General features: G+C 65.0%; 51 protein-coding genes and 1 tRNA gene (2 of these 52 running past the window's edge). 29 read left to right on the top strand and 23 right to left on the bottom strand.

The genetic code is table 11. The features are described from left to right. Both IEG05_RS07510 and IEG05_RS07515 read right to left on the bottom strand, forming a co-directional pair. A protein-coding gene (locus IEG05_RS07510) for an NAD(P) transhydrogenase subunit alpha part 2 (RefSeq protein WP_003284152.1) crosses the window boundary here: on the bottom strand, window positions 1-231 show its 5' portion. The gene continues 87 nt to the left of window position 1, outside the view; 231 of the gene's 318 nt are visible here — the first part of the coding sequence; the start codon lies at window positions 229-231; its stop codon lies beyond the left edge, outside the window. A 13-nt stretch (window positions 232-244) separates the two neighbouring features. Next, a complete protein-coding gene (locus IEG05_RS07515) occupies window positions 245-1,366 on the bottom strand; it encodes a Re/Si-specific NAD(P)(+) transhydrogenase subunit alpha (RefSeq protein ID WP_125860844.1) in 1,122 nt (373 codons plus the stop codon). A 521-nt stretch (window positions 1,367-1,887) separates the two neighbouring features. Here IEG05_RS07515 and gspE point away from each other — a divergent pair. The 9 genes from gspE (at window position 1,888) to IEG05_RS07560 (ending at window position 9,550) form a co-directional block, all read left to right on the top strand. Then, window positions 1,888-3,402, top strand: a complete 1,515-nt coding sequence (gene gspE / locus IEG05_RS07520; RefSeq protein WP_014822092.1) for a type II secretion system ATPase GspE — start codon at window positions 1,888-1,890, stop codon at window positions 3,400-3,402. A 156-nt stretch (window positions 3,403-3,558) separates the two neighbouring features. After that, the gene (gene xcpS / locus IEG05_RS07525) at window positions 3,559-4,773 is read left to right on the top strand and encodes a GspF family T2SS innner membrane protein variant XcpS (protein WP_041015434.1); all 1,215 of its coding nucleotides are present in this window, start codon (window positions 3,559-3,561) and stop codon (window positions 4,771-4,773) included. Window positions 4,774-4,778: 5 nt separating this feature from the next. Then, window positions 4,779-5,213 carry a type II secretion system major pseudopilin GspG gene (gspG, locus tag IEG05_RS07530; protein ID WP_003301913.1) on the top strand — a complete coding sequence of 145 codons (435 nt, stop codon included), beginning with the start codon at window positions 4,779-4,781 and terminating at the stop codon, window positions 5,211-5,213. A gap of 3 nt (window positions 5,214-5,216) precedes the next feature. Next, on the top strand, window positions 5,217-5,786 hold the full coding sequence (gspH, locus tag IEG05_RS07535) for a type II secretion system minor pseudopilin GspH (RefSeq protein WP_191121829.1): 570 nt from the start codon (window positions 5,217-5,219) through the stop codon (window positions 5,784-5,786). Further along, on the top strand, window positions 5,783-6,202 hold the full coding sequence (gene gspI / locus IEG05_RS07540; protein ID WP_044315642.1) for a type II secretion system minor pseudopilin GspI: 420 nt from the start codon (window positions 5,783-5,785) through the stop codon (window positions 6,200-6,202). Before gspH ends, gspI begins: the two co-directional genes overlap by 4 nt. Further along, window positions 6,199-6,912 (top strand): type II secretion system minor pseudopilin GspJ, encoded by a 714-nt coding sequence (gene gspJ, locus IEG05_RS07545; protein WP_191121830.1) that lies wholly within the window; start codon window positions 6,199-6,201, stop codon window positions 6,910-6,912. The genes gspI and gspJ overlap by 4 nt, the downstream gene beginning before the upstream one ends. After that, the gene (gene gspK, locus IEG05_RS07550; RefSeq protein ID WP_191121831.1) at window positions 6,909-7,898 is read left to right on the top strand and encodes a type II secretion system minor pseudopilin GspK; all 990 of its coding nucleotides are present in this window, start codon (window positions 6,909-6,911) and stop codon (window positions 7,896-7,898) included. Before gspJ ends, gspK begins: the two co-directional genes overlap by 4 nt. A gap of 3 nt (window positions 7,899-7,901) precedes the next feature. Then, the gene (gene gspL, locus IEG05_RS07555) at window positions 7,902-9,035 is read left to right on the top strand and encodes a type II secretion system protein GspL (protein ID WP_046618124.1); all 1,134 of its coding nucleotides are present in this window, start codon (window positions 7,902-7,904) and stop codon (window positions 9,033-9,035) included. Further along, window positions 9,035-9,550 (top strand): type II secretion system protein M, encoded by a 516-nt coding sequence (locus IEG05_RS07560; protein WP_046618123.1) that lies wholly within the window; start codon window positions 9,035-9,037, stop codon window positions 9,548-9,550. The genes gspL and IEG05_RS07560 overlap by 1 nt, the downstream gene beginning before the upstream one ends. A 57-nt stretch (window positions 9,551-9,607) precedes the next feature. Here the strand turns inward: IEG05_RS07560 and IEG05_RS07565 are convergent, their stop codons facing one another. The 3 genes from IEG05_RS07565 to IEG05_RS07575 form a co-directional block, all read right to left on the bottom strand. Continuing rightward, on the bottom strand, window positions 9,608-11,011 hold the full coding sequence (locus IEG05_RS07565; protein WP_023445569.1) for an aminoacyl-tRNA deacylase and HDOD domain-containing protein: 1,404 nt from the start codon (window positions 11,009-11,011) through the stop codon (window positions 9,608-9,610). Between the two features lie 75 nt (window positions 11,012-11,086). Beyond that, a complete protein-coding gene (gene recG, locus IEG05_RS07570; RefSeq protein WP_191121832.1) occupies window positions 11,087-13,159 on the bottom strand; it encodes an ATP-dependent DNA helicase RecG in 2,073 nt (690 codons plus the stop codon). A gap of 4 nt (window positions 13,160-13,163) precedes the next feature. Further along, the gene (locus IEG05_RS07575) at window positions 13,164-14,084 is read right to left on the bottom strand and encodes a hydrogen peroxide-inducible genes activator (protein WP_014822082.1); all 921 of its coding nucleotides are present in this window, start codon (window positions 14,082-14,084) and stop codon (window positions 13,164-13,166) included. 136 nt (window positions 14,085-14,220) lie between these two features. Between IEG05_RS07575 and IEG05_RS07580 the strand changes: the two genes are divergently transcribed. The 4 genes from IEG05_RS07580 (at window position 14,221) to IEG05_RS07595 (ending at window position 18,047) form a co-directional block, all read left to right on the top strand. Next, window positions 14,221-15,081, top strand: coding sequence for an SDR family oxidoreductase (locus IEG05_RS07580; protein ID WP_090522598.1), 861 nt, complete (start codon window positions 14,221-14,223; stop codon window positions 15,079-15,081). 147 nt (window positions 15,082-15,228) lie between these two features. Then, window positions 15,229-16,401, top strand: a complete 1,173-nt coding sequence (locus IEG05_RS07585) for a zinc-dependent alcohol dehydrogenase (RefSeq protein WP_023445566.1) — start codon at window positions 15,229-15,231, stop codon at window positions 16,399-16,401. Window positions 16,402-16,467: 66 nt separating this feature from the next. Next, a complete protein-coding gene (locus tag IEG05_RS07590; protein ID WP_042922902.1) occupies window positions 16,468-16,986 on the top strand; it encodes a hypothetical protein in 519 nt (172 codons plus the stop codon). Window positions 16,987-17,114: 128 nt separating this feature from the next. Next, window positions 17,115-18,047, top strand: coding sequence for an AEC family transporter (locus IEG05_RS07595; RefSeq protein ID WP_046618119.1), 933 nt, complete (start codon window positions 17,115-17,117; stop codon window positions 18,045-18,047). A 118-nt stretch (window positions 18,048-18,165) separates the two neighbouring features. On the opposite strand, the gene IEG05_RS07600 is transcribed toward IEG05_RS07595, so the two are convergent. Together IEG05_RS07600 and IEG05_RS07605 are read right to left on the bottom strand one after the other, a co-directional pair. Next, window positions 18,166-19,113: a methyltransferase gene (locus tag IEG05_RS07600; protein ID WP_191121833.1), complete on the bottom strand. Its 948-nt coding sequence runs from the start codon at window positions 19,111-19,113 to the stop codon at window positions 18,166-18,168. A 22-nt stretch (window positions 19,114-19,135) separates the two neighbouring features. Next, window positions 19,136-20,557, bottom strand: coding sequence for an iron-containing redox enzyme family protein (locus IEG05_RS07605; RefSeq protein ID WP_191121834.1), 1,422 nt, complete (start codon window positions 20,555-20,557; stop codon window positions 19,136-19,138). Window positions 20,558-20,747: 190 nt separating this feature from the next. Between IEG05_RS07605 and IEG05_RS07610 the strand changes: the two genes are divergently transcribed. After that, window positions 20,748-20,960, top strand: coding sequence for a hypothetical protein (locus IEG05_RS07610; protein ID WP_014822075.1), 213 nt, complete (start codon window positions 20,748-20,750; stop codon window positions 20,958-20,960). 71 nt (window positions 20,961-21,031) lie between these two features. Here the strand turns inward: IEG05_RS07610 and IEG05_RS07615 are convergent, their stop codons facing one another. Continuing rightward, window positions 21,032-22,216, bottom strand: coding sequence for a lactonase family protein (locus IEG05_RS07615; RefSeq protein ID WP_191121835.1), 1,185 nt, complete (start codon window positions 22,214-22,216; stop codon window positions 21,032-21,034). A gap of 129 nt (window positions 22,217-22,345) precedes the next feature. Between IEG05_RS07615 and IEG05_RS07620 the strand changes: the two genes are divergently transcribed. After that, entirely contained in the window at window positions 22,346-23,503 is a 1,158-nt protein-coding gene (locus IEG05_RS07620) for an acyl-CoA dehydrogenase family protein (RefSeq protein WP_014822073.1), read from the top strand. Further along, entirely contained in the window at window positions 23,500-26,286 is a 2,787-nt protein-coding gene (locus IEG05_RS07625; protein ID WP_191121836.1) for a response regulator, read from the top strand. Before IEG05_RS07620 ends, IEG05_RS07625 begins: the two co-directional genes overlap by 4 nt. On the opposite strand, the gene IEG05_RS07630 is transcribed toward IEG05_RS07625, so the two are convergent. Genes IEG05_RS07630 through IEG05_RS07640 form a run of 3 tightly spaced genes read right to left on the bottom strand, consistent with a single transcriptional unit; the run spans window position 26,249 to window position 29,834 of the window. Next, window positions 26,249-26,470: a hypothetical protein gene (locus tag IEG05_RS07630; RefSeq protein ID WP_044314010.1), complete on the bottom strand. Its 222-nt coding sequence runs from the start codon at window positions 26,468-26,470 to the stop codon at window positions 26,249-26,251. The genes IEG05_RS07625 and IEG05_RS07630 overlap by 38 nt on opposite strands. Next, complete coding sequence (locus IEG05_RS07635; RefSeq protein WP_191121837.1) at window positions 26,467-27,594, bottom strand: PepSY-associated TM helix domain-containing protein; 1,128 nt, start codon at window positions 27,592-27,594, stop codon at window positions 26,467-26,469. Before IEG05_RS07635 ends, IEG05_RS07630 begins: the two co-directional genes overlap by 4 nt. Then, complete coding sequence (locus tag IEG05_RS07640) at window positions 27,594-29,834, bottom strand: TonB-dependent receptor (protein ID WP_191121838.1); 2,241 nt, start codon at window positions 29,832-29,834, stop codon at window positions 27,594-27,596. The genes IEG05_RS07635 and IEG05_RS07640 overlap by 1 nt, the downstream gene beginning before the upstream one ends. A gap of 277 nt (window positions 29,835-30,111) precedes the next feature. Between IEG05_RS07640 and IEG05_RS07645 the strand changes: the two genes are divergently transcribed. From IEG05_RS07645 to IEG05_RS07655, 3 genes are all read left to right on the top strand, one after another. Further along, on the top strand, window positions 30,112-30,570 hold the full coding sequence (locus tag IEG05_RS07645) for a YybH family protein (protein WP_191121839.1): 459 nt from the start codon (window positions 30,112-30,114) through the stop codon (window positions 30,568-30,570). Between the two features lie 88 nt (window positions 30,571-30,658). After that, window positions 30,659-31,015 carry a YciI family protein gene (locus tag IEG05_RS07650; RefSeq protein WP_023444787.1) on the top strand — a complete coding sequence of 119 codons (357 nt, stop codon included), beginning with the start codon at window positions 30,659-30,661 and terminating at the stop codon, window positions 31,013-31,015. A gap of 2 nt (window positions 31,016-31,017) precedes the next feature. Then, window positions 31,018-32,259: an RNA polymerase sigma factor gene (locus tag IEG05_RS07655; RefSeq protein WP_191121840.1), complete on the top strand. Its 1,242-nt coding sequence runs from the start codon at window positions 31,018-31,020 to the stop codon at window positions 32,257-32,259. A 266-nt stretch (window positions 32,260-32,525) separates the two neighbouring features. Here IEG05_RS07655 and IEG05_RS07660 read toward each other — a convergent pair whose 3' ends face one another. Next, window positions 32,526-33,869, bottom strand: coding sequence for a sigma-54-dependent transcriptional regulator (locus IEG05_RS07660; protein WP_191121841.1), 1,344 nt, complete (start codon window positions 33,867-33,869; stop codon window positions 32,526-32,528). A gap of 31 nt (window positions 33,870-33,900) precedes the next feature. Further along, the gene (locus IEG05_RS07665; RefSeq protein ID WP_191121842.1) at window positions 33,901-35,664 is read right to left on the bottom strand and encodes a sensor histidine kinase; all 1,764 of its coding nucleotides are present in this window, start codon (window positions 35,662-35,664) and stop codon (window positions 33,901-33,903) included. A gap of 200 nt (window positions 35,665-35,864) precedes the next feature. Between IEG05_RS07665 and IEG05_RS07670 the strand changes: the two genes are divergently transcribed. The 3 genes from IEG05_RS07670 (at window position 35,865) to IEG05_RS07680 (ending at window position 39,725) form a co-directional block, all read left to right on the top strand. Continuing rightward, window positions 35,865-37,079: a cyclic di-GMP phosphodiesterase gene (locus IEG05_RS07670; protein WP_191121843.1), complete on the top strand. Its 1,215-nt coding sequence runs from the start codon at window positions 35,865-35,867 to the stop codon at window positions 37,077-37,079. 292 nt (window positions 37,080-37,371) lie between these two features. Then, window positions 37,372-38,859, top strand: a complete 1,488-nt coding sequence (locus IEG05_RS07675; protein ID WP_014822063.1) for a SulP family inorganic anion transporter — start codon at window positions 37,372-37,374, stop codon at window positions 38,857-38,859. 14 nt (window positions 38,860-38,873) lie between these two features. Then, window positions 38,874-39,725 carry a universal stress protein gene (locus IEG05_RS07680; RefSeq protein ID WP_191121844.1) on the top strand — a complete coding sequence of 284 codons (852 nt, stop codon included), beginning with the start codon at window positions 38,874-38,876 and terminating at the stop codon, window positions 39,723-39,725. Window positions 39,726-39,764: 39 nt separating this feature from the next. Here IEG05_RS07680 and cfaB read toward each other — a convergent pair whose 3' ends face one another. After that, entirely contained in the window at window positions 39,765-40,946 is a 1,182-nt protein-coding gene (gene cfaB, locus IEG05_RS07685; RefSeq protein ID WP_102833400.1) for a C17 cyclopropane fatty acid synthase CfaB, read from the bottom strand. Window positions 40,947-41,100: 154 nt separating this feature from the next. Here cfaB and IEG05_RS07690 point away from each other — a divergent pair, with 154 nt between their 5' ends. Beyond that, window positions 41,101-41,475 carry a DsrE family protein gene (locus IEG05_RS07690; RefSeq protein ID WP_102833401.1) on the top strand — a complete coding sequence of 125 codons (375 nt, stop codon included), beginning with the start codon at window positions 41,101-41,103 and terminating at the stop codon, window positions 41,473-41,475. Further along, the gene (locus IEG05_RS07695; protein WP_191121845.1) at window positions 41,472-41,936 is read left to right on the top strand and encodes a glycine cleavage system protein H; all 465 of its coding nucleotides are present in this window, start codon (window positions 41,472-41,474) and stop codon (window positions 41,934-41,936) included. The genes IEG05_RS07690 and IEG05_RS07695 overlap by 4 nt, the downstream gene beginning before the upstream one ends. A 95-nt stretch (window positions 41,937-42,031) precedes the next feature. Here IEG05_RS07695 and IEG05_RS07700 read toward each other — a convergent pair whose 3' ends face one another. Together IEG05_RS07700 and IEG05_RS07705 are read right to left on the bottom strand one after the other, a co-directional pair. Further along, window positions 42,032-42,349 carry a hypothetical protein gene (locus tag IEG05_RS07700; RefSeq protein WP_003297730.1) on the bottom strand — a complete coding sequence of 106 codons (318 nt, stop codon included), beginning with the start codon at window positions 42,347-42,349 and terminating at the stop codon, window positions 42,032-42,034. Between the two features lie 142 nt (window positions 42,350-42,491). Further along, window positions 42,492-42,587: transfer RNA gene (locus IEG05_RS07705), tRNA-Sec, on the bottom strand. 193 nt (window positions 42,588-42,780) lie between these two features. Between IEG05_RS07705 and IEG05_RS07710 the strand changes: the two genes are divergently transcribed. The 3 genes from IEG05_RS07710 to IEG05_RS07720 are packed head-to-tail and all read left to right on the top strand — an operon-like array spanning window position 42,781 to window position 45,088. Beyond that, window positions 42,781-43,332, top strand: coding sequence for a hypothetical protein (locus tag IEG05_RS07710; protein WP_191121846.1), 552 nt, complete (start codon window positions 42,781-42,783; stop codon window positions 43,330-43,332). 36 nt (window positions 43,333-43,368) lie between these two features. Next, window positions 43,369-43,893, top strand: a complete 525-nt coding sequence (locus IEG05_RS07715; protein WP_191121847.1) for a hypothetical protein — start codon at window positions 43,369-43,371, stop codon at window positions 43,891-43,893. A 22-nt stretch (window positions 43,894-43,915) separates the two neighbouring features. Further along, a complete protein-coding gene (locus IEG05_RS07720; protein WP_191121848.1) occupies window positions 43,916-45,088 on the top strand; it encodes a hypothetical protein in 1,173 nt (390 codons plus the stop codon). A 212-nt stretch (window positions 45,089-45,300) separates the two neighbouring features. Here the strand turns inward: IEG05_RS07720 and selB are convergent, their stop codons facing one another. The 7 genes from selB to IEG05_RS07755 form a co-directional block, all read right to left on the bottom strand. Next, window positions 45,301-47,217, bottom strand: a complete 1,917-nt coding sequence (selB, locus tag IEG05_RS07725) for a selenocysteine-specific translation elongation factor (protein WP_191121849.1) — start codon at window positions 47,215-47,217, stop codon at window positions 45,301-45,303. Further along, a complete protein-coding gene (gene selA, locus IEG05_RS07730) occupies window positions 47,214-48,623 on the bottom strand; it encodes an L-seryl-tRNA(Sec) selenium transferase (RefSeq protein WP_191121850.1) in 1,410 nt (469 codons plus the stop codon). Before selA ends, selB begins: the two co-directional genes overlap by 4 nt. Next, a complete protein-coding gene (gene fdhE, locus IEG05_RS07735; RefSeq protein ID WP_191121851.1) occupies window positions 48,620-49,537 on the bottom strand; it encodes a formate dehydrogenase accessory protein FdhE in 918 nt (305 codons plus the stop codon). The genes selA and fdhE overlap by 4 nt, the downstream gene beginning before the upstream one ends. Window positions 49,538-49,664: 127 nt before the next feature. Further along, complete coding sequence (locus IEG05_RS07740) at window positions 49,665-50,288, bottom strand: formate dehydrogenase subunit gamma (protein ID WP_003297735.1); 624 nt, start codon at window positions 50,286-50,288, stop codon at window positions 49,665-49,667. A 57-nt stretch (window positions 50,289-50,345) separates the two neighbouring features. Next, on the bottom strand, window positions 50,346-51,284 hold the full coding sequence (gene fdxH / locus IEG05_RS07745; RefSeq protein WP_191121870.1) for a formate dehydrogenase subunit beta: 939 nt from the start codon (window positions 51,282-51,284) through the stop codon (window positions 50,346-50,348). Beyond that, entirely contained in the window at window positions 51,284-54,358 is a 3,075-nt protein-coding gene (gene fdnG, locus IEG05_RS07750; RefSeq protein WP_191121852.1) for a formate dehydrogenase-N subunit alpha, read from the bottom strand. The genes fdxH and fdnG overlap by 1 nt, the downstream gene beginning before the upstream one ends. Before the next feature lie 148 nt (window positions 54,359-54,506). Further along, window positions 54,507-55,343 (bottom strand): AraC family transcriptional regulator, encoded by an 837-nt coding sequence (locus IEG05_RS07755; RefSeq protein WP_191121853.1) that lies wholly within the window; start codon window positions 55,341-55,343, stop codon window positions 54,507-54,509. Window positions 55,344-55,463: 120 nt separating this feature from the next. Here IEG05_RS07755 and IEG05_RS07760 point away from each other — a divergent pair, with 120 nt between their 5' ends. Both IEG05_RS07760 and IEG05_RS07765 read left to right on the top strand, forming a co-directional pair. Continuing rightward, complete coding sequence (locus tag IEG05_RS07760) at window positions 55,464-55,892, top strand: organic hydroperoxide resistance protein (protein WP_191121854.1); 429 nt, start codon at window positions 55,464-55,466, stop codon at window positions 55,890-55,892. A gap of 37 nt (window positions 55,893-55,929) precedes the next feature. Further along, on the top strand, window positions 55,930-56,014 hold the start of the coding sequence (locus IEG05_RS07765; RefSeq protein WP_191121855.1) for an alpha/beta fold hydrolase. It continues 866 nt past the right edge of the window; the window shows 85 of its 951 coding nt (coding positions 1-85); the start codon lies at window positions 55,930-55,932; its stop codon lies off the right edge, out of view.

The raw sequence follows: 56,014 nt of genomic DNA on the forward strand, positions 1-56,014 counted from the left end.
GTTGACCGCGGCCAGCGCCACGGCCAGGGTGCCCATGGCCTTGCCCAGCGGGGTGACGGTGAGCGCTGCGGCCAGCATGGCGCCGACGATGACGATCGCCGAAATCGCGTTGGTGACTGCCATCAGCGGGGTGTGCAGGGCCGGGGTGACGTTCCAGACCACGTGGTAGCCGACGTAGATCGCCAGCACGAAGATGATCAGGTTGTAGATGCCGTCCGAAATCAGATCCATGTTCGCGTCTCCCTTAACCGTTGGTCCGCACGACCTGGCCGTCGCGGCACATCAGGCACGCGGCGACGATGTCGTCTTCGAGGTTGAGCTGGAACTGGCCGTCCTTGTCGATGACCAGCTTGAGAAAATCCAGCAGGTTGCGGGCGTACAGCGCCGAGGCGTCGGCCGCTACCAGCGTCGCCAGGTTGGCGTGGCCGACGATGGTTACACCGTGGCGAACCACCACCTGGTCGATCTCGGTCAGCGGGCAGTTGCCGCCGTGGCCGGCTGCCAGGTCGACGATCACCGAGCCGGGCTTCATCTGCTCGACGGTGGCTTCCTGCAGCAGCGTCGGCGCCTTGCGGCCCGGGATCAGTGCGGTGGTGATGACGATGTCCGATTGCAGCGCACGTTCATGCACCGCCTGCGCCTGACGCGCCATCCACGAGGCCGGCATCGGCCGCGCATAGCCGCCGACGCCTTCGGCGCATTCGCGCTCCTCGTCGGTCTCAAGCGGCACGTCGACGAACTTGGCGCCGAGCGATTCGATCTGCTCCTTCACCGCCGGACGCACGTCCGAAGCCTCGACCACTGCACCCAGGCGCTTGGCTGTGGCGATGGCCTGCAGCCCGGCGACACCGGCACCGAGGATCAGCACACGTGCGGCCTTCACCGTACCGGCGGCGGTCATCAGCATCGGCATGAAGCGCGGGTAGTGATGGGCACCGACCAGCACCGCCTTGTAGCCGGCGATGTTGGCCTGCGACGAGAGCACGTCCAGGCTCTGTGCACGGGACGTACGCGGCGCGGCCTCCAGGGCGAAGGCGGTGACGCCGCGGGCAGCCATGCGCGCGATACAGGCGTTGTCGAACGGGTTGAGCATGCCCAGCAGCACACTGCCGGACTGCATCTGCGCCAGTTCGGTATCGTCCGGCGCATTGACCTTCAGCACCAGCTCGGCGGCAAAGGCCGCGGCCGCATCGCCGATGGTTGCGCCGACCGCTTCATAGGCGCTGTCCGGCACGCTGGAAAGCAACCCGGCGCCGCTTTGCAGCGTCACCCGGTGCCCTTGGCCGATCAGTTTCTTGACGGTTTCCGGGGTCGCGGCGACGCGCGTTTCCCCGGAGTGGGTTTCGAGAGGAACACCGATGTGCATTGTTGTTGTTCTCCTGCGTGATCATGACCGGTGCTGCGCGAGCCGCGCACCGACGTGCTTTTCACCCGCCCGCTGCTCTGGCGGACGGGGTATGGAACAGGTGAAGCCAGCCGGGCGAAGCGCAAAAACGGATCGCCCGGCGCGGCATTCTGCAAGCCTTGAAAAAATCAAACAACTGTTTCAATCAAACGATTGTATTTGACGCGCCGGTCGCAGCATGACTGCCTGTTTTCCGTGCTTCGCTGCAGATTGCGTCCTGTTTGGTTCTGCGTACGACCAGTTCGTCCGCGCCAGGCACACGACACGGCCGCATCATGAATGACGCGCCATTGACAGGGTATTCGTCAGCGGTGCCAAGCATCTCCGACCTTGGTGTCGGGTTAAGTCGGGTATGCAGGAAAAACGCGCGCACGTTGAAATGTCATTCAATCCTTGTAGTCCAACTAGGCTGGTTGGACCCGATTGGAGTGTTTCGAACGCAGTGACGTCGGGTCGCTGCGTATCGCTGGTGGAGCTGGACGATGCCCGAACTCGATGTAAACGAAGTCACCACGCTGCTCGAACAGCCGGCCCAGCGCCGCTTGCCGTTCGCCTTTGCGCGTCGGCACGGCGTGATCCTGCTGGAGCGTGGCGGCGAGCTGCGCCTCGGCCTGCGCGAGGGCGCCGCGCTGACGGCGGTGCAGGAGGCGCAGCGGGTCGTTGGTATGCGTCTGCCGATGCAATGGCTAGCGCAGGCTGATTTCGATCAGGCGCTCGGTGCCGCCTACCAGCACGATTCCTCGGCGGCGATGTTGATGGTCGAGGGGCTGGGCAACGACCTCGACCTGGCCAGCCTGGCCGATCAGATCCAGGAAACCGAGGACCTGTTGGAGCAGGAGGACGACGCGCCGATCATTCGCCTGATCAACGCCATCCTCGGCGAGGCGATCAACGAGAACGCCTCGGATATCCATATCGAAACCTTCGAGAAGCGCCTGGTGATCCGCTTTCGCGTCGATGGCATCCTCCGTGAAGTGGTGCAGCCCAAGCGCGAGCTGGCGGCGCTGCTGGTGTCGCGGATCAAGGTCATGGCCAAGCTGGATATCGCCGAGAAGCGTATCCCGCAGGACGGGCGCATCTCGCTGCGCGTCGGCGGCCGCGAGGTCGACATCCGTGTCTCCACGCTGCCCTCGGCCAATGGCGAGCGGGTGGTGTTGCGTCTCCTGGACAAGCAGGCCGGTCGCCTGACCCTGCGCCATTTGGGCATGAACGAGCAGGATCGCGACCACCTGGAACGGGCGGTGAAGAAACCGCACGGCATCATTCTGGTCACCGGCCCCACCGGGTCGGGCAAGACCACCACGCTCTACGCCGCGCTGACCACGTTGAATGACCGCACGCGCAACATCCTCACCGTCGAGGACCCCATCGAGTACCACCTCGAAGGCATCGGCCAGACCCAGGTCAACACCAAGGTCGACATGACCTTCGCCCGCGGCCTGCGCGCCATCCTGCGCCAGGACCCGGACGTGGTGATGGTCGGTGAGATCCGCGACCAGGAAACCGCCGACATGGCGGTGCAGGCGTCGCTCACCGGCCACCTGGTGCTCTCCACGCTGCACACCAACAGCGCCATCGGCGCCGTCACACGGCTGGTGGACATGGGTGTCGAGCCGTTCCTGATCTCCTCTTCGCTGCTCGGCGTGCTGGCCCAGCGCCTCGTGCGGGTGTTGTGCAATGACTGCAAGCGCGCCTACGTCGCCGATGCCGCCGAGTGCGAGCTGCTCGGGGCCAGCCTGGCCGAGGCGCCGACGCTGTATCACGCCGAAGGCTGCGAGCAGTGCCGGGGCCTCGGTTACCGCGGGCGTACCGGCATCTATGAGCTGGTGCTGTTCGACGACGCCCTGCGCACCATGGTGCACACCCGCGCCAGCGAGCAGGACATGCTGCGTCACGCTCGGGTACTGGGGCCGAGTATCCGCGACGACGGCCTGCGCAAGGTGCGCGAGGGCGTGACCACCATCGAGGAAGTGCTGCGGGTGACGCGTGAGGAGTGAGGGGATGGGGTTGTTTCCGGCTCGCCTGGAGAGGCATCTGCAGCCTGACCGACGCTGCACGGTGGCGCCATTCGCGGCCAAGGCCGCTCCCACGTGTGTGTGCTGCCTGTGTGGGAGCGGTCTTGACCGCCAATCGCCAGTGTTGGAGACCGCCTGATGGCTGCCTTCGAATACCTTGCCCTCGACCCGCGCGGCCGTGAGCAGAAGGGCCTGATCGAAGCCGACAGCCCGCGTCAGGCGCGCCAGCTGCTGCGCGAGAAGCAATGGGCGCCGCTGGAGGTGAAGCAGGCCAAGTCCAAGGAAGACGTCAGCCGCGGCGGCCTTAGTTTCGGTCGTGGCTTGTCGGCGCGCGATCTGGCATTGGTCACCCGGCAGCTGGCGACGCTGGTACAGGCTGCGCTGCCTATCGAGGAAGCCTTGCGCGCGGCAGCGGCGCAGTCCACCTCGGCGAAGATCAAATCGATGCTGCTGGCCGTGCGTGCGCGGGTGATGGAAGGCCACAGCCTGGCTGCGGCCCTGCGCGAATATCCGTCGGCGTTTCCCGAGCTCTATCGCGCCACCGTGGCGGCGGGGGAGCATGCCGGCCATCTCGGGCTGGTGCTCGATCAGCTCGCCGACTACACCGATCAGCGTCAGCAGTCGCGGCAGAAGATCCAGCTGGCGCTGCTCTATCCGGTGATCCTGATGGTCGCCTCGCTGGCCATCGTCGTGCTGCTGCTCGGCTACGTGGTGCCGGACGTGGTGAAAGTCTTCGTCAACACCGGCCAGGAGTTGCCGGCGTTGACCCGCGGCTTGATCGCTACCAGCGACGTGGTGAAGAACTGGGGCTGGCTGATCGTGCTCGGTCTCATCGGCGCCTTTCTGGCCATGCGCGCGGCTTTGCGCGACCCGGCGCTGCGCCTTCGCTGGCATGCGTTCATTCTGCGGATACCGCTGATCGGTCGACTGAGCCGGGCGACCAATACGGCGCGCTTCGCCTCGACCCTGGCGATCCTCACCAAGAGCGGCGTGCCGCTGGTGGAGGCGTTGTCCATCGCTGCCGCGGTGATCGCCAATCTGCGCATCCGCGAGCGGGTGGTGGAGGCAGCGCAGAAAGTGCGCGAAGGCAGCAGCCTGACCCGCGCCCTGGATGCCACCGGCGAATTCCCGCCGATGATGCTGCACATGATCGCCAGCGGCGAGAAATCCGGTGAACTGGATCAGATGCTGGCGCGAACCGCGCGCAATCAGGAGAACGACCTCGCCGCTCAGGTGTCTCTGCTGGTCGGCCTGTTCGAACCGTTCATGCTGGTGTTCATGGGGGCTGTGGTGCTGGTCATCGTGCTGGCGATCCTGATGCCAATCCTCTCTCTCAACCAACTGGTGGGGTAACGACAATGAAGTTGCAACGACGCACGCAAGGGGGCTTCACCCTCATCGAAATCATGGTGGTGGTGGTCATCCTCGGCATCCTCGCCGCGTTGGTGGTGCCGCAGGTGATGAGCCGCCCGGATCAGGCCAAGGTCACCGTGGCCAAGGGCGACATCAAGGCCGTCGCCGCCGCGCTGGACATGTACAAGCTGGATAATTTCGCCTACCCGAGCACCCAGCAGGGGCTGGAGGCGCTGGTGAAGAAGCCTTCCGGCAACCCGCAGCCGAAGAACTGGAACCGCGACGGTTACCTCAAGCGCCTGCCCAAGGACCCGTGGGGCAACGACTACCAGTACCTCTCGCCAGGTACACAGGGCCAGTTCGACCTCTACTCCTTCGGCGCCGACGGCAAGCCCGGCGGCAGCGACCTTAACGCCGACATCGGTAACTGGGACCTCTAATCGATGCGGCAGCGCGCCCGCGCTTTCACGCTGATCGAACTGCTGGTGGTGATCGTCCTGCTGGGCATTCTGGTCAGCGTGGCGGTGCTCAGCGTCGGCGGTTCGAGCACCTCGCGCGAGCTGCGTGACGAGGCGCGGCGACTGGCTGCGCTGATCGGCGTGCTCAGCGACGAGGCGGTACTCGACAGTCGCGAATACGGCCTGCTGGTCAACAGCGAGGGTTACCGGGTGCTGCGCTACGACGAGGCGGCCACGCGCTGGCTGGAAGTCGAGCGGCGCAAGGTGCACAAGGTCCCGGACTGGATGCGCCTGGATCTGGAACTGGACGGCACGCCGCTGAAACTGGTTGCGCCGACCCAGCGCGAGGACGACCGCGCCGGGCTGTCGCGCGAAGGCGAGCGAACCGAACGTCGTGCGCCGCGGCTGGAGCCGCAGTTGCTGATTCTTTCCAGCGGCGAGCTGTCGCCGTTCAGCCTGCGCCTGTCCGAACGCAAGCCGCGCGGCAGTGGCTGGCTGGTCACCAGCGACGGCTTCCGCCTGCCTGAGGCGCAAGTCATCGAGGACAGGCGATGAGCGGGCGCTCGGCCAGGGCCGGCCGCGGTTTCACCCTGCTGGAAGTGCTGGTGGCACTGGCGATCTTCGCCAGTGTGTCGGCCGTGGTGCTCACTGCGGCCGGGCGTAGCCTGACCAACGCCGGGCGGCTGGAGGAACTGACCCTGGCCGGCTGGATCGCCGACAACCGCATCAGCGAACTGCAGTTGCAGCAGACCCCGCCTGCCATCGGCCGCGAAACCCAGGCGCTGGAGTACGGCGGCCGCCAGTGGCAGACCCTCAGCGAAATCGAGGCCAGCGCCGATCCAGGCTTGCTGCGGGTGACCGTCTGGGTTGCGCTGCAGACATCGCGTGGCCGCAGCGATCCGGTACCCGAGCGCGCGGTCACCAGCCTCACCGGATTCATCGGTGTCGGCCCGGGAGCCGCGCGCCAATGAATGCTCACGCGCGCACCAGCGCCGGTTTCACCCTGCTCGAGCTGTTGATTGCCATTGCCCTGTTCGCGCTGCTTGGCCTCGGCACCTATCGCATGCTCGAAGCGGTGCTGCAAAGCGATGAGGCGGTGCGTGCCCAGGAGCTGCAGCTGCGCGAGCTGAGCCGCGCGGTGTGGGCCTTCGAACGTGACCTGCAGCAGGTGGTCGGGCGGCCGATCCGTGATGAGTTTGGCGACGAGCGCAATGCCTTCATCGGTCAGCTCGATGGCGAAGACGGCGCGCCGGTGCTGGAGCTGACCCGTGCCGGCTGGCGCAATCCCACTGGGCTGCGTCGCGCCAATCTGCAGCGGGTGCGCTGGCGCCTGGCTGGCGACAATCTCGAGCGCGTCTACTGGGTGGTGCTGGACCGTGACCTCGACAGCGAGCCGCGCGTGCAGCGGGTACTGGAAGACGTGCAGGGCCTGCAATTGCGCTATCTCGACGAAGAGGTGGTATGGCACGAGGAGTGGCCGCCGTTCGATTTCGGTCGCGGCAGCCCGGAGAACGCCGCCGAGCGCCTGCCGATCGCCCTGGAATTGAATATCGAGCACGCCCGCTACGGCCGTATCACCCGTCTGCTGCGCCTGCCCGACGCCGTCGAGCAGACGACGCAGCAGGCATTGCCCGGCGCCGAAGGCGTGCCCGAGCCGTTCGAAGGGGAGCTGCCGCAATGAGGTGCCAGCGCGGCGTTGCCCTGATTACCGTGCTGCTGGTGGTGGCCATCGTCACCGTGGTCAGCGCGGCGATGGTCGCGCGCCAGCAGCTCAGCATTCGTGCCAGCAGCAACCAGCTGCAGGCACGCCAGGCCTGGCACTACGCGCTGGGCGGCGAAGCGCTGGCCCAGGCCATGCTCGCTCGCGATCTGCGGGCTGGCGCGACGGGCGAGACAGGCGCCAATGGTGAGGCCGCGGCCGTCGATCATCTGCTCGAGCCCTGGGCGCAGCCGCTGCCGGCGTTCGAGATCGATCAGGGCGAGATCCTCGTGCGTATCGAGGATCTCGCCGGACGCTTCAACCTCAACGACCTGCTGCGCGACCAGCAGCCCAACCCCGCCGCGGTTGAGCAGTTCCGCCGGCTGCTGCTGCGTCTGCAGATCAGCGCGCCCTATGCCGAGCGCCTGCTCGACTGGATCGATCCCGACCAGCAGCCGAGCGGTGAGCTGGGTGCCGAAGACAACGCCTATCTCGGCCTCGATACGCCCTATCGCAGCGCCGGTCGCCGGCTCCACGACCTGTCCGAACTGCGCCTGCTGCTGGACATGCGCGAAGAGGATTTCCAGCGCCTGGCGCCCTATGTCGTAGTGTTGCCGCCCAACGTGCCGCTGAACGTCAACACGGCGAGCGCGATGGTGCTTTCCAGCCTGAGCGACAACCTCAGCCTCGGCGCGGCCGAGTCGCTGGTCGAGCTGCGCCGCGCCGCACCGTTTCGCAACAGCGCGGCGTTCCTCGCGCAGCCGGCGCTGGCTGGAACTACGCTGCAGGGCACTGCGCTGGCGGTTGGCAGTCAATTCTTCCAGGCCACCAGCGAAGTGCGTCTGGGCGATCGCCGGCTGGCACTGGTCAGCCTGTTGCAACGCGAGCAGGACGGCAGCGTCCGTGTGCTCGCGCGAAATCTCGGTCAGCCTGCCCGGCAGACCCTCCCATCCGACGGAGAACGCTAGACCATGGATTGCCTGTTTCTGCCCGCCGACTGCCCGACCCGGCTCGATGCCGAGACCCGCGTCTACTGGCTGCCCAAGGACGAACCCGGCCGCTGGCAGCCGCTGGGCGAATGCGCCGCAGGCAACGGCGCGATCAGCCTGATCCTGCCGGCGGAAGTCTGCAGTTTTTTCGCCGTCACCCTGCCGACGCGCAAGGCGCGCTGGATGCAGCAGGCGCTGGCCTACGCCGCCGAGGAGCTGCTGGCGGAAAACGTCGACGATCTGCATCTGGCCCTCGGCGAGGCACTGCCGGACGGCCGCCTGCGGGTCGTGGCGATCCGTCGCCAGCTGCTGGATGACTGGCTTGGTCAGTTGCGCGAGCTGGGCCTGCTGATCGTGGCGATTCATGTCGACGCCGATCTGCTGCCGCGGGAGGGCACGCAGCTATTGTTCATCGGCGAGCGCGGCCTGCTCGGCGGCGTCGGCGAAACGCGCTTGGCCTTCGCCAGCGAGGACTGGCCGCAGCTGTCCGGCCTCTGCCCGGCGCCCTGGCATGCCCAGGGCAGTGAAAGCGAGCCGCCTCTGGCGCTCGACGACTACCGGCAGGTGGACGATCCCTATGCGTTTCTCGGTTCGCAGCGCGCGGCAGCGATCAACCTCGCCCAGGGTGACTTCGCCGTGGAGGTCGGCAATACCGGCCTCGGTTACTGGAAACCGCTGTTCGCCGTCGCCGGCCTGATCCTGCTGGTGCAGCTGGGCTTCAACCTGAGCCAGGCCTGGTATTTCCAGCGCCAGGGCGATGCCTACGCCGAGGCCAGTCTGGCGCTGTATCGCGAGCTATTTCCCGAAGACATCCGCATCGTCAACATGCGCGCGCAGTTCGATGATCATCTGGCCCGCGGCAGCGGTGGCCAGACGGGCTTTCTGCGCCTGCTCGACCACGCCGCCGCGGCACTGGAGGACGGCATTCCGGTGACCATCGGCCAGCTCGACTACAACCAGGATCGCGGCGATCTGGCGCTGCAGGTGCAGGCCATGGACTTTCCCACGCTGGAAACATTGCGCCAACGCCTGGGTGACACCGGTCAGAGCGTGCAGCTGGGCTCGGCCAGTCGAGAAGGCGATGGCGTCAGCGCGCGCGTGGTGATCGGAGGCTGATGATGAATCTCAAGCAACAACTGGCCGTGCGCCTCGCCGATTCGCCGCTGTGGCAGCGCTGGCAGCGCCTGGCGCCCCGTGAGCGCACCTCGCTGAGCCTGCTCGGCGCCTTTCTGCTCGCCGTGCTGTTCTATCTCTGGCTGTGGCTGCCGGCGCAACGCCAGGCCGCCGACGCTCGCGAGTATTACCAGGCGCAGCGCGAACTGCATGCCTACATGGAGCAGAACACCGACCTGGCGCGCCAGATGGAGCGCAGCAATCAGGTCGAGCTGGCGCCGGAGCAGCTGCAGGGGGTGATCACCGAAAGCGCGCAGCAGGGAAACCTGCGAATCGAGAGCTTCGACAATGGTAGCGACGGCAGCGTGCAGGTGAGCCTGCCGGGGGCATCGTACGCATTGCTGTTGCGCTGGTTCGACACCCTGCAGGGGCAGGGCGTGAGCATTGCTGACGTCAGCCTGGAGCGCGCCGGTGAAGGGCTGGTGAATGCGCGGGTGAGCTTTCGCGCGGGGAGTTGATGGCGCCCTGATCCATCGCCGGGCCTGCGCGAGGCACAGACCCGGCGGCGCGGGCTTTCAGTGTGGCGAGTTGAACTGCATCGCCAGGGCGCGCAAGGCGGCTTCAGCGGCGAGTACCTTGGCAATCGCGTCGTTGGCCTTCTCGCGGGTGATACCCAGGCGATCGAACAGCTGCTGCGGCACCTCGGTATCCGGCCCGCTGCCGATGCCACGGTTGCGCAGCATGCGTACCGCCAGGCAGACCAGGTTCGGATAGGCCGCATCTTCGCCGTCATAGCCGGGGTCGTTCTGGAAACGCAAGGCGGCCGCCAGTTCCTCGGGCATGCCCCACAGACGCATCAGCCAGGCACCGATCTGCTCGCGGGTGATACCCAGCAGATGCTGCTCGACGTGACTGTGCGACAGGTGCGGGTTGGCTTCCAGGTGCCGGCAGATCAGCGAAAAATGCGGTGGAAAGACGTGCGCCAGTACCAGATAGCCGAAGTTGTGCAGCAGTCCGGCGAGGTAGCTCAGGCCGGGTTCCGGGCGCTGTTCGCGGGGAATCGCACGGGTCAGCCCCTCGATGACCGCGGCTGTATAGATCGCCTGTTGCCAGTAGGGCGTGGCGTCCTGCGGCTTGTCGTCCGGCAGGCTGATGGTCTTGCCCAGCGCTAGACCAAGGGCCAGGTTGATCACCAGGTCGAAGCCGAGCACGCGGACGATGGCGTCTTCCACCGAGCGGATGCGCCCGGGAGCGGCGTAGTAGGGCGAGGCCGCCCAGCTGATCACCTGCGCCGCCAATGCCGGGTCAGTTTCCACCACGCCGGTGATGTCGTCGACCGTGGCGTCGGGGTTGACCCGCAGCTTGATGATCTTCTGCGCCGTATGCGGCAGCGGCGGAATCTCGATGGTTTCTTCCAGACGCTTCTGGATGCGTCGCGCGGTGAAACTCTGCACCGCCTGACTGATCTCGGCGCGGTCGTCGTCCGGGCGGTCCAGGTTCGGCCGGATGCTGCTCAGCGGTACGGCGAAACTACCGGCCGTGGCCTTGCTCAGCAGACGCTTGAAGTCGCCACTGCTGACCTCCACCAGCAGGCCAGGCTGGCCGGATTCAACCAGTAGCCGTGGCTGCTGCATCAGGCACTCTTCGTACAGGCAGGGCGAACTGGTCAGCGGCGGCAGGCCAGGCAGGCGGCTCAACTGGTGCTTGCCCAGCATCCGGGCCAGTCGCTCCGGCTTTACAGCTGCCAGCTCGCGGCCGGTAAGCTCGGCCAGGCGCGCGAGATCGAGCAGATGGTTCTGGGGGAAGAGCACCAGCATGGCGCCGATGCTGTCGTCCAGCAGCACTGCCTGAACCCGTTGGGCGGCGGGAAAATTGGGGCGATCGCGCTGGATCTGATAACTCACACCGAGGTCTTTCAACAGCTTGGTGATCAGCAGGGGCAGTTCGGAGCAGCTTTCGGTGTCGACAGCAGAATTCATATGCGGACCCGTTATAGTGACCTGCCCGAGTATAGCGAAGCCGTCAGGCACGGACGTTGTGGCGACGAATGGTTGTCATACCTGGCCGTATTCCTGGCCATGACGCAGCCAACGCTCGAGCAGAGGGCTGACATGCTGCGGCCAGCGCGCCAACAGCTCCTGCGCGGCATCGCGTACCGCCGGGAGCAGCTCTGCATCGCGCATGAGGTCGGCGACCTTGAACTGCAAGAGGCCGGTCTGACGGGTGCCGAGCATCTCGCCGGGGCCTCGCAGCTCCAGGTCCTTTTCGGCGATCAGGAAGCCGTCGCAGGTCTCGCGCATGATCGCCAGCCGCTCGCGGCCCAGTTGTGACAGCGGCGGATGGTACAGCAGCACGCAATGACTTGCCGCACTGCCGCGGCCGACCCGCCCGCGCAGCTGGTGCAGCTGGGCGAGGCCGAGGCGTTCTGGGTTTTCGATGATCATCAGGCTGGCGTTGGGCACGTCGACGCCCACCTCGATCACTGTAGTGGCAACCAACAGCTGCAGCTCGCCGCGCTTGAACTGCTCCATCACCGCGGCCTTCTCGGCCGGCTTCATGCGCCCGTGGATCAGCCCGACACGTAGCCCGACGAGTGCTGCCGAAAGGTTCTCGAAGGTGGTTTCCGCGGCCTGACAGGTCAGCTCCTCGGATTCCTCGATCAGGGTGCACACCCAGTACGCCTGGCGCCCCTCGTTGCAGGCGATGCGTACCCGCTCGATCACCTCCAGGCGGCGGCTGTCGGCAATCACCAGGGTGTTGACCGGCGTACGCCCTGGCGGCAGTTCGTCGAGGATCGAGGTATCGAGATCGGCGTAGGCGCTCATCGCCAGGGTGCGAGGGATTGGCGTGGCGGTCATGATCAGCTGGTGCGGGCAGAGTCGACCGTCGATGCCTTTCTGGCGCAGGGCCAGGCGCTGCTGCACGCCGAAGCGGTGCTGCTCGTCGATGATTACCAGCGCCAGGCGCTTGAACACCACCTCGTCCTGAAACAGCGCGTGGGTGCCGACTACCATCGGGCAGCCGCCGGCTATCTGTTCCAGCGATGCGGCGCGGGCCTTGCCCTTGAGCTTGCCGGCGAGCCAGGCGACCTCGATGCCGAGCGGTTCGAGCCACTTGCTGAAGTTGAGAAAGTGCTGCTCGGCGAGGATTTCCGTCGGCGCCATCAGCGCCACCTGGTAACCGGCTTCCAGCGCCTGCAAGGCAGCGAGGGCGGCGACCACCGTCTTGCCGGCACCGACATCGCCCTGCACCAGGCGCAGCATGGGCTCGTCCTGGGCCAGGTCATAGGCGATCTCGGCACCGACGCGTTGCTGCGCGCCGGTGGGGCTGAAACCTAGGTTGGCGAGAAAGCGCTGCGGCAAGGCTTTCGCCGGTGGCAGCGCCGGTGCCTGCTGGGCGCGTACCCGCTCGCGCAGGCGCTGCAGCGACAGCTGATGGGTCAGCAGTTCCTCAAAGGCCAGGCGGTGTTGCGCCCAGTGCCGACCTTCGGCGAGTTCTTCCAGATTGGCGTCGGCCGGTGGCCGGTGCAGGTAACGCAACGCTTGGTCCAGCGGGCCGAGGCGATAATCACGGGCCAGTTCGGCGGGCAGCCAGTCTGGCAGGCTGTGCGGGCCGAGACGGCTTAGCGCCTGCTCGCTGAGGTTGCGCAGGCGCTGTTGGGTCAAGCCTTCTGTGGTCGGGTAGATCGGCGTGAGGGTCTGTTCCACCGGTGCCGGCTCGCTGGTCAGTGCGCGGTATTCCGGGTGGTAGATCTCCAGCCCCGAGGCACCGGGACGCGCCTCGCCGTAGCAGCGCAGCTGGGTGCCGCGCTTCATGGCTTCCTTCTGCGCCTGGCTGAAATGGTAGAAGCGCAGGCTCAGGGTGCCGCTGCCGTCCTGCAGGCGCACCAGCAGGCTGCGGCGGCGACCCATGACGATATCGGCACCGGACACCACGCCTTCGATCACCGCGTCCTGCCCCGGGCGCAACGCGCCAATGGGCACCACGCGGGTGCGGTCCTGGTAGCGCAGCGGCAGGTGGAAGAGCACGTCCTGCAGGGTTTCCAGGCCGACCCTGGCGAGCTTTTCGGCCAGCGCGGCGCCGACGCCCTTGAGTGCGGTGACCGGAACGGTCGCCAGTTCGCTCATGGCCTCAGGCTTTCGCCGACGGCGGCTTGCCTACCGAACACAGGCGGATCGAGTCGGCGAGGATCTCGATGGCCTTGGGCCGCGGAAAGCTGGCGCGCCAGGCGATCGCCACGGTGCGGAACGGCACCGGCGGCGTCAGGGGGCGGGTCTCCAGCACACCGGGGGAGTAGTGGTGGCTCTCCACCGCCGACAGCGGCAGGATCGACACGCCGAGGCCCGAGGCGACCATGTGGCGGATGGTTTCCAACGAGCTGGATTCCACCGTGGTGTGGCTCGGCGCCTCGCCCTTGCGGGTGGTCGGACAGGCTTCGAGCACCTGATCGCGGAAGCAGTGGCCTTCACCGAGCAGCAGCAGGCTCTTGTCGTTGAGCATCTCGGCGTCGATGGTTTCCTTTGCCGTCCACGGATGGTCGGCCGGCATCAGTACGTAGAACGGCTCGTCGTAGAGCGGCTTGGTCAGCACGTCGGCTTCCTGGAACGGCAGCGCAACGATGATCGCGTCCAGCTCGCCGGTGCGCAGCTTGTCGCGCAGGATGTGGGTGAAGTTCTCTTCGATGTACAGCGGCATATCCGGCGCCACGCGATGCAGCTGCGGAATCAGGTGCGGGAACATGTAAGGGCCGACGGTGTAGATGGCGCCGACCTTGAGTGGTGCGGCGAGCTGATTCTTGCCGACCTGGGCCAGCTCGCGGATGCTCTGCGCTTGCTCCAGCACCTTCTGCGCCTGGGTCACGATGCCTTCGCCGACCGGCGTGAGGCGCACCGCGCTCTTCGTCCGCTCGAAGATCAGCACACCGAGCTCGTCCTCGAGCTTCTTCACACCGACCGAAAGGGTCGGCTGACTGACGTGGCAGCGTTCAGCGGCGCGGCCGAAGTGCTGTTCCTGGGCAAGGGTCACGATGTAGCGCAATTCGGTCAGAGTCATAGTCAGCATCCATCAATGTGCCGGCAAGCATAGCCTTTTGCGCAGCGCAGAACCAACCGGTCGGCCAGGCTTCGAAAGTCGGTACACTCCAGTTTCGTGCGGCCCGCGCGGCGGGTTACAACTGAGGGAGCAGAACATGGGCAAGCGCCTAAGCGTATTGATCGCAGGCTGTGGCGACCTTGGCAGTCGTCTCGGTCTGCAACTGAGTCGGGACGGCTGGACGGTGTATGGCCTGCGGCGCAACGCCGCCCAGCTGGCAGTGCCGATCCTGCCGGTCAACGGCGACCTTTCCGAACCGACCTGTCCGCGCTGCTGGCCCAACGGCTCGCTGGACTATCTGGTCTATGCGGCATCCGCCACCGAACATGACGAAGCCGGCTATCGCCAGGCCTATGTCGAAGGCCTGCGCAATGTGCTCGGTTGGTTACAGCAGCGCGGCCAGCGCCCTCGGCGGCTGCTGTTCGTTTCCAGCACCGGTGTGTATGCCCAGCGCGACGGCGAGTGGATCGACGAGGACTCGGCCACCGAGCCCGGCGGCTTCACCGGTCGGGTGATGCTCGAGGCCGAACAGCTGGCGCTCGACAGCGCCCTGCCGGTAACGCGAGTGCGTCTGGGTGGGCTGTACGACCCGAAGCGCCCCTGGCTGCAGAATCAGGTACGCGCCGGTTTGCGTGTCGAGCGCGATCCGCCGCAGTACAGCAACCGCATCCATCGCGACGACGCCGCCGGGCTGCTGGCGTTTCTGCTGCAGAGCGACGCCAGTGGTGCTGCCCTGGAAGATTGCTATCTGGGCGTCGACGATGACCCGGCACCGTTGCACGAGGTGGTCGACTGGTTGCGCGAACGGCTGGGCGTCACCCACTGGGCCGAGCAGAGCATGACCCGCCGCGCCGGCAGCAAGCGCTGCAGCAATGCCCGCGCCCGTGCGCTGGGCTGGAAACCCAGGTACCCCAGCTATCGCGACGGTTACGCTTCGCTGGATCGCAACCGGCATTAGTGCAGCCCGTCGGCAATCGGGCAACTCTGGTGCGGCGCTGCTTACTAAAACCCTGACAGCACGCCGCACCGTGACAGAGGAGCTACAGCGAGGCAGCAAAGGAGAATCACCGAGACGGCGTTTCCGAAACCCGACAGGAGATTGTCCATGAGAGCCCTCCGCTGGCACGGCAAGCACGACATCCGCTGCGACAACCACGTCCCCGATCCCTCCATCGAAGACCCGCGCGACGCCATCATAAAGGTATCGTCCTGCGCCATCTGCGGCTCCGACCTGCACCTGTACGACGGCTTCATGCCCGGCATGCAGCACGGCGACATCATGGGCCACGAGTTCATGGGCGAGGTGATGGAGGTCGGCTCGGCGAACAAGAAGCTCAAGGTTGGCGACCGCGTGGTGGTGCCCTTCACCATTGTCTGCGGTGAGTGCGACCAGTGCCGGCGCGGCAATTTCTCGGTGTGCGAGCGAACCAACCGCAATAAGGACGTGGCTGACAAAGTCTTCGGCCACACCACCGCCGGCCTCTATGGCTACACCCACCTCACCGGCGGTTATGCCGGTGGTCAGGCTGAATACGTCCGCGTGCCCTACGCCGATGTCGGTCCCGTGGTGATCCCCAATGGTCTGACTGACGAGCAGGTATTGTTCCTCGGCGACATCCTGCCCACCGGCTGGCAGGCCGCGGCGCAATGCGACATCCAGCCCACCGACACGGTGGCGGTCTGGGGTGCCGGGCCGGTCGGCCAGTTCGCAGTCCGCAGCGCGGTGATGATGGGCGCCGAGCAGGTCATCTGTATCGACAACGTGCCCGAGCGCCTGTCCATGGCCCGCGCGGGCGGTGCCATCACCATCAACTTCGACGAAGAGAGCGTGCTCGAACGCCTCAAGGAGCTGACCCGCGGCAAAGGCCCGGAGAAGTGCATCGATTCGGTGGGCATGGAGGCGCACGCGGCGCGTTCGATCGATTCGATGTACGACCGCGCCAAGCAGGCGCTGATGCTCGAGAGCGACCGCCCGCACGTGCTGCGCGAGATGATCTACGTCTGCCGGCCGGCCGGCATCATTTCGATTCCCGGCGTCTACGGCGGGCTGATCGACAAGATCCCGTTCGGCGCGGCGATGAACAAGGGCCTGACCTTCCGCATGGGCCAGACCCACGTCAATCGCTGGACCGACGACCTGTTGCGGCGCATCCAGGAAGGCGAGATCGATCCGAGCTTCGTCATTACCCACAGCGTCAGCCTCGAGCAGGGTCCGGAGATGTACAAGACCTTCCGCGACAAGCATGACGGCTGCATCAAGGTCGTTCTGAAACCCTGAAGCCTGCAGATCGCCGATCACTAAAGTAGGGATCGGCCGAGCCACGTTATCGAGCGAGGAGTCTTTATGAGCATTCCACGTCAAGTCACCCGGCCCAACCATTCCGCGCGCACGCTGGCGCGGGGGCTGGGTTGGTTCAGTATCGGTCTAGGCGTCGTCCAGTTGGTGGCGCCGCGGCAGGTCGCACGCTTTATCGGCATGTCCGGCAGCGAAGGGGTGGTCCGTGCCTGCGGGCTGCGCGAGATCGCCACCGGTGTCGGCATCCTGCTGGCGGATGATCCGAAACCCTGGATCTACGGCCGTATCGGCGGCGATGCGCTGGATCTGGCCGGTCTCGGCTGGAGCATCGAGCACGGCAACGAGCCGGCCAATGCCGCCATCACCGCCGGCGCGGTGGCCGGTATCACCGCGCTGGACCTGAGCTGCGCCAAGGGTCTGGATGCCGAGCAGGTGCCGGTGGTCGAATGGGACTACAGCGATCGCAGCGGTTTCCCCGGCGGCACTGCGCAAATGCGTGGCAGCGTCGAGGCCGAGTTCGCCGCCGCGCGGGCCGAGCCCAACGGCTATTCGCCGTCGCTTCATTGAGCTGAAACCCAGGGTCGGCTGGGTATTGCCTGGTCGACTCTGAGCGCGACGATCCGCCGCATTTGCTAAGGTGGCCGGCCGTTTCGGTCGCGGCCTGCGCCGCGCCGCCAGCTTGCAGATGAGAGTCCATGTCTTCGGTCGTCAATGTCGTCCTGCCCGTCTTTGCGCTGATCCTGCTCGGTTACCTGTGCCGCCGTAGCGGGCGGATGGGGCCAACCGGCGCTTCCGAACTCAATCGGTTCGTGGTCTGGCTAGGCCTGCCGGCGCTGCTTTTCAGCGTCGTTGCCACCTCGACCTGGGAGCAGCTCTGGCAACCCGGCTTCATCGCCGCGTTCGCCATCGGCTGCCTCGGTGTGTTCGCCTTCACTCTTGCGTATCGCATGTTGCAGAAGCAGCCGCTGGTCGACGCCAGCCTGGACGCGCTGGGTGCTTCCTACGCCAATACCGGCTATGTCGGGATTCCGCTGTGCATGCTGGTGCTGGGCGACGAGGCGCTGCAGCCGGCGATGGTCGCCTCGATCGTGGTGGTCTGTGTGCTGTTCGCCATCGCCCTGGCCTGCGTCGAGACCGGCCTGCATGCCGGGCAGGGCGTGTTGCGCACGCTGGGCAAAGTCAGTAGTGCGCTGGTACGCAATCCACTGGTGATCGCGCCGCTGCTCGGTGCGCTGTGGGCGGCGACTAGCCTGCAATTGCCGGTGCCGCTGGCGACATTGCTCAAGCTGCTGGGCGCGGCGGCGGCGCCCTGCGCACTGGTGTCGCTGGGGCTGTTCCTCGCCCAGCCACAGCCCGGAGGACGGGTGCAGGGGGTGTGGCCGCTGGTGGGGTTGAAGCTGGTGGTGCAGCCGCTGATTACCTGGTATCTGGCTTTTCAGGTATTCGAGCTGCCAACGCTGTGGGCCTATTCGGCGTTGCTGCTCGCCGCGCTGCCGACCGGGACTGGCCCCTACATGCTTGCCGAATTCTATGGGCGCGAGGGCTCGCGGGTGTCGCGGGTGGTGCTGCTGTCGACGCTGGGCTCGTTGATCAGCCTGTCGCTGATTCTGGTGTTGTTGCCGGTCTGATATGCGCGCTCACTTGCGCGTGGATAAGCCTGCGGCGTTATCCACCCTACGCCTGGCCGGTCGTAGGGTGGATGGCCACCCCGTGGAAAACCGCGAAGCGTTTTCCACACGGGAGCGTTCAGCTCGCCGCCCGCGTCACTTCCAGCACCACGGCAGCGATGCGATCGCACTGGGTGTAGGCCCCGCCAAGCAGCTCCTCGCCGAACACGTCCGGGTCGATCTCACGGTAGCCCCACTGCAGGTCGGTACGCTCCAGGCGCTGGCGCACCTCGGCCAGGAAGGGGTCCTGGTTGTCGATCATGGCGACCCCGGTATACAGCAGTAGCGTGCCGCCCGGCGCCAGGCGGCCGAGCGCGGCATCCAGAATCGCCAGCGACAGCCCGGCACCGAGCGGCCCGCCGCCGTGGCGATAGGCGCGCTGGTCGGCATCGACCAGATAGGGCGGATTGGCCAAGACCAGATCGAACTCGCCCTGCGCGTTGCTCAGCAGATCGCTGCGTTCGGCGCGCAGGTTGTCCGCTCCAGCCAGCGCCGCGTTGATGCGGGTCAGGCGCAGCGCTTGCGGATTGATATCCACCGCCAGCACTTCGGCTTGCGGTCGCGCCAGGGCAGTGAGAATCGCGCCGGCACCCGAGCCGCAGCCGATGTCCACCACGCGGCGGATTTCGCCGGCATGCTGATTCAGATGGCTGCAGATGGCGCTGGCGAAGCGGTAGGTGTCCGGCCCGAAGAACACCGCATCGCTGGCTTCGGTGGGAAAGGCTGAGTGCAGGAACAGCTGGCCATCGAGGCTGGACAGTCGCACCTTAGAACGCCAGCGCGAGCCATAGGGCTCCAGCACGTCGGCCTGATCCATCAGGCTGAAAAGCGGTGGTGGCAGCAGTTCGTGCTGGAACGGGCGGCTCCAGCCGAAGACCCCTGGCAGGTCGTCGGCGAGCGCATTTTCCGGGCGCTGATTGACCCGTTCATGGGTCAGCGGCGTGGGGGTGATGAAGTGATAGCCGCGATCCCGCAGGGCCTGGCCCAGGTGCAGCAGCGCGCGGTCCTGCGCATTGTCCATGATCATCGTCGCGTTCCTTGGTGTGCCTTCAGTTGAACAGTCCGTTGAACAGCCGCGTGGCCAGCAGGCCGGCGGCAGTGTGGTGGCGTTGCGGGGCGAGCAGCGGCAGCAGCAGGCGCATGCGCGCGGCGCGATCGGGCAGGCGTGCAATCTGTTGCTCGAGCAGCTGCAGTTCCTCGTCGAAATCGTTGCCGCTGACGCTTTCCGCCGGTTGCAGCACACCCGGCTCCTGCGGCACACGCCGGGCGTTGAACAGCGCTTGGCGCTGCAGCAACGCACCGCGCGGGCTGCGCTTGCTGTCGGCCTGCCAGTCGCCAGCGATCCAGTCATGGATCATCTGCTGCTCGTAAGCGCTGAAGACGCCGAACATCGGCGCCTGTTCGCCGGCGATCAGCTGCCAGAAGCGGCTTTCCTGCGGGTCATGGCCGCGCTTGATCCAGCCGCGCTTGTCCAGCACTGCGAGAAACTGTTCGACGTCTTCGGCCAGCCACTGATTGACCGTGCGGCCTTCGAAACGGCAGTAGTCGGAGTGCACGAACTGGCCGACCGCCGCCTTCTTCTCGAGGATGCGCTGCACCTCCCGGGACAGATCGAAGTCGCCGATCACCGAGACGGTGCTGGCGCCGAGGTCGTTGAGCCGGTAGCCGTTGCGCACCCGTCGATAGAACTCCGCGCTGTCGCCGACCTGCGGCAAGGCATCCAGCACGCCCTGCACGGCTTTCTTGGCGTGGCCGTTGTCGGCGTTGTCGACGGTGACATGCAGGGTGAAGTAGTAGGGATCGATGCCCAGCTCGGTCAGCTCGTAGGAGGTGATCAGCAGGTGCAGCGGCAACTGTTCGTAGCCCAGGTTGAAGCCGATCACTTCCGGCAGGAACTGCTCGGCATGCTCGGCCAGTGCCAGCTGGATGGCCCCCTGGACGAAGTGCTCGTCGTCCAGCTCCTGCCAGTCATCGCAGCCTTGGCTGGCCAGCAGCTTGCGGTAGAGCACCACATGGTTCTTCTCCGGCAGGCCTTCGCCGAGCTCCTCCAGATAGGTCTGGATCAGCGCGGTGAAGCGCGCATCATCCCAGCGCTGCAGCAGGCCATAGAGCCAGGCGCCATCGACCAGCTTGGTCGGCGCCACCCCGCGCAGGAAATGCAGTGCATGGGCCTTGCTGGCGAAATAGCGGCGCGGACCGCCGGCACGGCGCTGGTCCAGGTAAGCCTGATACTGGCGTCCGACCACTTCGGTGCGCCGCATGACCCAGGCTTCCAGGCTGGCCGGGTCCTCCGGCAGGTCGGACGGCAGCGCAGCGGCGGCCTCGAGCTGCGCACGCAGGTACTCCGCAGCGCTGTCGCGTGATTGCGCGTCGACCTCGCGGGCAAGGGCGAAGTACAGCGCCCGTGAGGGCTGATCCTGCTCCGGGTGAAGGGCAGGAGTGATCGGCAGGCTGCGAGAAGTCAGTTGCATGATTCTGTTCTATGGCAGTTCTAGTCCAGTTTTGGCTGCCGGGCCTGTGGTTTAGTTCAGCTGCACCGCCGAGCGGCCATCGGTCCAGAAAAGCGCCGTTACGCTGCAACTTCCGCCGCCACGTCTCCTCCCAATCGATAGAGCCACCCGGACGGGCCGGGCATGGCCACAGGTACGCGAGGAGCAGCTGATGAGTCAGAACGACCAGGGTCGCGAGAGCATCGAGTCCATCGACCAGAGCGGCGACGCCCACGAGCAGAATCCGGAAACCACGTCCACCCAGGGCGAGGTCGCCGGTGGTGACGAAGCCGACGTACCCGGCGGCGCCTACAACGTGCCGCCGGGCCTGGCCGAGGAGGTGAGCGAAGAGGACGCCTCGCGCGAGTCGCAACGCAAGCCTTGACTGTGAGCGCCGATGTCAGGCTCAGCCGGCACGCGGTCCGGCTGGCCTGCTGCTAGTACCGCCGCTCGGCTTCAGGGTTTGGCAAGAAACTTGATGTCCGACGGGCGCTCGACCGGCAGGGTCTGCAGCGTCTCGCCGAGCTTTCCGCTGTCTGGATCGCGCCCGATCACCACCACGTCATCGCTCAGCTGATTGGCGATCAGCAGGAAACGCCCGTCTGGAGCGATGGCAAATTCTCGTGGTTCGCGGCCTTCGGTGGGGCGGCGCTGGATTTCCCGCAGGGCGCCGTCGCTGTCGATGGCGAAGACGATGATGTGGTTGTAGTCGCCGCGGTCGCTGACATAGAGGAAACGGCCATCGGCCGAGGTGTGGATCGCCCCCGGTGAATGACGCACCTCGCTAGCGGCATCCTTCAGGTCCAGCAGTTGCCGGCGGATCAGGTTGCCGTTCGTGTAGTCGAAGCTCGCCACCTGGGCGCTCAGCTCGAGGGCGAGATAGGCGTGCTTGCCATTGGGGTGGAAGACCAGATGGCGCGGGCCGCTGCCAGCTGGCAGCTCGATGCTGGCGGGTTCGTCGGGTTGCAGGGGCCGTTCGGCATTGCGCGGGTCGTAGCGGTAGACGAATACCTGATCGGCGCCCAGGTCGCTGACCAGCAGGCGCTTGTCGTCCGGGCTCGGTACGGCGGAGTGCACATGCGCGGCCTGCTGTCGCTCGGGGTGCACGCCGCTCGGCTGATGCGCAAGAAGCTGCGTGACCGGCAGCGGCTGGCCATCTTCGGCCAGCGGCATCACCGCCAGGCTGCCGCCCGGGTTCGGTCGCGCCCCGTAATTGCTGATGAACAGGTAGCGCCCGTCATGGCTGAGGCTGGCATGGGTCGGTTCGTCGCCCAGGCTGATGTTCTGCCCGATCAGCTGGTGCTCGCCGCTGCTGTCGAGTTGCCAGGCGCTGACACGACCGACCGGGTCGGCGTGCGTTGGGCTGTTCTCGTTGGTGGCATAGAGGCGTCCGCGCTGCTCGTCCAGCACCAGCCAGGAGGGATTGTGGCTGGCGAGGGTCTGCAGCGGTTGCGGGTCGATCCGACCTTTCGCCGGATCGAAGCGCAGGCGCAGAACGCCCGGGCTGTCGCTGTCGTGCGTGTAGCTGCCGATCAGGATGTGCATGTCGTCGGTCTCGGCTCGCGCGCCGGCAGACAGCGTCGCGCCGACCAGCACAGCGAGAGCGAGGCGAAGCAGTACGGGGCGTTTGCGCGTGGTCATTGATGTCATGCCACTATGACCACCGTGGGCGCCCAACGCTCCCGAAGACGTTGTTCGAACAATACCCGACTGTCAGGGTCTGATATGCACCTGGGCGGACGCCAGCCACCCGCGAATTCAGGAAGATTCATGGACCACTTGCTACCCGTTCAGCTCGTCGAATTGCAAAACGTCGCCGCCGATCTGGCTGAAACCGTCATTGCGCCGCTGGCGGCCGAGGTCGATGCCGACTGCCGCTGGCCCGCCCATTCGCTGCGAGCACTTGGCGACGCCGGGCTGCTCGGGCTGCAGGTGCCAAGCGAACTGGGCGGCCTGGGGCAGGGGCTGCTGGGCTTGTGCGTGATTACCGAAACCATCGCCCGCGCCTGCCCGTCGTCGGCGCTGTGCTACGGCATGCATTGCGTGGCGACCGCGGTGATCGCGGCCAAGGCCACCGAGCATCAGCGCGAACACTACCTGCGGGAGATCGCCGCGGGACAGCACATCACCACGCTGGCGCTCTCCGAGCGGGGCACCGGCGCGCATTTCTACCTGCCGGAAACCCGTCTGGATGCCGACGGCGAAGATTTCCTGGTCGACGGTACCAAGCAGTTCGTTACTAACGGCGACCATGCTGACTCCTACGTCGTGTCCACCGTCGCGGCGGGCGCCGAGGCGGGGGATTTCAGCTGCCTGATCGTCGATCAGGGCAGTGCCGGCATGCACTGGCTCGAGCCCTGGGCCGGCTTCGGCATGCGTGGCAATTCCTCGCGGCCGCTGCAGCTCGATCGCGTCCGGGTACCGGCGCGCAACCTGCTTGGCGAGCCGGGCGATCAGGTCTGGTACGTGTTCGAGGTGGTCGCGCCGTTCTTCCTCATGGCCATGGCCGGCACCTATCTGGGCGTTGCCCAGGCGGCGCTGGACGAGGCGAGCCTGCATCTGCGCTCGCGGCATTACAGCCATTCCGGCGAGTCGCTGCGGGATGTGGAAAGCCTGCAGATCCGCTATGGCGAACTATGGACCGAGCTGGTCAAGACCCGCGCGCTGGTGCGCGAAGCCGCACGCCGGGGCGATGGCGCCCACCCCGAGGCGTTGTCGTTCATCCTGGCGTGCAAGGCCGATGCGGCGGAGACCGCAGTGCGCCTGGCCAACGAGGCTATGACTCTTTGCGGCGGTGCCGCCTATCGCGAGAACAGTCGTGTCGCCCGTCTGCTGCGTGACGCGCGGGCCGCGCACGTGATGACCCCCACCACCGGCCTGCTCAAGCTCTGGACCGGTCGCAGCCTGCTGGGGCTGCCGCTGCTATGAGCGAGCTGCTGCTCGATCAGATCGCGCTGCTGGAGGCAGGCGATGCCGCGTTGCGCGAGCAGATCGACAGCTGGGCGACAGCCCACGGTCTGCAGGTGCGCAGCCTTGATCCAGGCGCGTTGCTGCCCGATGAGAATGAGCCGGCGCTGGTGCTGCTGGCGCCCGGTCTGCAACGCCCGGTGGCGCAGGCCCGGCAGCTGCGCAGTCGCTGGAAGGCCACCCAGTTGCTGTTCCTCAGCGATGAGGCGGGCGTCGACTCGCTGCACCGCGAGCTGGGCCCGGCGCCGTTGCTCGGGCCTCACTGGTCGATCGTCACCCTCGGCGCCAGCGCGCTGGCGCAGCTTGATCAGGCCTTGGCCAGCGTGCGGCGGCGGGCGCGCCTGCGCACCACGTTGGCGCAGGCCAACGCGATGGTCGATGGCGGGCAGTTGAGCAAGCGTTCGTCACCCACGGCAGAGCTCTATCTGCATCATTTCATCGACGCGGCACGCGACGCCATCGTCGGTCTCGACCGCGCCGGGGCGGTGCTCTACTGGAGCGCCGGTGCTGCCGAGCTGTTCGGCCTGGGTCGTGGCGAGGTGCTACGCCGTGCGGCGAGCGGGCTGCCGTTCTGGAGCGATGAGCTGGGCCAGGCCCTGGCGCAGGTCCAGGATTGCGACACGACGCTGACCCTGCAGCATGAAGATGCGGCTAACGGGCGAACGCTGGAGATCGTCGTCGCCGCCGTGTGTTCTGCGGATGGCGCGGTGGTGGGTGCGGCGCTGACCTTGCGCGATGTCTCGGCGCTGGTCGCGGAGCGTCGCGCCAACGAGCTGCATGGTCGTCAGCTCAGCGAGGAGCGCGCCCACCTGCAACGGCTGTTCGACCAGGCGCCGGGCTTCATCGCCATCACCGAAGGGCCACAGCACGAGCTGAAGATCGCCAATCGCGCCTTCCACCAGCTGGTCGGCGCCCGCGAGCTGCTCGGGCGTCCGGCGCTCAAGGCGTTTCCGCAACTGGAAAGCCGCGCGCTCTCCGATTTGCTACAGCAGGTCTATGTCACAGGGCGGCCCTATATCGGCCGCGACATCGCCGTGCGCGTGCGCCCGCAGGCCGGCGGCAAGGCCGAGCGTCACTATGTGAATTTCATTTTCCAGCCGGTGTTCAGCGAGGACGAGCAGGTCAGCGGCATCTTCTGCCAGGGCCATGATGTCACCGCCCAGGTGCTGGCGCAGCAGGCGCTGCAGCGCTCCAGCGAGCAGCTGCAGGAACTGGTCGAGGAGCGCACCCGCGAGCTGGAACTCAGCCGCCAGGCGCTGTATCAGTCGCAGAAGCTCGAGGCCATCGGCAAGCTCACCGGCGGCGTGGCACACGACTTCAACAACGTGCTGCAGGTGATCGCCGGCAATCTGCAGTTGCTGCAGCCGCTGGTGGAGGCCAACCGTGGCGCGGCGAAGCGGGTCGATGCGGCCAGCTCCGCCGTCGAGCGCGGTGCCAAGCTGGCGCGGCAACTGCTGGCCTTCGCCCGTCGGCAGCCGCTGCGCCCGCAGCCGACCAACCTTAGCCGGCTTTTGCGCGACCTCGACGAGCTGCTGCGCCAGGCGTTGGGCGAGCGCATCGAAATCGAAACCGTGGTGGCGGGCGGGCTGTGGACGACGATGGTCGACCCGAACCAGCTCGAACAGGTGGTGCTGAACCTGGCGATCAATGCCCGCGATGCCATGCCTGATGGGGGCAAGCTCACCCTGGAGCTGGGCAACGCCATGCTCGACGAGCACTACACCGGTACCCAGATCGACGTCGCGCCAGGGCAATACGTGTTGCTGGCGGTGTCGGACACAGGCGTTGGCATGCCCGCCAACATTATCGAACAGGCCTTCGAACCGTTCTTCACCACCAAGCCAGAAGGGCAGGGCACCGGGCTGGGGCTGAGCATGGCCTACGGCTTCGCCAAGCAGAGCGGCGGGCATATCCGCCTGTACAGCGAACCGGGTGCCGGCACGAGCGTGAAGCTCTACCTGCCGCGCACCGAGCAACCCGAGGTACAGGCGCAGCCATCCACCGTCGGGCCGGTGGTGGGCGGCAGCGAAACCATCCTGGTGGTCGAGGACGATCTGCCGGTGCAGGCCACGGTGATCGAGCTGCTCACCGGCCTCGGCTATTCGGTGCTGCGCGCCAACGATGCGCAGAGCGCCCTGAGCATCCTGCAGAGCGGCCTTTCCATCGACCTGCTGTTCACCGATGTGGTCATGCCGGGGCCGCTCAGCAGCACCGAACTGGCGCGCCAGGCTCGCGTGTTGCTGCCGGATATCGCCGTGCTGTTCACCTCCGGCTACACGCGCAATGCCATCGTGCATGGCGGGCGCCTCGATCCGGGCGTGGAGCTGCTGAGCAAGCCCTATCGGCAGGAAGACCTGGCGCGCAAGGTGCGCCAGTTGCTGGGCACGCAGCACAGCGACGACAAACCCGTCGAGCAGCAGTGGGTGATGGTGGTGGAGGACCAGCCGCAACTGCTGGTGCTGGCCTGTGAGATGGTCGAGGAGCTGGGCTACCGCGCCTGCGGCTATCCGAATGCTGAAGCGGCCGCGCAGGGGCTGCACGAACAGCGCTTCGATCACCTGTTGCTGGACGTCAATCTGCCGGGCCGATCAGGCCCCGACTTCGCCGCCGAGGCCTTGCGAACCCAGCCATGGCTGCGGCTGGTATTCGTCTCCGGTGAAGGGCGTATCGAAAGCAACCTGCCGGCGCGCTCGCTGCCCAAGCCGTTCAGCTTCGACCAGCTCGCCGAGATCCTGCAGGGGTAAGGGCCTCGCCGCGTGCCTGGGGGCGGGCGCCGCTGCGCGACAAGCCATGCAGGCCGATGGCGACGGGCGCCGCCAGGGCCAGCCAGCTCAGCCAATCGCCCGCGCCTTCGGACACCAGCCCGGCGATCAGCCCGAGCATGGACAGCACGCCGATCAGCACCGGCCACAACCAGATGCGCATCATGAGCGTACCTCCGTCGTGCCGCGCTTGATCCACAGGTACAGGCCGCTGCCCAGCACGACGATGGTGAGGATATCCAGCAGCCCCCATAGAATCTTCAGCGGCAGGCCGCCGTAGTCACCGAAGTGCAAGGGTTCTGAGAGCTGCAGCGCAGTGACGTACCAGGGCCGGGCGCCGGCTTCGAGCACTTCGCCATTGGCCGGGTCGACCAGCAGCGCCTGGGTCAAGCGGGAAGTCAGCGGCGTGTCGCCGCGCAGGATCACCGCGACGTGCTCCGGCGTGGCGCGCAGTGTGCCGGGGTAGGCAATCATCGACACCGCCATGTCCGGCGCTGCAGCCAGCACGCGATCGACCGCCGTCTGCAAGGAGTCATCAGCGGCAGGCGCATCACTGGCATTGGTGGCCAGCAGTACCCGCGTTTCACCGGCCTGCAACGCGGCGACCTGTTCGGCCTGCCAGGCCTGGAAGATCAGGTCCGCCCAGGTATTGATCACTCCGGTGAAGCCCACCGCCAGGGCCCACACCAGGGTGACGATGCCGAGCAGGTTGTGCAGGTCCAGCCAGCGGGTGCGCGGCGTGCGTTCCTGGCGCACCTCGCCGAAGCGCAGCTTGCGCATGAAGGGCGCGTAAAGCACCACGCCGGAGACGATCGCCACCATCAGCAGCAGGCCCATGAAGCCGAGAAACAGCTTGCCGGCCAGCCCCGCGTAGAGGTCCACGTGCAGGCGGTACATCACGCTCATGAAGCCTTCGTCGAAGTTCGGCGCGCCGAGAACCTCGGCCGTGCGGGCGTCGGAAAGGATCAGGGTCGACTCGCTCTCGTCGGTGTCGACGCGGGTATCGAGCTTGACGTACCAGACGTCCGGCGCGTCTTCCTCGGCGAAGAAGTACAACGGCACGAGGCCCGGATAGGCCTTCACAGCTTCGGCCGCAACCCGGTCGACCGCAGCGCGCGGCGTGCCCTCGGGCATCGCCGGCGCCTCGATCTCGTTGCCGGTGAGGTGATCGATCTCGTGGGAGAAGATCAGCGGCAGGCCGGTCAGGCACAGCATCAGGATGAACAGCGTAGAGACGAGGCTGGACCACTTGTGGACCCAGCCCCACCGCCGCAGGGTGACTGCCTGCATCAGAAATCGACCGTAGCGCTGACCGAGAGCGTGCGCGGGGCGCCGAGGACGAGGTAGTTGGAGCCTGGATAGCCACCTGTGGAGGCCCAGTAGTCACGGCCAGTGGCGTTGTCGAGACGGGCGCGGAGCGTAACGTCGCGGTCCTGCACTTTCATCTCGTAGCGCGCACCGAGGTCCAGACGCGTCCAGGACGGGATTTCTCGGTTATTGTCGATATCGGTGTACTGGCTGCTGGTATAGACGACGCGACTGGTCAGCGTGAGGCCGGCAAGCCGAGGCACATCCCATTCTCCGCCAATGTTGGCTTGGGTCTTGGGCACGCCAATAGCGTGGTTCCCGTCGTAATCGCCATTATCGGTGTCGCTTAGCTCGGTATCGAGCAGGGTCACGCCGCCCAGCAGACGCATTCCGGGGGCCGGTTCGCCGAACAGCGACAGTTCTATCCCGCGATTGAGCTGATCGCCTCCTTCGCGGAAGACGCCGTCGGTCACTACGCCGATAGGGCGTTCGGTGCGGAACACCGCCAGGCTGCCGCCCAGATTAATGCCGTCGTACTTCAAGCCGATCTCGGTTTGCTTGGCGATGTGTGGCGCCAGTGTTTGCCCGGCATTGCTGACTGCCTCGGTCGTTCCATCGGGCCGCCTGGTGGTCCATGGGGCGCTGTCACCCTTGGCAAGCCCCTCGATGTAGTTGGCATAGATTGATACGTCATCGGTCAGCTTGTAGAGCACGCCGCCAACAGGAGTGGTCTCGTAGCGGTTGATCCGTGACGCGCGATCTCCGGTCGCCGCAGAGTAGTTCCTGGTCTCGATCCCTTGTCGACGTGCGCCCAGGGTTACAAGTAGCCGATCATCCATGAACCCAAGCGTGTCTGCGATCGCCAGGCTCCGAGTGGAGGTGCGGCCGATCACATTAGGATCGGAAAGCGAACCGCTGATGTTTTTCGGCAGCAAGTCGGGGATAGGGATGTCGTACGGGTTATCGAGGCTACCGGCTAAGAGGTTGTCATAATCTGATCCACCGAACGCATTGCGTTCCTCGGCCCGAAAGGTCGCGGCAGACATTACCCATTGATGTGAGACCTGCCCGGTCAATGCACGGCCGCGCAGGCCAATTTCACCTGTAGATATTTCTTCCTTGCGTCGGTTATCGAAGCGATATGCAGTCGTGGTGTCGGATCCGGTGTAAGTCGGATTAGCCAAGCGGTTTTCTTCTTCGCCACGGCGTGCGCCGATGGCTAGCCAGCCCGTGATCGAGTCAGAAAAGTCGTATTCGCCCCGGGCGGTGCCGAACGTCTGCTTTTCCTTGGAGAACGTCCAAGATTGAGCAAAGTTGTCTTCGGCATCCGGTGCACTTGGCAGGTCTATGCCGTCTTCGATGTAAACGCTTGGCCGCGGCGCATCGATGAAGTGGTACTGATGGCCGATATCGGCGGACAGACGGACGTTGTCGCCCTGGTAGTCCAGGCCGAGCGCAAACATATCCAACGTACGGTCTTCGTTGTCGACCGGCGTTTCGCCGGCATGCTTGGCGGCGTTGAGGCGTACACCGAAGCGCTCGCCTTCGCCGAAGCGGCGGCCCAAATCTACAGCTACCGAACCTTGACCGCCGCTTTTGGCGCCTAAAGTTAGGCGGGTCAACGGCTCATTGGGTGCGCGTTTGGGCACCAGGTTGATCATGCCACCCACACCTGAGCCGCCTGGAGCCGCGCCATTAAGGAATGCACTTGCACCGCGAAAGACTTCCGCGCGCTCGATGAACTCAGCGGCTACGTATTGGCGCGGCAACAAGCCGTATAAACCGTTGTATGAGATGTCGTCCGAGAACAGACGGAATCCCCGGACCATGTACAGCTCCTGCATGTTGCCGAAGCCCCGGGCCACGCGTACCGAAGGATCGTTCTGCACGATGTCCGACACGCTGCGCGCCTGCTGATCCTGAATCAGCTGCGAGGTGTAGGAGGTCGAGGTGAACGGGGTTTCCATGTAGTCGCGATTGCCCAGAATCCCTACTCGCCCACAACGTGCAACCTGTTCGCCGGCGTAGGGCTGGGTCAGGCCATCGGCCGAGGCGTCGGCGCTGGCGGTGATCTCTACCGATTGCAGTTCGACCGGCTCGGCAGCACTGCCTTGAGACTGATCTTCGAGTTGCTCCTGAGCCATGAGCGGCGAGCCAGCGAAGCTGGCGGCAAGGCAAACGGGCAGCAGTGCGGTTTTACGCGGGAAGCGAAGAGTGGGCATACGGACCTGACCGGACGTTGAGCTGTGAGGGTGTCGGATGATGGCGCGATGGGCAGTTGAGAGTCTGTGCCATCTGAGAGCCACTATCATATTTCAATGCTAATAATTCGCAACCGTATTCCGTCCGATGGAGCCGTGGCATGCTCGCGCGCCGCCGGCGCAGGGCGTCTGGCATGCGGGCCGCGCCTGCGTAGAAAAAAATGATTGGGTCTGTCGATTCGGGAATACACCAGACGACTAGCTGGTGAACCCGTTCATCCGATCAGAGGAAAAGGACATGAATAGCCAGAACAGCCAGGTCGAGAGCGCCATTCGCCAGCTGCACGAAACGTTCGAACAGGCCACCAAGGCCAAGGATCTCGACCGGATCATGGCGCAATACGCCGCCGACGTAGTCGCCTTCGATGCGGTCGGCGCACTGCAATTCAAGGGCGTTGAAGAATACCGGGTGCACTGGCAGCGCTGCTTCGAGTTCTGCCAGGGCGAAGGTTTCTTCGAGACCCATGAGCTGCATGTGGATGTCGGTGGGGAGCTGACCTGCAGCCGCATGCTTACCCACTGTGGCGGACCCAATGCCGAAGGCGAGATGCAAACGGCCTGGATGCGCGGCACGCGGGTCTGGGCGCGGCGCAACGGTGAGTGGAAGGTGATCCACGAGCACTTTTCGATGCCCTTCGACATGCAGACCGGCCAGGTATGCATGGATCAGACACCGTCGCAGCAACAGACCGGTTGAGGCTGGCCCGCGGTCTTCGTCGCGCGATCGGGCGAGGTCGTTCAATGGCTGCTAGCTTTGCTGCGTTGCCGGCAGAAGGAGCCCCGCCATGAACTACCTGTGCCTGATTTATTACGATGAACAGCGTGTGGATGCGATGACCGACGAGCAATGGCATGCGCTAGTCGCGCGTTGCGTGAGTTGCGGCGAAGAGTTGCGCGCCAGTGGCCACATGCTCGCCGGCGAACCGCTGCAGTCGGTGCGCACCGCGCGCACGGTGCGCGTGCGTGATGGCGTCACCTCGGTGGTCGACGGCCCCTTCGCCGAAACCCGCGAGCAGCTGGCGGGCTTCTACCTGATCGAGGCGGCGGACCAACAGGAGGCCGAGGCCATCGCGGCGAAGATTCCGCCGGCCAGCCTTGGCTGCGTTGAGGTCCGGCCGTTGCGCCAGCTGCCGCAGCGCTGAGCATGCCGCTGACCGGACATTTCACGGCGGCGCGGGTCGAGGCGGTCTATCGCAGCGAGTCGCGGCGCGTGTTGGCCACGCTGATCCGTCTGCTGGGCGACTTCGATCGCGCCGAAGAGGCCTTGCATGACGCCTTTGCCGCGGCCCTGCAGCAGTGGCCGCGCGATGGGATGCCGGACAACCCGCGTGCCTGGCTGGTTTCCGCCGGCCGCTTCAAGGCCATCGATGCCCTGCGCCGCCGTGCGCGCTTCGATGCCTCGCTGCGGCTGCTGGCCGAACAACTGGAAGACGCGGCGCAGGCAGTGGAGGTCGATGAGATGGAAGACGACCGTCTGCGGCTGATCTTCACCTGCTGCCACCCGGCCCTGCCGGCCGATGGCCGCGTGGCGCTGACCCTGCGTGAAGTCTGCGACCTGACCACCGAGGAGATCGCCCGCGCCTTTCTCGCTCCACCGGCCACCATTGCCCAGCGCATCGTGCGCGCCAAGGCGAAGATCCGTGACGCCCGGTTGCCGTATCGGGTGCCCGAGCGCGACGAGCTGCCGGCGCGGCTGGAGAGCGTGCTGCGGGTGGTCTATCTGGTGTTCAACGAAGGCTACACCGCATCGGCCGGCGCCGAGCTGACCCGCGCCGACCTCTGTGCCGAGGCGATTCGCCTGGGCCGACTGCTCCTCGAACTGCTGCCCAACGCCGAGGTGATGGGGCTGCTGGCGCTGATGCTGCTGCACGATGCCCGCCGGGCTGCGCGTACCGATGCTACCGGTGAGCTGGTGCGGCTGGATGAGCAGGACCGCAGCCTGTGGAGCCGCCAGCAGATTGCCGAAGGATCGCAGCTGGTGCAGCTGGCGTTGACCAGTCGCGCGTTCGGCCCCTATTCGTTGCAGGCCGCCATCGTCGCGGTGCATGCCGAGGCGCCGAGCGCCGCGCAGACCGACTGGCCGCAGATCGTGCGGCTCTACGATGTGCTGCTGCAGTTGAGCCCGTCGCCGGTGGTGGAACTGAACCGCGCGGTGGCCGTGGCCATGCGCGACGGGCCCGAGGCCGGCCTGCTGTTGGTGGATGAACTCCTCGGGCGCGGCGATCTGCAGGACTACCACCTCAGCCACGCCACCCGCGCCGATCTGTTGCGCCGGCTGGCGCGTATCGACGAGGCTCGCGAGGCCTATTGCAGCGCGCTGCGCCTGGTGCAGCTGGAGCCCGAAAGGCGTTTCCTGCAGCGGCAGCTGGATGAGTTGGGCGACTGACCGTACCCAAAACCCTTTTTTGGGAGCGGTCTCGACCGCGAAAGGCGACCGGTGCGCTGATCCCATGCTCTAGCCCGCCGGGCGGCGGCACAAAAGCTTCGCGGCCAAGGTTGCCCTGAGGTTTGTTCGGGGTGCGAGCTGGATGCTGATGTTCAATGCCGCTAAGCCTTGAATGGCCTGGCGACAAAGTCTGCGGGTCAGCTGCGGTGCGGCGTTCGACATTGCGCGGGGACCTCTGCCGGAAGTTCTGCAGCTCGGCTAACTGCTCAGCTATCCGTGCTGCCCGCCGGCAAATAGTCGCTGCGGCTCAGGCCGTGACGCTGCATCTTCTCGTTGAGGGTGCGGCGCGGCAGCTGCAGCTGGGTCATGACCTCGGTGATGTTGCCTTTGCATTGCTGCAGGGCGTTGTGCAGGCATTGCGCCTCGAAGGCTTCCATCTGTTCGGCCAGCGACTGGCCACCGCTGCTCGCCGGGGCTGGGGCGCTGAGGCCGAGGGCGTGGCGTTCGGCGGCGTTGATCAGCTCGCGCACGTTGCCCGGCCAGTCATGGGCGAGTAGTTGCGTCAGCTCGCCGGGCGTCATCGGTGGTGCGGCGCGGCCGTGGCGCTGGGCGGCCTGGCTGGCGAAGTGTTCGAACAGCAGCGGAATGTCCTCGCGACGCTCGCGCAATGGCGGGATGTGCAGCTCGGCGACGTTCAGCCGGTACAGCAGGTCCTCGCGGAAGCGGCCGCCGCGCACCTCTTCCAGCAGGTCCGGCTTGGCCGCGCTGATCACCCGCAGGTCGACCTCGATGCTGCGGTTCGAACCCAGGCGTTCCAGGGTCTTTTCCTGCAGCACGCGCAGCAGCTTGACCTGCTGGGCCAGCGGCATGCTTTCAATCTCGTCGAGGAACAGCGTGCCGCCGGCGGCGTGTTCGATGCGGCCGATGCGCTTGCCCTGAGCGCCGGTGAAGGCGCCGCTCTCGTGGCCGAACAGCTCGCTTTCGAAGATGGTTTCCGGGATCGCCGCGCAGTTCAGCGCCACGAACGGCCCGCCGGCGCGCGGGCTGAAGTCATGCAGGCAGCGCGCGACCTGTTCCTTGCCGCTGCCGGTCTCGCCACGGATCAGCACGTTGACGTCGGTACCGGCCAGCTCCAGCACCTGCCGGCGCAGGTTGACCATTGCCCGGGATACGCCGAGCAGCTGCGATTCGATACGCCCCTTGCGGGCGAACTGCTCGCGCAGCTGGCGGTTCTCGCAGACCAGCCGGCGCTTGTCCATGGCACGGCGCACGCTGTCGAGCAGGCGCTCGGGGGTGAAGGGTTTTTCGATGAAGTCGTAGGCGCCCTGGCGCAGCGCCTGCACCGCCATGGGCACGTCGCCGTGCCCGGTGACCATGATCACGGGCAGGTCGGCGTCCAGCGCCACCAGCTGTTCGAGCAGGCCGAGGCCGTCGAGATCGGGCATGCGCACGTCGCTGATCAGCACCCCTGGAAAGTCGCGATCCAGCGCCGCCAGCGCCTCGCGGGCGCGGGAGAAGGTGCGCACCTGGAAGCCGGACAGCTCCAGCCACTGCTGCACGGCCTGGCGGATCGCCGCCTCGTCGTCGATGAAGATTACCTGCCCGCTCATTGCCTGCTCCTCGCGGTCGCGTCGCGGCAGTTTACTCGGCGGCGCGCTCCTCGGCAGCCGGCAGGGTCAGAGTGAACACCGCGCCGTGCTCGTCGTTGCTGACTTCCAGCGTGCCGCCCATCTCACGCACGATGCCGTAGGACACCGCTAGCCCAAGGCCGAGGCCCTGGCCGACCGGCTTGGTGGTGAAGAAGGGCTCGAACACCTGATCCAGATGTTCGCTGGCAATACCGCCGCCGTTGTCGCCCACGCTGAGCTGCCAGCGGTCACCGTTGAGCTGACAGAGGATGCGCAGGCGTCGCTGCGGGCGCTCGGCCATGGCATCCAGCGCGTTGTGCAGCAGATTGATCAGCACCTGCTCGAGGCGGATGGCGTCGCCGCTGACCGCGGCCTCGGCCGGTACCTGGCGGAATACCTCGACCTGCTCGCTGCGAATGCGCGGCGAGAGCAGCTGCAGGGCCTGCTCCAGCACCTCGGCCAGGCTCAGACGCTGGCGCAGCCCTGCCGGGCTCTTGCGAGCGAAGGTCTTCAGGTGGCCGGTCAGCGCCGCCATGCGTTCGAGCAGGCCTTCGACATGCCCGAGGCCTTCGCGCACCTCGCCGTCGCGGCCGCTGTCGAGCAGCAGGCGAAGGCTGGCGAGCTGCATGCGCAATGCGGTCAGCGGCTGGTTGATCTCGTGGGCGAGGGCGGCGGACATCTGACCCAGGGCGGCCATGCGCGCCGCATGCACCAGTTCGTCCTGGGCGGTGTGCAGCTCGCGGGTGCGCTCGTGCACCAGGCGCTCCAGCTCGTTGCGGCTGCGCTGTTCGACGCGGCGGGTCTTGCCGCGTTGCGCCAGGTAGAGCAGCAGAAAGGCCAGGGTCATCCACACGCCCGCCGCGGCCAGGCGATAGCTGCGCACGCTGGCGACCACCATCTGTGGGTCGTGCAGCAGGTGCAGGGTCCAGTCGTCTTCCGGCAGCGCCAGGCGTTGCCAGAGGTATTCGCGGCGGCCGTCCGGGCCATCCACCAGACGTCGCTCGCTGCCCTCGGCGAGTTGCTGCACGCGGCTGCTCGGCAGCGGCTGCAGCGTCTGTTCGGCATAGCGCCGGGCATCGATCAGGCGGCTGCGCACCTCGTCGCTCAGCGGGCGCAGATAGCGGAAGCGCCAGGCCGGGCGGTTGGTGAGGATGACGATATCCAGCGAGTCGGCGATCAGCAGGATGCCCGGCTGGCCGACCCAGTCGCGCTGCATCTCTTCCAGCTCGAGCTTGACTACCAGCACGCCAAGCACCTCGCCGTCGGCATTCTTCACAGAGCTGGAGAGGAAGTAGCCGGGAATGCCGGTGGTGACGCCGACGGCGAAATAGCGGCCGCTGTCGTTGCTCACCGCATCGCGGAAATACGGGCGGAAGGCGTAGTTGTTGCCGACGAAGCTGCTCCAGTCGCGCCAGTTGCTGGCGGCGATGGTCTCGCCGTCGCGGTCGAGCAGGTACAGCACCGAGGAGCCGGCTGCGTGGTTCTGCTGTTCCAGGCGCTGGTTGAGCTGGCGGCGCAGCGCGCGGTTGCCCGGTTCGGCGAGCAGCGCCTGGATGTCGCTGTCCAGCGCCAGTAGGGCCGGCACCGAGCGGAAGCGTTCGACCTGCGTGTGGATCGCCTGGGCATAGAGTTCCAGCTGCCCCTGCGCTTCCTGGGCACGCTCGGCCCAGGCGCGCTGCTCGGCCAGGCGCCCGGCCCAGTACATGCTCAGCAGCAGGCCGATGAGGATCAGGGCAACGATCAGGGTTACCCGCAGGCGGTTGGACGGTGCTGGCATGACGGCGCTCGCGACAGGACCCGACGATGGTAAGCGATAGTCGGCAGCGGTGGCGCATTGGCGAGCCTTGGCATAGCACCAAAGTCTTGATCTACCCCAATAGAGGCATAGTGCCATCATCGCTATACTGTGGGGAGTTACCATCAGCTCAGCAGGGATCGCTAGTACGGAACGGCCCGCCGCTCCAGTCGAGGTCCGCCTTGCTCAGAAAAATCCTTGTCAGCCAACTCCGCTTCGGCATGTACGTCCATGGGCTGGACGGCAGCTGGTTCGATCATTCCTTCTGGCGCAGCAAATTCTTGCTCACAGACCCCGCCGACCTGCAGGCGCTGCGCAGCAGCGGCGTCAAGGCGCTGTGGATCGATACGGGCAAGGGCGTCGATGTCGAAACGGCAACGCCCCCGGCCGCCGAGTCTCCACAGCTGGTCTCCGACGCCGTGCCGGTTGCGCCTCGGCCGACCGCCGCGTCGGCCCAGCAATGCAACGTTCAGGAAGAAATGCAGCGCGCCGCGCAGGTGCTCAAGCGTTCCAAGCAGCAGGTGACCTCGCTGTTCAACGAGGCGCGCCTGGGCAAGGCCGTCGACCCGCAGCAGTGCCTGCCACTGGTCGAGCAGATTTCCGCATCCCTGGCGCGCAACGGCTCGGCATTGCTCAGCCTGGCGCGGCTGAAGACCAAGGACGAGTACACCTACATGCATTCGGTGGCGGTCTGCGCGCTGATGGTCGCGCTGGGCCGGCAGCTGGGCCTGAGCGAACAGGAAGTCCAGGAAGCCGGCTTTGCCGGGCTGCTGCACGACATCGGCAAGATGGCCATGCCGCTGGATGTGCTGGACAAGCCGGGCAAGCTCAGCGACGACGAATACGCCGTCATGCGCAGCCACCCCGAGCGTGGTCACGCGATCCTGCTCGGCGCGGGAGCGGCCGTGTCCGAGGCGGTCCTGGATGTCTGCCTGCATCATCACGAGAAGATGGACGGCACCGGCTATCCGCACCGGCTGGCCGGCGAGCAGATCAGCCGGCTGGCGCGCATGGGCGCGATCTGCGACGTCTATGACGCCATCACCTCGGATCGCCCGTACAAAACCGCCTGGGATGCCTCGGGCTCGCTGGCGCGCATGGCGCAGTGGCAGGGGCACTTCGATACCCAGATCCTGCATGCTTTCGTGCGCACGGTGGGCATCTACCCGCTGGGCTCGCTGGTACGGCTGCAGTCGGGCCGGCTCGGCGTGGTCATCGAACACAACGCGCAGCAGCTGACGGCGCCGCGCCTGAAACTGTTCTATTCCACCCGCGCCCGCGCGACGATCGTGCCGGTGGAGCTGGACCTCTCCAGCCCGCAATGCAGCGACCGCATTGTCGGCCGCGAAGACCCCGCCGCCTGGGGCTTCAGCAATCTGGATGCGCTCTGGACCTAGATTGGCGGTCGTAAACGGGGGGCGATGCGACTAGAATGTCGCCCCCCGAATGCGATTCGCCCGGCGAGTCGCTCAGAGAAGAGCTTGTAATGCCCATGACCTGGCTGCCTAGTCCGCCATAGCGCTGCGCCCCCTCGCGTCACTTTGCGACTGCCTGTCATGGGGTGGTCGTGCGCTGCTGTCCGTGCGTTTCGTCGACTGACAGCCGAATCAATCACACCAAAAATCTCGTCTTGTATCGCTGCCGGCCGCCCGTGGTCTGCATGGTGGTGCTTTTGCTCTGGATAGTCCGATGCTGCAAACGATCAAACAAAACTGGTTCTCCAACGTCCGTGGCGATGTGCTGTCCGGCCTCGTCGTCGCGCTGGCGCTGATTCCCGAAGCCATCGCCTTTTCCATCATCGCCGGGGTCGATCCGCGGGTCGGCCTGTATGCCTCCTTCTGTATCGCCGTGGTGATCGCCTTCGTCGGTGGCCGCCCGGGCATGATCTCCGCAGCGACCGGCGCCATGGCACTGCTGATGGTGACGCTGGTGCGTGAGCACGGCCTGCAGTACCTGCTGGCGGCGACACTGCTCTGCGGCCTGTTGCAGATCGGCGCCGGCTACCTGCGCCTGGGTTCGCTGATGCGCTTCGTCTCGCGTTCGGTGGTTACCGGCTTCGTCAACGCGCTGGCCATCCTGATTTTCATGGCCCAGCTGCCGGAACTGACGAACGTCACCTGGCACGTCTACGCCATGACCGCTGCAGGCCTCGGCATCATCTACCTGTTCCCCTATGTGCCGAAGCTCGGCAAGGTCATCCCCTCGCCACTGGTGTGCATTCTCTCGATGACGGCGGTGGCCATGTATTTTGGTCTGGATATCCGCACCGTCGCCGACATGGGTGACCTGCCCGACACCCTGCCGGTCTTTCTCTGGCCGGAAGTGCCGCTGACCTTCGAAACCCTGGCGATCATCTTCCCGTATTCCGCCGCGCTGGCCGTGGTTGGCCTGCTGGAGTCGCTGATGACCGCGACCATCGTCGACGACCTCACCGACACCGGCAGCGACAAGAACCGCGAATGCAAAGGGCAGGGCGTTTCCAACATCGTCTCCGGCCTGTTCGGCGGCATGGCCGGCTGCGCGATGATCGGCCAGTCGGTGATCAACGTGAAATCCGGCGGCCGTACCCGGCTGTCGACGCTGATCGCCGGCGTGGTGCTGCTGCTGATGGTGGTGTTCTTGAGTGACTGGGTCGGGCAGATCCCCATGGCCGCGCTGGTGGCGGTGATGATCATGGTGTCGATCGGCACCTTCAGCTGGGATTCGCTGCGCAACCTCAAGCGCTACCCGCTTTCCACCAACATCGTCATGGTCGTCACCGTGGTGGTGGTGGTCTTCACCCACAACCTGGCCTACGGTGTTCTGGCGGGCGTGCTGCTGGCGGCGATGTTCTTCGCCAACAAGGTCGGCCACTACCTGCACATCGGTTCGGAGCTGGATGCCGCCGGCAATCAGCGCACCTACAGGGTGGTCGGGCAGGTATTCTTCAGCTCGTCGGACAAATTCACCGGAGCGTTCGATTTCAAGGAAGCGCTTGGCAAGGTCACCATCGACCTGTCCCGCGCACATTTCTGGGACATCACAGCCGTGGCGGCGCTGGACAAGGTGGTCATCAAGTTCCGCCGCGAAGGCACCGAGGTCGAGGTACTGGGTCTGAACGAAGCCAGCGCGACCATCGTTGACCGCTTCGGTGTGCATGACAAACCCGAGGCCATCGACAAGCTCATGAGCCACTGACCAGGAGAACAACAATGACCCACGTAATGGCTTGTATCGACGGATCACCGCAGGCCGCGGCGGTTTGCGACTGTTCGGCCTGGGCCAGCAAGCGCCTGGATGCGCCCCTGACGCTGCTGCATGTACTCGACCGCCAGCAGTATCCGGTATCGGGCGACCTGAGCGGCATCATCGGCCTCGGCAGCCGCGAATTCCTTCTGCAGGAGCTGGCCACGCTGGACGAGAAACGCGCCAAGCTGGCGCTAGAGGAGGGCCGCATGATGCTCGATTCGGCACGTCAGCGGGCGATCTCCGCCGGCGTCGCCCAGCCCGAGTGCCGGCAGCGCCACGGTGATCTGATCGAGTCCCTGCGTGATCTGCAGGACGAAACACGCCTGCTGGTCATCGGTCGTCAGGGCGAGGACAGCGGCGATGCCATCCAGCACATCGGCAGCCAGCTGGAAAACGTCATCCGCACCATGCAGCGGCCGATCCTGGTCGCGCCCGGCGATTTCAGCGCACCGCAGAGCGTGATGCTCGCCTTCGATGGCAGCGCCACCAGCCGCAAGGGCGTGGAAATGCTCGCCGGCAGCCCGCTGTTCAAGGGCATGCCGATTCATCTGGTAATGGTCGCGGCCGACACCGCCGACAATCAGGCCCAGCTGGAAAATGCCCGCGGCGTGCTGACCGCCGCCGGTTTCAACGTGGAAATCGCCATCCGCGCCGGTGAAGTCGAGCCGACCCTGCATGCCTATCAGGCCGAGCACGGTATCGACCTGCTGGTGATGGGCGCCTACGGCCACTCGCGCATTCGCCAGTTCTTCGTCGGCAGCAACACCACCAACATGATCCGCACCACCTCCACGCCGCTGCTGTTGCTGCGCTGATCACCATCCGCTGCGCGCCCGTCCCGGGCGCGGCAGCGGTCAGCTGTAAAGGTCCGCCCGGCTCCAGGGCAGCTCGTGTGAGCCATCCGCCAGCGGCTTGCTGGCGAGGATCTGGTGCAGGTTGATCCAGTTGTGGCGGAAGCCGTAGGCGCAACCGGCCAGATAGAGGCGCCAGATGCGCAACGCGCGTTCGGGAACCATCCGTTTTGCCTGCTCCAGCTGCGCTTCCAGCCGCTCACTCCAGAATTCCAGCGTACGCGCGTAGTGCAGGCGCAGGCTTTCCACGTCGACGATTTCCAGCCCGGCATCGCTGATGCAGCTGCTGATGTTCACTAGATGCGGCAGCTCGCCGTGGGGGAATACGTAGCGGTTGATGAACTCGCCGGCGCCATGTCCGACCGGGCGACCGTCGATGTGTCGGGCGGTGATGCCATGGTTCATCACCAGCCCGCCGGGGCGCACGGCGTCAAACAGGCGCTGGCAGTACAGCGGCAGGTTGGCGTGGCCGACATGCTCGAACATGCCGACGCTGACGACCTTGTCGAAGCGGCCATCCTGTGGCAGGTCGCGATAGTCCATAAGCTCCAGAGTGATCTGCTTTGCTAGGCCTTCCTCGGCCACCCGTTCGCGAGCCAGTTCGAGCTGCTCGCGGCTCAAGGTGATGCCGAACACCTTCGCGCCGAACTCGCGTGCGGCATAGCGAGCCAGGCCGCCCCAGCCGCAGCCGACATCCAGCAGGCGCTCGCCAGGCTTGAGCCGCAATTTGCGGCATAGGTGGCGCAGCTTGGCCTGCTGGGCCTGTTCCAGATCCTCGCTGCCGGTTTCGAAATAGGCGCAGGAATAGACCATGTCCCTGTCCAACCAGAGCCGATAGAAATCGTTGGACAGGTCGTAGTGATAGGAAATGGCTTCGGCGTCGGTCGTCTTATCATGCGCCTCGCGCGAAGGCAGCGGAAAATCGTCCTGGCCCAGCGCTCTTGTGATCACATCGCCGATCCGAATGACCTCACCCACTGGCCCAAGCAGGTCGATCTGCCCCTCGACGTAGGCCGCGCCGAGCACGTCCAGGCTCGGCTGCCTCAGCCGGGTAACAAGGCTGGGGTCCTTGATCACCAGCGTGACGCAGGGGGTAGGGCCGATCTCGATCTCGTTGCCATCCCATAGCTGCAGCTTCAACGGCAGGGCGAGTTCTTTAAGGGCCGGTAGCAAGGTTGCCAACATGCTCGATCTCCTTTTCAGTTCAGTGCACGAAGAAAATCCTAGACCATCAAACGGCAACCGGTAGGCTATGGTGATGATAGTTTCGCGCTATGGTTCGAACGGCGGCGAACGTGCATTTGACGGCTTAACTCGCCGGGCTACCGCATGAGGGCTTATGGAACACCACGATTCACAACGCGTACTGATTCTGGTCGCCAGCGGCCCCAGTACCCCGGCGCGCTGCGCCGCGCCTTTTCATATCGCCACGCTGCTGGCCTGCATGGATGCCGAGGTAACCCTCTACCTCACCGGTGAAGGCACGCAGTTGGCGCGCCGCGAGGTGGCCGAATCGCTGCGCGCGGTGGAAGGTGGCGAGCCGCTGTTGCACTTCATCCGCAACGCCAAGCAGGCTGGCGCGCGCTTGCTGATGTGTCGCCAGCCCGGGGTTCAGCTCGACCCCGCCACGCTGATCGCCGAGCTGGATGAAATCTCCAGCGGCGGCGAACTGGCGCAGATGATCCTCGAATACGAACGGGTGCTGACCCTATGAATGTGCACGGCCTGGAATTCCCCGAATCGCTGCGCTACGCCCCAGAGCACAGCCTGTGGCTGCGCGAGGAGGCCGACGGCAGCCTGACCATCGGCCTGACCGCCTACGGCTGCGCGCTGTACGGCCAGATCTTCGCCTTCACCCCCAAGCGCGTCGGCGCACGTATCGAGCGCGAGCGCAGCTTTGGCGTGGTCGAGTTCGCTAAGGCCGCCTCGTCGGCGCGGAGCCCGGTGAGCGGTGAACTGCTGGCGGTGAACGAAGCACTGCTCAAGCGTCCGGCGTTGATCAATCAGGATTGTTATGGGGAGGGCTGGATGGTCCGCCTGCAACCCGCGGACTGGGTCACCGTGCGCGACCAATTCCCACTGGGCGAAGCCGCCGAAGCCGCCATCGCCGAACGCATGCGGCTCGACAACTTCGACCCCGCCAACGCCCATGTGCAGGCGTTGCAGTGGAAATAGTAGGTGCTTGAGGTGGGCCAGGAGCGGAGGCTTTCAGCCCGCCGCCCCGACGCTATGCCAGGGCGCAATGCTGGCAATTGCCGCGGGATAGGCGCTCAGGGCTTGTCCGGCGTCGACAGGTCCAGCACCTTCGCGCAGCTCGCCTTGATCGCATGATCCAGCTGGCGGATACAGATATCGATAGCCATATCGCGCGTGCGCTTGTTCGTCCACTCAAGCTCGGCCAGCGTCTCGATCAGATCCTGATGGCCGCTCTCGTTGACCAGCATGCCGTGCTGCACCGTCAGCGTCCGACCCTGAAAGCTCAGCTGCACCGGGTCGCGCCCGACGAGGGATGCACCTTCAGCCAGCAGGCAATCGATATGGTCACGCAGCGCGTGCAACGTACGGCGCTCATCTGGCGGGTAACCCACGACACCTCTCCTATCCCTGGGAAGAAAAGCCACAATTGTGACGCGCTTCGCGCTGGAGCGCGATGGCTTTTTGATATTGCGAAGTGAGGCAGGCTGTCGCAGGGTGGTTGCGAGGGTGAGAAGCGCAGCGTGGCAGGCGAAATGGCGGAAGGCAGTGGGAGTCGAACCCACCCGGGAGCGGCTGCCGCCCCCAACCGGGGTTGAAGCCCGGCCGCACCACCGGGTGCGATTGCCTTCCATCACGATTGCCAGGCAACGTGGTAATTCCCCATGAGTACTGGCGCCAACGTTGTCGGGCAGGACGAAAGCTAACACGTCTGCACCGATTAGTGGCAGCATCGGTAAGCTGTGAGGCCGGTCACAAACAGGCCAACCGATCACCTAGGAAGTGACTAGGCGCTGGTACGCCCGAAGGACAGGGAGAGGGAGATATGAAGGCTGAATGGAACGACGCCCCGGACTACATCAGAAGGCGCCCGCGCAAGGGAGCCGTAGCATGGCTGATACCAGGGCTGATCGGCACCGTAATCATGCTAGCCGCGCTACAGATGGTGAGTTCGGCATTCCTCAAAGGCACCGCCCAGGGCATCGCCGACAAACGCATCCAGCCTCAGCCAGCCCCTGTCGCCGAGATCACGCGAGCAGAGCCAGCAGCGACCAGAGATTGGGACAAGGTAGTAGAGGAGGTGGCCGCAAGAGGTGCAACGCCTCAGCCGCAAACAGCCCAGCCCCAAGCTGCTACGGCAGAACCACCGCCCAAGCAAACCGTCTTCAACGACAAAAACTATGTTCCCCAGGGCGCGACCAATATCGTTCCTGCTACTCGGGTTATCCCCGAACCGACCATCACGACGCCTTCACGCCAAAAAGAAATTGTTGTTGTAGGCAAACAGTCGAGGATTAGCGACTTTTGTCCGGGAGGGGAAGGGAGTATCGAACGTAGGAACTGTAAAGCAAGTGTTAACTTGAATACGCGAAAATAGTTGGCTTTGCAGATTTACTATAAATAGGCTCGGGATATGCTTGATGTTGATGGGCTTCTAAAAGCCGTAAAAACTGAAGATAAGATTGGTTGCGTACTACGGTGTCACCTTATAACTGAAAGTATCATGGAGAAGGCTATTACGTTCAAGACGCCAGTAGAAGCGTCAGGAATTTTTGACTTTCAAATAAATCGCATTAGTTATTTTACCAAGCTTCAAATATGCACGGCTCTGGGTATGCCGTTGGGCTTGGTTCACTACGTTAATCGGTTGAATAAAATCAGAAACAAGTTTGGGCATGATATCAATTATGATCTGGAAAGAGGGCTAGTTGACGATTTGGCCGATATCTGCGATCGGAATGAGTGGTCGACTTGCGCGAAGAGCGTGAAAAAACAAAGATTGGAGTTAAATTTCGATGAGCCTCAAGTAATACAGTATGGTCAAGATATTAGGATCGACCTCATAATTACATTTATAGTTTTTATTCCAATGTTAGTGGGATGGGCAGCAGCCAAACCGCTCATTAGCCCACGCTTAGGCGACGGTTTATCTAAATAATTGCCAAAGGCCGCTGCATTACATGGATGAGAGTGTACGTTTATTCTTAGAGTGTGCGTCAAATTGGTTATCAATAACGCTTTCCCATTTAAATGACTTTATTGAGTCTGGCTCTCGACTGGTGGCTCGGTGGAATGAGGAAAGCAAGTTTGTTTACCCTCTGTTTCTTTCATTGCTGGCGGCGGCTATATTTTGGTTTGCATTTAATCTTCTGCCGTTTTCAATAAAGTGGAGAAAGTATCGCCCCATTGCCGAATATGACATATGGCAAGTAGAGCAAAAAATGTCCTTAGTGCTCGCTGAATTTCTTCAGATGGTGCCTTATAGGCCCACCGTGTTTCAGAACAAGTTCAGATCGGGGGCAGTAACTGAGACTCAGATCAGGATAATTATTCAGAACAAGTGCCTAAGTGATGCATGGATGTACGACGCAGACGTGCCGGGAGAACTAATATCGATAGGTCACGATATGCGCCGCAAAGCTTTGGAGGCGGAACGGCTGATTGACAAGACGCTTGTGCTTCAAGAATACATAAAAAGCAAAGAGATTATACTTCTTGAAAAAACGAGGCAGTGCCTTAAAAGATTTCAAGTCGAGGAGCAGATCATCGATAACCCTTATACCAAGATAGGTAGAAGAAATCTTGCTCCATTGGTTAATAACTTGGATGGCTTTAGTGTGGCGGTATACGATCTTTATAAAATACTACATGAAACAAGAGGAATATTGTTTCGATATACTGGCCTAGAGATAGAGCAGCAGTTCAGAGTCGCAAAAGCATTGCATTTGTACTATACGGATCAATTCAGCCACTTTGTTAAGTTCTACAGAAAGCTAAGGAGAAAATATAATTTTAAGGCTTTCTATCACTTGTATATAATCGCAATGATCCGGCGAATGTCGTTGTATCCGCCTATCTTACTATTTGAGGATTATCTTGAGGGGAAGGATCGACCGACGCACTTCGATAGGTCTCTTCTTCAGCTATATAAAGAGAGCGACGAATTTCGGCTGATACTAGAAAACAACTATCCCGCTGAGGATATACAGTATCAAATGGAAGCCGATGAAAGTGAAAGAAATCTTGAGCGATATTTTTTGATGAATAATCTTACTATTTATAATTATTTTAGGACCAAAGATACCCGAATGCCAGAACAGCGGTGGGATGCGCTGGAGAAGCTCCTGCGCTAGAGCGCAAGGTGTCGAAAAAGTGTCGAATATAAAGCCTAATGCAGACCAAAATTTGCCAGAACGGGCCGCACTGAACAACCTCATAGACCAGAAATTGCCGACGTAGCCCAACGTCATGCGAAACAAAAACAGGATTTGAAGCCCGGCCGCACCACCGGGTGCGATTGCCTTCCTTATCTGGTCTTGATGTGGGAAAGGAAGCGGCGACCAGCCTACCCCAGTGCTGACTGGATCGCCAAGGCGCTGTCCTGGCGGACTTTGCGTTCGTTGCCGAAGCGGCGGGTGAGGCCGATGCGGTCGAAGTGTTCGAGCAGTTGGATGCTGCGTTTGCGGCCGAGCTGGATGCGGTCGCGGAAGGCGGCGGCGCGGATCACGCCGCTTTGCGCTTCCAGTTGCAGTACATGCCCCGCCAGTTGGCGAATGGTGAACTCGGGGTAGAACAAATCTTTCACCACCTGTTGCACCAGGCCGAGGCGGGCGAGCTTGCGTAGCAGGTTGCGCATCTGCGTTTCGTCGACGCCGAGGTCGCGGGCCAGGTCGCGGACCCAGGGTGGGTCGAAGTGGCCGGCCTCGAGCAGCGGCCACAGGCGTTCCTTCAAACCTTCTTCCGCATCGCTCAGGCGCACCCGGTGATCGGGGCGGTGCAGCCAGGGGCCGCTGGTTTCGATGCGGCCGGCGGCCAGCGCCTGTTCCAGCAGGGCGATGAACACCGGCCGCTCCAGTTGTGGTAGGGCATAGCGGCGTAGGCGGTCGCGATCGGGGCCGAGTTCGTCGGGTTGTTCTTCGTGAAAACGCTGGAGTGAGTCGAGCAGGGTGGCGTCGAGTTCGCTCCAGCGGGCCTGATCGAACAGTCGTGGGCCGAGCCGAGTGCCGATCTCCAGTACGCCATGTGGTAGCTGCCAGCCTTCACGCGGGCGGTTGAACTGGCGCTCCAGGCTTTGCGGGTCGATGCCATTGGCGGCGCTGGCGAGCAGTGGCGGTAGTGCCTGCTCCAGGCCCGGCTGGTCGAGGGCGCGAAGTTGTTCCAGCCGCGCGGCACGGCGGCGATTGCGCGCTGGTGCGTAAGGGTCGAGCACGCGGCCGCCGCCAAGGGTGCGCTGGGCGGACTGGTCGCGCAGGACGATGCGGTCGCCGTGCACGGCGTGGCTCGGTGCATTCAGCAGTAGCTGGGCGAAAGCGCGCTCGCCGGGTGCCAGGCTCGTGCCTTCGAGCAGGGCGACGCGGGCGGTGACGTTCTGGGCGCCGAGGTGTACGTGCACCGGTGTCCAGTGCTTGAGTTCGTGGGCTTCGCCGGGCAGCAGCTGAAAGTCGATGTCGATGCGTTGGGTCGGCGCATGCAACAGTGGGTGCAGCAGCCAGTCGCCACGGTGGATCTGCTCCACTGCCAGCCGCTCGCCGGCAAGATTCAGCGCGACGCGCTGGCCGGCATGGGCTTCGTCCGCTTCACGGTTCTGCGCGTGCAGGCCGCGGACGCGTACGCGTTTGCCGGTGGGGCCGAGCAGCAGTTCGTCGCCGATTCGCACACGCCCGGCAAAGGCGGTGCCGGTGACCACCACGCCGGCGCCAGTGACGCTGAAGGCGCGGTCGATGGCTAGGCGGAAGTGCCCGCTGTCGCTGCGGGCGGCGGTGCGTGCTGCTTCTTCGATCAGCGCGGTGCGCAGGGCGTCGATGCCATCGCCGCGGATGCTGGAAACCGGAAAGATCGGCGCGCCGGCCAGTGGTCCGGCCGCCAGCAGGTCTTCGATCTGTTGCTGGACTTCGGCGATGCGCGCCGGCTCGACGCGGTCGATCTTGGTCAGCGCCACCATCGCGCGGCGAATGCCGAGCAGTTCGACGATGGCCAGGTGTTCGCGGGTCTGCGGCATGACGCCGTCGTCAGCGGCGACCACCAGCAGCACGCAGTCGATGCCGCTGGCGCCGGCCAGCATGTTGTGCACGAAACGCTCGTGGCCCGGCACGTCGATAAAACCGGTGAGGCTGCCTTCACCGAGGTCGGCGTAGACGTAGCCGAGGTCGATGGTGATGCCGCGCTCACGCTCCTCGCGGCGGCGGTCGCCCTGTTGCCCGGTGAGGGCTTGCAGCAGTGCGGTCTTGCCATGGTCGATATGGCCGGCGGTACCGACGATCAACGGGCCAGCTCCTCTTGCAGGTGCGCCAGTTGCTCGAGGAACGCCGGCTCGTCGTCGAGCTGGCGCAGGTCGAGCCAGAGGGCGTCGTCATCGATGCGCCCGAGCACGGGAATCGGCAGGCAGCGCAGGGCTTCTTCCAGCTGGCGCAGGCTGCGGCCGCGCAGGCGCTTGGGTTGCTGCGGGCGGATGCACAGCGCGGCGCTGGGCAGGCGTGCCACCGGCTGCGCGCCACTGCCGATCATGCCCAGGGCATCGGTTACTGCGACTTGCCAGGTTTCGCCGAGCACCGCGGCCAGCGCCGGGGCGATGCGTTCGGCCTGAATGCGGATCTCCGCCTGCGGGCGGCTGAGCAGGCGCAGGCTGGTGAGGCGTTCGGCCAGGCGGTCGGGGTCGCGATAGAGGTTGAGCACCGCTTCCAGCGCGGCGAGGGTCAGCTTGTCGACGCGCAGGGCGCGCTTGAGCGGGTTCTTCTTGATCTTCTGGATCAGCGCCTTGCTGCCGACGATCAGCCCGGCCTGCGGGCCGCCGAGCAGCTTGTCGCCGCTGAAGGTGACGATATCGGCGCCGTCGCGCAACGCTTCCTGCACCGTCGGCTCCTTGGGCAGGCCCCAGCGCGAGAGGTCGAGCAGGCTGCCGCTGCCGAGATCTTCCAGTAGCGGCAGGTCGTGGGCATGGGCGATGCGCGCCAGTTCGGCGGTGGCGACGCTGGTGGTGAAGCCCTGCACGCTGTAGTTGCTGGTATGCACGCGCATCAACAGGCCCGAGCGCGGGTTGATGGCCGCTTCGTAATCCTTGGCGTGCGTGCGGTTGGTGGTGCCGACTTCATGCAGCTTCACGCCGGCGCGGGCCATGATGTCGGGGATGCGGAAGGCGCCGCCGATCTCGATCAGCTCGCCGCGGGAGATGATGCCTTCCTTGCGTGCACCGAGGCTGTTCAAGGCCAGCAGCACGGCGGCGGCGTTGTTGTTGACCACGGTAACGGCCTCGGCCCCGGTCAGCTCGCGGATCAGCCCTTCGATAAGGTCGTCGCGGTCACCGCGTTTGCCGCTGGCGAGATCGAATTCCAGGTTGAGCGGGTAGCGCGCGGCGAGGGTGATCGCCTCGATGGCTTCATCCGGCAACAGGGCGCGGCCTAGGTTGGTGTGCAGCACCGTGCCGGTGAGGTTGAACACTCGGCGCACGCGGCTCTTGTGCTGGCTGGCCAGGCGTTCGCCGGCACGCCCGGCGAGCACCGCTTCGGACAGTTCAAGCGCAGCGAGCTGGCCATGGCGGGCCGGTTCGCGCAGTTCATCGAGCAGGTCGCGCAGAGTGCTCAGCAATGCCTGGCGACCATAGCGCTGCTGCAGTGGCTGGCAGGCCGGGTCGCGCAGCAGCTTGTCGACCGAGGGCAGGTGATTGCTGCTCATGCATCGCTCCCCGGTGCCAGCAGCAGGTTGGGCGCCCGGCGCTGGAAGCCCTGCTCGGCCAGCAGCATGTCCAGGTCCAGGGTGGCGAGGTCGGCGGAGAGGCTTTCGCCATCCGACGCCAGTTCGAGATAGAGCTGCTTGAGGTAGCTGTTGCACTCCGGGCAGACCTCGGCCTTGACGCCCTGGGGCGAGCCTTCGAAGTGCAGGTAGTCGAGCTTCTTGGTGCTGCGGCAGTGGCTGCATTTCAGCCGTACGTAGTGCCATTCGCAGGCGCACAGCGAGCAGACCAGATAGCGCAGGCCGTTGAGCTGACCAAGATGACGAATGATGCCGGCCATGGGCGGCGCGCCGCAGCAGGGGCAGTGGGTCTGGTCTTCGCGTTCGCGCAGGCTGGTGAGGTCCAGTTGCAGCAGCCAGTGGCTCCAGGCCAGTTGCAGGCCGGCGCCGAGGAAGGGCACCAGCGCCGGCGGCAGGCTGTCGTACTGGCCGCTGAGCAATGACACGGCCCAGGCCTTGCGCTGGCCGCCGTCGGCCTCGCGCAGCTGCTCGATGGCAGCGGCTACGGCTGGGTTGTCCGGCACCACGAAGGCCGCCAGCCAGGCATCCAGCAGCGGCAGCCAGACGCCTTCACGCACCAGCGTGTCGGCGGCGAGCGGCGGCAGGTCGTGCTTGAGGCATTCCGCTGTGCGATGGGCGTCCACCGGCAGTTTGGCGGGGTGGTTGTCCAGCGCCTGCTGTTGCGCCTGGCAGATGGCGGCGAGCAGGCGCAGGTAATCGGCGAACGGATGGCCTTCGGCGAGCCTGTTCAGTCGCTCGCTGCGCCGGGCGAACAGATCGCGCGGCGGCAGGTTGATGAAGGGTGGTTTGCTGGCAGCGGCTTCGATCTGCCCGGGCTCGAGAATGGTGCCTGCCACGCAGGACTCCTTTTCGTGGGGTTGTGCCGAACAGCATAGTCCGTCACCGACTACCGCTCGGCTTTCGATGATGCGAGGGGCTGAAGATTCCCGCGTGTACGGGAATCTTCAGGTTACGGCGGTGTGCTTACTTGCGTTCGGTGATTTCCCGATACCAGGCCGGGTGGTGCTTGCGTGCCCAGGCCCGGCTGACGGTGCCGTAGAGCATCGCACCCATCGAGCCCTTGATCCAGATCGCCGCGTAAATGTGCACGATGATGCTGACGATCAGCACGAAGGCGGCGGCTGCGTGCAGCAGGCTGGCCCAGCGCAGCGAGACGATGCCGAAGAAGCTGCTGAAATACTCGCGCCAGATGACGATGCCGCTGAGCAGCAATACCAGCATGCTGATGATCAGCACCCAGAACAGCACCTTCTGCCCGGCGTTGTAGCGGCCGACTTCCGGCAGTTTTTCCTCGCGGTTGTGCACCACGTCGTTGATCTGCCGGAGCCACTGGCGGTCGCGCGCTTCGATGCGGTTGTGCCCGGCGAAGCGGATCGCCAGCCAGAGGAAGAAGACGAACATGGCGACCCCGATGAAGGGGTGCAGGATGCGCGTCCAGGTGCCGCCGCCGAACAGCCCGGAAAGGCCGAACAGCGCCGGATGGAACAGTGCCAGGCCGGACAGCGCGGCAAGGACGAAGAGGATGGCAACGATCCAGTGATTGGTTCGCTGCGAGGGGTTGTAGCGTTCGATGTCGTTGTTATTCATCGTTGGCTCCTTGAGCGATCGACTCCGAGGATGGCCCCGCGCACGGGGCCGCCGGGATCAGGGTCGCGGCTCCTTGGGGTCGACCACGTGCACCGAGGGATCGACCTGGTGCACCACGGGCTCGCTGAGTTCGGCCTTGTCGTCCTCTTCCTCGACGCGGATCGGCCCGACCCGCGTGTAGTGGAAGAAGCCGGCCAGCACCGCCGCACCCATGCCCAGCAGGGCGAGGGGCTTGGTCACGCCTTTCCACAGACTGACCAGCGGGCTGATGGTCGGCTCGTTCGGCAGGTCGTTGTACAGCGAAGGCTGATCGGCATGGTGCAGCACGTACATCACGTGCGTACCGCCGACGCCATCGGGGTCGTACAGGCCGGCCTGGTCGAAACCGCGTTCCTTGAGGTCGGCGATGCGCCCGGCTGCGTGATCCTTCATGTCTTCCTTGCTGCCGAAGACGATGGCCCCGGTGGGGCAGGTCTTCACGCAGGCCGGCTCGAGCCCGACCGAAACACGGTCGGAACAGAGCGTGCACTTGTAGGCTTTCTTGTCCTTTTCGGAGATGCGCGGGATGTCGAACGGGCAGCCGGTGATGCAGTAGCCGCAGCCGATGCAGTGGTCCTGATTGAAGTCGACGATGCCGTTGGCGTACTTGACGATCGCTCCCGGCGACGGGCAGGCCTTGAGGCAGCCCGGGTCGGCGCAGTGCATGCAGCCGTCCTTGCGGATCAGCCACTCGAGGTTGCCGCTGTCGGGATTCTCGTACTCGGCGAACTTCATCACCGTCCAGGATTCGGCGGTGAGGTCGATCGGGTTGTCGTAGGTCCCGTGGCTGGTGCCGACCTCGTCGCGCAGCTCGTTCCATTCCGAACACGCCACCTGGCAGGCCTTGCAGCCGATGCACTTGGAGGTGTCGATCAGTTTCGCCACTTCGCCGACCTCTCGGATCGACGGCCGCTCGGTGGTCGTGGCGGAGCGGGCAATCACGTCTTGAGTAGCCATCATGCCTTCTCCACGTTGACCAGGAACGACTTGAACTCCGGCGTCTGGGTGTTGGCGTCACCCACGAACGGCGTCAGCGTGTTGGTCAGGTAACCGTTGCGCGCCACCCCGGCGAAGCCCCAGTGCAGCGGGATGCCGATGTGGTGCACGGTCTGGCCGTCTACCGTCAGCGGCTTGATGCGCTTGGTCACCACCGCTACCGCCTTGATGTAGCCGCGGTTGGACGACACCTTGACTCGCTCGCCGGCCTTGATGCCCAGCTCGTTGGCCAACACTTCGCCGATCTCGACGAACTGCTCCGGCTGGGTGATCGCGTTGAGCCGGCAATGCTTGGTCCAGAAGTGGAAGTGCTCCGTCAGCCGGTAGGTGGTGGCCGCGTAGGGGAAATCCTCCGCGGTGCCGAACAGCTCCATGTCGTTCTTGAACACCCGCGCGGCCGGGTTGCTGATGGCCTGGACGTTGTCCGGGTGCATGGGGTTGCGCCCGATGGGCGTCTCGAACGGCTCGTAGTGCTCGGGGAATGGCCCCTCGTTCATCTTGTCCACGGCGAACAGCCGCGCCACCCCTTCGGGGTTCATGATGAACGGGTTCATGCCGGCTTCGGGTGGCGAATCGACCTTGAAGTCGGGCACGTCGGTGCCGCCCCACTTGCTGCCGTCCCACCACACCAGACGCTTCTTCTGCGGATCCCATGGATCGCCGGCCGGGTCGGCCGAAGCGCGGTTGTAGAGGATGCGCCGGTTGGCCGGCCAGGACCAGGCCCAGCCCAGCGTCTGGCCCATGCCGTAGGGGTCGGCGTTGTCGCGTCGGGCCATCTGGTTGCCGGCCTGGGTCCAGGCGCCACACCAGATCCAGCAGCCGCTGGACGTGGTGCCATCGGCGCGCAGCAGGCCGAAGCCTGGCAGCAACTCGCCGGCCTTGGCCACCTGGGCGCCGGTCTGCAGGTCGAAGACGTCGCTCAGCGCCCTGCCGTTGTACTCCTGGGCGATTTCCTCGGCGGTCGGTTCTTCCGGCTGGCGATAACTCCAGTCGATGTTCAGTAGCGGTTCGGCGAAGGCGCCGCCTTCCTTGCGATACAGCTCGCGCAGACGATGGAACAGCCCGCCCATGATCACCACGTCGGTCTGCGCCTGGCCCGGTGGCTCGGCGGCCTTCCAGTGCCACTGCAGCCAGCGACCGCTGTTGACCAGCGAGCCGTCCTCCTCGGCGAAGCAGGTGGTCGGCAGGCGGAACACCGTGGTCTGGATGCTGGCGGTGTCGACGTCGTTGTATTCGCCGGCGTTGCGCCAGAACTCCGAGGTTTCGGTGGCCAGTGGGTCCATGACCACCAGGTACTTGAGCTTGGCCAGCGCGGCGCTGACCTTGGCCTTGTTGGGGAACGAGGCGATCGGGTTGAAGCCCTGGCAGAAATAGCCGTTGACCTGCCCCTGGTACATCATGTCGAAGACCTTGAGCACGTCGTAGCCGGGGATATCCAGCTTCGGCAGCCAGTCGTAGCCCCAGTTGTTCTCCGCGGTGGCGTTCTTGCCGTACCAGGCCTTCATCAGGCTGACGTGGAACTTCTCGTAGTGCTGCCAGTAGGACAGTTGCCCCGGACGCAGCGGCTTGGCGGTGCGCTTGGCGATATAGGCCGCATAGTCCTGCTCGGCTTCCAGCGGCAGGGTCATGTAGCCCGGCAGCAGGTTGGAGAGCAAGCCGAGGTCGGTCAGCCCTTGGATGTTGGAGTGCCCGCGCAGGGCGTTCATGCCGCCGCCGGGCATGCCGATGTTGCCGAGCAGCAGCTGCACCATGGCGCCGGTGCGGATCATTTGCGAGCCGGTCGAGTGCTGGGTCCAGCCGAGGGCGTACATGATGGTCATGACCTTGCCCGGCGCCGAGGTCTCGGCGATGGTTTCCCAAACCTTGAGCATCTTGTCCTGCGGTGTACCGCAGATGTTGCTGACCACCTCCGGGGTATAGCGGCTGTAGTGCTGCTTGAGCAGGTTGTAGACGCAGCGCGGGTGGGTGAGGCTCTTGTCGACGCGGGCGAAGCCTTCCTCGTCGAGCTCGTAGCTCCAGCTGGCCTTGTCCGTATAGGTGCGCCGGTCGCCGTCGTAGCCGTTGAACAGACCGTTCTCGAAGCCGAAGTCCTCCTTCACGATGAACGAGACATCGGTGTAGTTGACCACGTACTCGTGCTGGATCTTGTCGTTTTCCAGCAGGTAGTTGATCAGCCCGCCAAGGAAGGCGATGTCGGTACCGGTGCGGATCGGCGCGTACAGATCGGCTACCGAGGCCGAGCGGGTGAAGCGTGGATCGACCACCACCAGTCGCGCCTTGTTGCGCGCCTTGGCTTCGGTGACCCATTTGAAGCCGCACGGGTGCGCCTCGGCGGCGTTACCGCCCATGATCAGGATCAGGTCAGCGTTCTGGATATCGGACCAGTGATTGGTCATGGCTCCACGGCCAAACGTCGGGGCAAGACTTGCCACCGTCGGGCCATGTCAGACACGTGCCTGGTTGTCGAATCCCAGAATGCCGAGTGAACGCACCACCTTGTGGGTGATGTAGCCAGCCTCGTTGGATGACGCCGAGGCCGCGAGGAAACCGGTGCTCAGCCAGCGGTTGACCGTCTGGCCCTGTTCGTTGCGCTCGATGAAGTTGGCATCGCGGTCGTCCTTCATCATCCGCGCGATGCGATCGAGGGCTTCGCTCCACTCGATGCGCTTCCACTCGTTGCTGCCGGCTTCGCGGACTTCCGGATGGGTCAGGCGGTTGGGGCTGTGAACGAAGTCCAGCAGGCCGGCGCCTTTCGGGCACAGCGTGCCGCGGTTGACCGGGTGATCGGAGTCGCCTTCGATGTGGATGATGTTTTGCGCGACGTTCTTGCCGCCGCTGCCCTGGCTGTAGATGATCAGTCCGCAACCGACTGAGCAGTAGGGGCAGGTGTTGCGGGTCTCGCGCGTATTGGTCAGTTTGAAATGCCGGATCGACTCGGCATACGCCGTCGGCGGGGCCATACCCAATGCCGCCATGCTCGACGCCCCAAGGCCCACACCGCAGACCTTGAAGAACTGTCGACGGTTCATGTCCATCGGAGGTTCTCCTTCTTATCAGGCTGGTACGCCGATGCTTTGCCGGCGTCTGCTTAGCAGCTTAGTCAAGAATGGGCAAAGTGAAAGACTAATCCGCGTTCCGCTGCCTTGCGGCGTACCGACGAACGAGCCTGGTCTGGGCGGGCATTCAGGCATCGGCGGCCGCGGCCAGCTGCTTTCTCCACTCCCGGGGCGATTGCCCGGCGTGCGCCTTGAACGCCCGGGAGAATGCGGCTTCGCTACCGTAGCCAACCTCGGTCGCGATCACCTTCAGGGAGCGGCCTCGACGCAGAGCCTTCTGCGCCAGGCGGACGCGCCAGCCCTGCAGATACTGGCCCGGCGTGGTGCCGACCGTTTCGCGGAAGGCCGTGGCGAACACGCTGCGCGACATTCCGGCGACGCTGGCCAGCCCCTCGAGGGTCCAGTCCTGCGCCGGCGCTTCGTGCATCGCCACCAGCGCGTTGCGCAGGCGCGGGTGCGCCAGCCCGGAGAGCAGTCCGCCACTCACCTCGTCACTTTCCATCAGCTGACGCAGGACCTGGATCATCACCACTTCGAGCAGCCGCTCGACCAATGCCACGCGTCCGCAGCGTTGTTCGAAGGCTTCCTCGAACAGCAGCGAGAGGATCGGCTCGGCGCCCCAGACCTGGTCCAGCGGCAGGCAGACGACATCGGCCAGCGCCGAGGCGATTGGGTTGCTGGTACCGCCTTCGAACGCCAGGTTCGCGCAGACCATGTCGGCGTTCTGCGCGGAGGCGATGAGGAAACGGTGCGTCAGTGGTCGCGGAAACAGCAGCAAACTCGGTCGCTCGACCTGCAGCGATTCCCTGCCATAGCGCACCTCGAGCGTGCCGCTGCGTACCAGATGCAATTGCCCGTGCACGCCATCGCTTTGCAGGGTGTTGATGCCGCACAGCGGCCCGGTGTTGAACACCTGTGCGCTCATCGGGAAGTGGGTCATCAGCGCGGCAAGCCGGTCGGCCATTTTCGTACTCCTGGTCATGTTTTCCGGATTCTACGTCACCAATAGTTTTTCCTGGTGAGCAGAATAGCGTTCACCGGGCAACAACGCCCTGGGCCTACCAACAGAACAGGAACTCTAGCCATGACCATCGAAAAGATTCTCTACACCGCCACTGCAACCGCCACCGGTGGCCGTGAAGGCCGCGCCAGCTCCTCCGATGAGGCGCTCGATGTGCAACTGTCCACCCCGCGTGAACTGGGCGGCGCTGGCGGCCCCGGCACCAACCCGGAGCAGCTGTTCGCTGCTGGCTACTCGGCCTGCTTTCTCGGCGCGCTGAAGTTCGTCGCCGGCAAGCAGAAGGTCGCCCTGCCGGCCGACACCCGCATCACCGGCAAGGTCGGCATCGGCCAGATCCCCACCGGTTTCGGTATCGAGGCCGAGCTGACCGTCAGCGCGCCCGGCATTGCCCGCGACGTATTGCAAGGGCTGGTCGACCAGGCCCACTTGGTCTGCCCGTACTCCAATGCCACCCGCGGCAACATCGACGTAACCCTGATCCTCGCCGACTGATCCAGCCCACCGTACCTACGCACAGGAGACACACGCCATGAATGTCATCATCCGTAGCTTCACCCTCCCGCTGCTGGCCATCGCGCTGCAGCCGGCCTTCGCCGCGCAGCTGGAGCAGCCCA

Origin of the sequence: Stutzerimonas kunmingensis, assembly GCF_014764705.1 — a bacterium.
Lineage (GTDB): Bacteria > Pseudomonadota > Gammaproteobacteria > Pseudomonadales > Pseudomonadaceae > Stutzerimonas.

What these genes read in the sequence shown, in the direction of transcription:
- IEG05_RS07590 (WP_042922902.1), top strand. Translation starts at nt 16,468, where the DNA reads ATGAGCATTCCACGTCAAGTCACCCGGCCCAACCATTCCGCGCGCACG.
- gspG (WP_003301913.1), top strand. Translation starts at nt 4,779, where the DNA reads ATGAAGTTGCAACGACGCACGCAAGGGGGCTTCACCCTCATCGAAATC.
- gspL (WP_046618124.1), top strand. Translation starts at nt 7,902, where the DNA reads ATGGATTGCCTGTTTCTGCCCGCCGACTGCCCGACCCGGCTCGATGCC.
- IEG05_RS07580 (WP_090522598.1), top strand. Translation starts at nt 14,221, where the DNA reads ATGGGCAAGCGCCTAAGCGTATTGATCGCAGGCTGTGGCGACCTTGGC.
- IEG05_RS07595 (WP_046618119.1), top strand. Translation starts at nt 17,115, where the DNA reads ATGTCTTCGGTCGTCAATGTCGTCCTGCCCGTCTTTGCGCTGATCCTG.
- gspH (WP_191121829.1), top strand. Translation starts at nt 5,217, where the DNA reads ATGCGGCAGCGCGCCCGCGCTTTCACGCTGATCGAACTGCTGGTGGTG.
- IEG05_RS07680 (WP_191121844.1), top strand. Translation starts at nt 38,874, where the DNA reads ATGACCCACGTAATGGCTTGTATCGACGGATCACCGCAGGCCGCGGCG.
- IEG05_RS07565 (WP_023445569.1), bottom strand. Translation starts at nt 11,011, where the DNA reads ATGAATTCTGCTGTCGACACCGAAAGCTGCTCCGAACTGCCCCTGCTG.
- IEG05_RS07675 (WP_014822063.1), top strand. Translation starts at nt 37,372, where the DNA reads ATGCTGCAAACGATCAAACAAAACTGGTTCTCCAACGTCCGTGGCGAT.
- IEG05_RS07615 (WP_191121835.1), bottom strand. Translation starts at nt 22,216, where the DNA reads ATGACCACGCGCAAACGCCCCGTACTGCTTCGCCTCGCTCTCGCTGTG.
- IEG05_RS07715 (WP_191121847.1), top strand. Translation starts at nt 43,369, where the DNA reads ATGCTTGATGTTGATGGGCTTCTAAAAGCCGTAAAAACTGAAGATAAG.
- IEG05_RS07695 (WP_191121845.1), top strand. Translation starts at nt 41,472, where the DNA reads ATGAATGTGCACGGCCTGGAATTCCCCGAATCGCTGCGCTACGCCCCA.
- IEG05_RS07575 (WP_014822082.1), bottom strand. Translation starts at nt 14,084, where the DNA reads ATGACTCTGACCGAATTGCGCTACATCGTGACCCTTGCCCAGGAACAG.
- gspK (WP_191121831.1), top strand. Translation starts at nt 6,909, where the DNA reads ATGAGGTGCCAGCGCGGCGTTGCCCTGATTACCGTGCTGCTGGTGGTG.
- IEG05_RS07650 (WP_023444787.1), top strand. Translation starts at nt 30,659, where the DNA reads ATGAACTACCTGTGCCTGATTTATTACGATGAACAGCGTGTGGATGCG.
- IEG05_RS07585 (WP_023445566.1), top strand. Translation starts at nt 15,229, where the DNA reads ATGAGAGCCCTCCGCTGGCACGGCAAGCACGACATCCGCTGCGACAAC.
- IEG05_RS07640 (WP_191121838.1), bottom strand. Translation starts at nt 29,834, where the DNA reads ATGCCCACTCTTCGCTTCCCGCGTAAAACCGCACTGCTGCCCGTTTGC.
- IEG05_RS07620 (WP_014822073.1), top strand. Translation starts at nt 22,346, where the DNA reads ATGGACCACTTGCTACCCGTTCAGCTCGTCGAATTGCAAAACGTCGCC.
- gspJ (WP_191121830.1), top strand. Translation starts at nt 6,199, where the DNA reads ATGAATGCTCACGCGCGCACCAGCGCCGGTTTCACCCTGCTCGAGCTG.
- IEG05_RS07560 (WP_046618123.1), top strand. Translation starts at nt 9,035, where the DNA reads ATGATGAATCTCAAGCAACAACTGGCCGTGCGCCTCGCCGATTCGCCG.
- IEG05_RS07710 (WP_191121846.1), top strand. Translation starts at nt 42,781, where the DNA reads ATGAAGGCTGAATGGAACGACGCCCCGGACTACATCAGAAGGCGCCCG.
- fdxH (WP_191121870.1), bottom strand. Translation starts at nt 51,284, where the DNA reads ATGGCTACTCAAGACGTGATTGCCCGCTCCGCCACGACCACCGAGCGG.
- IEG05_RS07720 (WP_191121848.1), top strand. Translation starts at nt 43,916, where the DNA reads ATGGATGAGAGTGTACGTTTATTCTTAGAGTGTGCGTCAAATTGGTTA.
- IEG05_RS07665 (WP_191121842.1), bottom strand. Translation starts at nt 35,664, where the DNA reads ATGCCAGCACCGTCCAACCGCCTGCGGGTAACCCTGATCGTTGCCCTG.
- IEG05_RS07655 (WP_191121840.1), top strand. Translation starts at nt 31,018, where the DNA reads ATGCCGCTGACCGGACATTTCACGGCGGCGCGGGTCGAGGCGGTCTAT.
- cfaB (WP_102833400.1), bottom strand. Translation starts at nt 40,946, where the DNA reads ATGTTGGCAACCTTGCTACCGGCCCTTAAAGAACTCGCCCTGCCGTTG.
- IEG05_RS07660 (WP_191121841.1), bottom strand. Translation starts at nt 33,869, where the DNA reads ATGAGCGGGCAGGTAATCTTCATCGACGACGAGGCGGCGATCCGCCAG.
- IEG05_RS07605 (WP_191121834.1), bottom strand. Translation starts at nt 20,557, where the DNA reads ATGCAACTGACTTCTCGCAGCCTGCCGATCACTCCTGCCCTTCACCCG.
- IEG05_RS07645 (WP_191121839.1), top strand. Translation starts at nt 30,112, where the DNA reads ATGAATAGCCAGAACAGCCAGGTCGAGAGCGCCATTCGCCAGCTGCAC.
- IEG05_RS07740 (WP_003297735.1), bottom strand. Translation starts at nt 50,288, where the DNA reads ATGAATAACAACGACATCGAACGCTACAACCCCTCGCAGCGAACCAAT.
- IEG05_RS07635 (WP_191121837.1), bottom strand. Translation starts at nt 27,594, where the DNA reads ATGCAGGCAGTCACCCTGCGGCGGTGGGGCTGGGTCCACAAGTGGTCC.
- IEG05_RS07630 (WP_044314010.1), bottom strand. Translation starts at nt 26,470, where the DNA reads ATGATGCGCATCTGGTTGTGGCCGGTGCTGATCGGCGTGCTGTCCATG.
- gspI (WP_044315642.1), top strand. Translation starts at nt 5,783, where the DNA reads ATGAGCGGGCGCTCGGCCAGGGCCGGCCGCGGTTTCACCCTGCTGGAA.
- selA (WP_191121850.1), bottom strand. Translation starts at nt 48,623, where the DNA reads ATGAGCAGCAATCACCTGCCCTCGGTCGACAAGCTGCTGCGCGACCCG.
- IEG05_RS07755 (WP_191121853.1), bottom strand. Translation starts at nt 55,343, where the DNA reads ATGGCCGACCGGCTTGCCGCGCTGATGACCCACTTCCCGATGAGCGCA.
- recG (WP_191121832.1), bottom strand. Translation starts at nt 13,159, where the DNA reads ATGAGCGAACTGGCGACCGTTCCGGTCACCGCACTCAAGGGCGTCGGC.
- IEG05_RS07625 (WP_191121836.1), top strand. Translation starts at nt 23,500, where the DNA reads ATGAGCGAGCTGCTGCTCGATCAGATCGCGCTGCTGGAGGCAGGCGAT.
- IEG05_RS07760 (WP_191121854.1), top strand. Translation starts at nt 55,464, where the DNA reads ATGACCATCGAAAAGATTCTCTACACCGCCACTGCAACCGCCACCGGT.
- IEG05_RS07610 (WP_014822075.1), top strand. Translation starts at nt 20,748, where the DNA reads ATGAGTCAGAACGACCAGGGTCGCGAGAGCATCGAGTCCATCGACCAG.
- IEG05_RS07690 (WP_102833401.1), top strand. Translation starts at nt 41,101, where the DNA reads ATGGAACACCACGATTCACAACGCGTACTGATTCTGGTCGCCAGCGGC.
- IEG05_RS07600 (WP_191121833.1), bottom strand. Translation starts at nt 19,113, where the DNA reads ATGATCATGGACAATGCGCAGGACCGCGCGCTGCTGCACCTGGGCCAG.
- gspE (WP_014822092.1), top strand. Translation starts at nt 1,888, where the DNA reads ATGCCCGAACTCGATGTAAACGAAGTCACCACGCTGCTCGAACAGCCG.
- IEG05_RS07515 (WP_125860844.1), bottom strand. Translation starts at nt 1,366, where the DNA reads ATGCACATCGGTGTTCCTCTCGAAACCCACTCCGGGGAAACGCGCGTC.
- xcpS (WP_041015434.1), top strand. Translation starts at nt 3,559, where the DNA reads ATGGCTGCCTTCGAATACCTTGCCCTCGACCCGCGCGGCCGTGAGCAG.